Origin of the sequence: Acinetobacter sp. 243_ASPC (assembly GCF_001054715.1) — a bacterium.
Lineage (GTDB): Bacteria > Pseudomonadota > Gammaproteobacteria > Pseudomonadales > Moraxellaceae > Acinetobacter > Acinetobacter soli.
In genome coordinates, this window is the sequence record NZ_JVOR01000054.1 from 1 (window position 1) to 55,159 (window position 55,159).

General features: G+C 42.3%; 53 protein-coding genes and 1 pseudogene. 34 read left to right on the plus strand and 20 right to left on the minus strand.

Translation table 11 applies throughout. The annotated features are described in order from the left end of the window. The first annotated feature begins 262 nt into the window (after nt 1-262). Nucleotides 263-469 carry a KTSC domain-containing protein gene (locus tag ADA42_RS05545; protein WP_004936538.1) on the plus strand — a complete coding sequence of 69 codons (207 nt, stop codon included), beginning with the start codon at nt 263-265 and terminating at the stop codon, nt 467-469. Between the two features lie 7 nt (nt 470-476). Here the strand turns inward: ADA42_RS05545 and ADA42_RS05550 are convergent, their stop codons facing one another. The 3 genes from ADA42_RS05550 to ADA42_RS05560 all read right to left on the minus strand — a co-directional run bounded on the left by ADA42_RS05550 (nt 477) and on the right by ADA42_RS05560 (nt 1,986). Next, nucleotides 477-695, minus strand: coding sequence for a DUF1653 domain-containing protein (locus ADA42_RS05550; protein WP_048764004.1), 219 nt, complete (start codon nt 693-695; stop codon nt 477-479). A 169-nt stretch (nt 696-864) separates the two neighbouring features. Continuing rightward, the gene (locus ADA42_RS05555; protein ID WP_025094238.1) at nt 865-1,308 is read right to left on the minus strand and encodes a universal stress protein; all 444 of its coding nucleotides are present in this window, start codon (nt 1,306-1,308) and stop codon (nt 865-867) included. Nucleotides 1,309-1,716: 408 nt separating this feature from the next. Beyond that, entirely contained in the window at nt 1,717-1,986 is a 270-nt protein-coding gene (locus tag ADA42_RS05560) for a hypothetical protein (RefSeq protein WP_004936547.1), read from the minus strand. Nucleotides 1,987-2,405: 419 nt separating this feature from the next. Here ADA42_RS05560 and ADA42_RS05565 point away from each other — a divergent pair, with 419 nt between their 5' ends. Beyond that, entirely contained in the window at nt 2,406-4,604 is a 2,199-nt protein-coding gene (locus ADA42_RS05565; RefSeq protein ID WP_048764006.1) for a TonB-dependent receptor, read from the plus strand. Nucleotides 4,605-4,656: 52 nt separating this feature from the next. On the opposite strand, the gene ADA42_RS05570 is transcribed toward ADA42_RS05565, so the two are convergent. Further along, nucleotides 4,657-6,111 carry a SulP family inorganic anion transporter gene (locus ADA42_RS05570; protein ID WP_048764007.1) on the minus strand — a complete coding sequence of 485 codons (1,455 nt, stop codon included), beginning with the start codon at nt 6,109-6,111 and terminating at the stop codon, nt 4,657-4,659. 581 nt (nt 6,112-6,692) lie between these two features. Between ADA42_RS05570 and ADA42_RS05575 the strand changes: the two genes are divergently transcribed. From ADA42_RS05575 to ADA42_RS05590, 3 genes are all read left to right on the plus strand, one after another. Beyond that, nucleotides 6,693-6,896 carry a hypothetical protein gene (locus tag ADA42_RS05575; protein ID WP_048764009.1) on the plus strand — a complete coding sequence of 68 codons (204 nt, stop codon included), beginning with the start codon at nt 6,693-6,695 and terminating at the stop codon, nt 6,894-6,896. Between the two features lie 394 nt (nt 6,897-7,290). Beyond that, entirely contained in the window at nt 7,291-8,610 is a 1,320-nt protein-coding gene (locus tag ADA42_RS05585; protein ID WP_048764011.1) for an NCS2 family permease, read from the plus strand. 62 nt (nt 8,611-8,672) lie between these two features. Continuing rightward, nucleotides 8,673-9,671, plus strand: coding sequence for an adenosine deaminase (locus tag ADA42_RS05590; RefSeq protein WP_004936559.1), 999 nt, complete (start codon nt 8,673-8,675; stop codon nt 9,669-9,671). Nucleotides 9,672-9,708: 37 nt separating this feature from the next. Here ADA42_RS05590 and ADA42_RS05595 read toward each other — a convergent pair whose 3' ends face one another. After that, nucleotides 9,709-10,260, minus strand: a complete 552-nt coding sequence (locus tag ADA42_RS05595) for a cytochrome b (protein WP_004946473.1) — start codon at nt 10,258-10,260, stop codon at nt 9,709-9,711. 200 nt (nt 10,261-10,460) lie between these two features. On the opposite strand from ADA42_RS05595, the gene ADA42_RS05600 reads away from it, so the two are divergent. Next, the gene (locus tag ADA42_RS05600) at nt 10,461-10,841 is read left to right on the plus strand and encodes a hypothetical protein (protein WP_004936563.1); all 381 of its coding nucleotides are present in this window, start codon (nt 10,461-10,463) and stop codon (nt 10,839-10,841) included. Between the two features lie 23 nt (nt 10,842-10,864). Beyond that, nucleotides 10,865-11,452, plus strand: coding sequence for a ribonuclease HII (gene rnhB / locus ADA42_RS05605; RefSeq protein WP_048764013.1), 588 nt, complete (start codon nt 10,865-10,867; stop codon nt 11,450-11,452). 72 nt (nt 11,453-11,524) lie between these two features. On the opposite strand, the gene csrA is transcribed toward rnhB, so the two are convergent. The 3 genes from csrA to alaS all read right to left on the minus strand — a co-directional run bounded on the left by csrA (nt 11,525) and on the right by alaS (nt 16,008). Beyond that, nucleotides 11,525-11,779: a carbon storage regulator CsrA gene (gene csrA / locus ADA42_RS05610; protein ID WP_004925987.1), complete on the minus strand. Its 255-nt coding sequence runs from the start codon at nt 11,777-11,779 to the stop codon at nt 11,525-11,527. A gap of 246 nt (nt 11,780-12,025) precedes the next feature. Then, nucleotides 12,026-13,306 carry an aspartate kinase gene (locus ADA42_RS05615; RefSeq protein ID WP_004936569.1) on the minus strand — a complete coding sequence of 427 codons (1,281 nt, stop codon included), beginning with the start codon at nt 13,304-13,306 and terminating at the stop codon, nt 12,026-12,028. Between the two features lie 65 nt (nt 13,307-13,371). Further along, the gene (gene alaS / locus ADA42_RS05620) at nt 13,372-16,008 is read right to left on the minus strand and encodes an alanine--tRNA ligase (protein WP_004936572.1); all 2,637 of its coding nucleotides are present in this window, start codon (nt 16,006-16,008) and stop codon (nt 13,372-13,374) included. 466 nt (nt 16,009-16,474) lie between these two features. On the opposite strand from alaS, the gene ADA42_RS05625 reads away from it, so the two are divergent. From ADA42_RS05625 to ADA42_RS05645, 5 genes are all read left to right on the plus strand, one after another. Beyond that, nucleotides 16,475-17,500, plus strand: coding sequence for a type I glyceraldehyde-3-phosphate dehydrogenase (locus tag ADA42_RS05625; protein WP_025094819.1), 1,026 nt, complete (start codon nt 16,475-16,477; stop codon nt 17,498-17,500). A gap of 164 nt (nt 17,501-17,664) precedes the next feature. Further along, on the plus strand, nt 17,665-18,831 hold the full coding sequence (locus ADA42_RS05630; protein WP_004936579.1) for an ATP phosphoribosyltransferase regulatory subunit: 1,167 nt from the start codon (nt 17,665-17,667) through the stop codon (nt 18,829-18,831). A 69-nt stretch (nt 18,832-18,900) separates the two neighbouring features. Beyond that, nucleotides 18,901-20,220 (plus strand): adenylosuccinate synthase, encoded by a 1,320-nt coding sequence (locus ADA42_RS05635; RefSeq protein WP_004936582.1) that lies wholly within the window; start codon nt 18,901-18,903, stop codon nt 20,218-20,220. Nucleotides 20,221-20,329: 109 nt separating this feature from the next. After that, on the plus strand, nt 20,330-20,641 hold the full coding sequence (locus ADA42_RS05640) for a hypothetical protein (RefSeq protein WP_004946486.1): 312 nt from the start codon (nt 20,330-20,332) through the stop codon (nt 20,639-20,641). Nucleotides 20,642-20,756: 115 nt separating this feature from the next. Beyond that, nucleotides 20,757-21,536 (plus strand): M48 family metallopeptidase, encoded by a 780-nt coding sequence (locus ADA42_RS05645; RefSeq protein ID WP_004936586.1) that lies wholly within the window; start codon nt 20,757-20,759, stop codon nt 21,534-21,536. Nucleotides 21,537-21,589: 53 nt separating this feature from the next. On the opposite strand, the gene ADA42_RS05650 is transcribed toward ADA42_RS05645, so the two are convergent. Together ADA42_RS05650 and crp are read right to left on the minus strand one after the other, a co-directional pair. After that, nucleotides 21,590-22,636: an NADP(H)-dependent aldo-keto reductase gene (locus ADA42_RS05650; RefSeq protein ID WP_048764015.1), complete on the minus strand. Its 1,047-nt coding sequence runs from the start codon at nt 22,634-22,636 to the stop codon at nt 21,590-21,592. A gap of 165 nt (nt 22,637-22,801) precedes the next feature. Next, the gene (gene crp, locus ADA42_RS05655) at nt 22,802-23,506 is read right to left on the minus strand and encodes a cAMP-activated global transcriptional regulator CRP (RefSeq protein ID WP_004936591.1); all 705 of its coding nucleotides are present in this window, start codon (nt 23,504-23,506) and stop codon (nt 22,802-22,804) included. Between the two features lie 144 nt (nt 23,507-23,650). Between crp and ADA42_RS05660 the strand changes: the two genes are divergently transcribed. Next, a complete protein-coding gene (locus ADA42_RS05660) occupies nt 23,651-24,073 on the plus strand; it encodes an OsmC family protein (protein WP_004936595.1) in 423 nt (140 codons plus the stop codon). 91 nt (nt 24,074-24,164) lie between these two features. On the opposite strand, the gene gigD is transcribed toward ADA42_RS05660, so the two are convergent. Further along, nucleotides 24,165-24,617, minus strand: coding sequence for an Lrp/AsnC family transcriptional regulator GigD (gene gigD, locus ADA42_RS05665; RefSeq protein ID WP_048764016.1), 453 nt, complete (start codon nt 24,615-24,617; stop codon nt 24,165-24,167). A gap of 147 nt (nt 24,618-24,764) precedes the next feature. Between gigD and kynU the strand changes: the two genes are divergently transcribed. The 6 genes from kynU (at nt 24,765) to ADA42_RS05695 (ending at nt 33,847) form a co-directional block, all read left to right on the plus strand. Continuing rightward, nucleotides 24,765-26,015, plus strand: coding sequence for a kynureninase (gene kynU, locus ADA42_RS05670; protein ID WP_048764018.1), 1,251 nt, complete (start codon nt 24,765-24,767; stop codon nt 26,013-26,015). A gap of 38 nt (nt 26,016-26,053) precedes the next feature. Continuing rightward, complete coding sequence (locus tag ADA42_RS05675) at nt 26,054-27,466, plus strand: amino acid permease (protein WP_048764020.1); 1,413 nt, start codon at nt 26,054-26,056, stop codon at nt 27,464-27,466. An 8-nt stretch (nt 27,467-27,474) separates the two neighbouring features. Beyond that, the gene (locus tag ADA42_RS05680) at nt 27,475-28,224 is read left to right on the plus strand and encodes an alpha/beta hydrolase (RefSeq protein ID WP_048764022.1); all 750 of its coding nucleotides are present in this window, start codon (nt 27,475-27,477) and stop codon (nt 28,222-28,224) included. Between the two features lie 348 nt (nt 28,225-28,572). After that, nucleotides 28,573-31,152 (plus strand): ATP-dependent chaperone ClpB, encoded by a 2,580-nt coding sequence (gene clpB, locus ADA42_RS05685; RefSeq protein ID WP_048764024.1) that lies wholly within the window; start codon nt 28,573-28,575, stop codon nt 31,150-31,152. A gap of 241 nt (nt 31,153-31,393) precedes the next feature. Continuing rightward, a complete protein-coding gene (gene ilvD, locus ADA42_RS05690) occupies nt 31,394-33,223 on the plus strand; it encodes a dihydroxy-acid dehydratase (RefSeq protein WP_048764026.1) in 1,830 nt (609 codons plus the stop codon). Between the two features lie 195 nt (nt 33,224-33,418). Next, entirely contained in the window at nt 33,419-33,847 is a 429-nt protein-coding gene (locus ADA42_RS05695) for a hypothetical protein (RefSeq protein WP_048764027.1), read from the plus strand. 26 nt (nt 33,848-33,873) lie between these two features. Here the strand turns inward: ADA42_RS05695 and rlmKL are convergent, their stop codons facing one another. Beyond that, complete coding sequence (gene rlmKL, locus ADA42_RS05700) at nt 33,874-36,078, minus strand: bifunctional 23S rRNA (guanine(2069)-N(7))-methyltransferase RlmK/23S rRNA (guanine(2445)-N(2))-methyltransferase RlmL (RefSeq protein WP_048764029.1); 2,205 nt, start codon at nt 36,076-36,078, stop codon at nt 33,874-33,876. 300 nt (nt 36,079-36,378) lie between these two features. Between rlmKL and ADA42_RS05705 the strand changes: the two genes are divergently transcribed. From ADA42_RS05705 to ADA42_RS05715, 3 genes are all read left to right on the plus strand, one after another. Continuing rightward, entirely contained in the window at nt 36,379-37,395 is a 1,017-nt protein-coding gene (locus ADA42_RS05705; RefSeq protein WP_004936609.1) for an aspartate carbamoyltransferase catalytic subunit, read from the plus strand. Between the two features lie 10 nt (nt 37,396-37,405). Beyond that, nucleotides 37,406-38,641, plus strand: coding sequence for a dihydroorotase (locus tag ADA42_RS05710; RefSeq protein WP_048764031.1), 1,236 nt, complete (start codon nt 37,406-37,408; stop codon nt 38,639-38,641). Nucleotides 38,642-38,744: 103 nt separating this feature from the next. After that, nucleotides 38,745-39,527 (plus strand): Rossmann-like and DUF2520 domain-containing protein, encoded by a 783-nt coding sequence (locus ADA42_RS05715; protein WP_048764033.1) that lies wholly within the window; start codon nt 38,745-38,747, stop codon nt 39,525-39,527. A 104-nt stretch (nt 39,528-39,631) separates the two neighbouring features. Here the strand turns inward: ADA42_RS05715 and trmB are convergent, their stop codons facing one another. Next, nucleotides 39,632-40,348: a tRNA (guanosine(46)-N7)-methyltransferase TrmB gene (gene trmB, locus ADA42_RS05720; protein WP_025094828.1), complete on the minus strand. Its 717-nt coding sequence runs from the start codon at nt 40,346-40,348 to the stop codon at nt 39,632-39,634. A 460-nt stretch (nt 40,349-40,808) separates the two neighbouring features. On the opposite strand from trmB, the gene ADA42_RS05725 reads away from it, so the two are divergent. Beyond that, a complete protein-coding gene (locus ADA42_RS05725; RefSeq protein WP_004936615.1) occupies nt 40,809-41,420 on the plus strand; it encodes a glutathione binding-like protein in 612 nt (203 codons plus the stop codon). Between the two features lie 41 nt (nt 41,421-41,461). Here ADA42_RS05725 and ADA42_RS05730 read toward each other — a convergent pair whose 3' ends face one another. The 6 genes from ADA42_RS05730 to ADA42_RS05755 all read right to left on the minus strand — a co-directional run bounded on the left by ADA42_RS05730 (nt 41,462) and on the right by ADA42_RS05755 (nt 44,967). Further along, complete coding sequence (locus tag ADA42_RS05730; protein WP_048764034.1) at nt 41,462-42,151, minus strand: hypothetical protein; 690 nt, start codon at nt 42,149-42,151, stop codon at nt 41,462-41,464. 80 nt (nt 42,152-42,231) lie between these two features. Then, on the minus strand, nt 42,232-43,017 hold the full coding sequence (locus ADA42_RS05735) for a thiazole synthase (protein ID WP_025094830.1): 786 nt from the start codon (nt 43,015-43,017) through the stop codon (nt 42,232-42,234). Nucleotides 43,018-43,031: 14 nt separating this feature from the next. Then, nucleotides 43,032-43,229, minus strand: coding sequence for a sulfur carrier protein ThiS (gene thiS / locus ADA42_RS05740; protein WP_004936622.1), 198 nt, complete (start codon nt 43,227-43,229; stop codon nt 43,032-43,034). A 12-nt stretch (nt 43,230-43,241) separates the two neighbouring features. Next, nucleotides 43,242-43,607, minus strand: coding sequence for a DUF423 domain-containing protein (locus tag ADA42_RS05745; RefSeq protein WP_004946532.1), 366 nt, complete (start codon nt 43,605-43,607; stop codon nt 43,242-43,244). A gap of 116 nt (nt 43,608-43,723) precedes the next feature. Then, the gene (rpoH, locus tag ADA42_RS05750; RefSeq protein ID WP_004936628.1) at nt 43,724-44,593 is read right to left on the minus strand and encodes an RNA polymerase sigma factor RpoH; all 870 of its coding nucleotides are present in this window, start codon (nt 44,591-44,593) and stop codon (nt 43,724-43,726) included. A 131-nt stretch (nt 44,594-44,724) separates the two neighbouring features. Beyond that, nucleotides 44,725-44,967 (minus strand): sulfurtransferase TusA family protein, encoded by a 243-nt coding sequence (locus ADA42_RS05755; RefSeq protein WP_048764036.1) that lies wholly within the window; start codon nt 44,965-44,967, stop codon nt 44,725-44,727. A 372-nt stretch (nt 44,968-45,339) separates the two neighbouring features. Between ADA42_RS05755 and ADA42_RS05760 the strand changes: the two genes are divergently transcribed. Both ADA42_RS05760 and rhlB read left to right on the plus strand, forming a co-directional pair. Further along, nucleotides 45,340-45,552, plus strand: coding sequence for a cold-shock protein (locus ADA42_RS05760; RefSeq protein WP_004653893.1), 213 nt, complete (start codon nt 45,340-45,342; stop codon nt 45,550-45,552). Between the two features lie 101 nt (nt 45,553-45,653). Beyond that, on the plus strand, nt 45,654-46,805 hold the full coding sequence (rhlB, locus tag ADA42_RS05765) for an ATP-dependent RNA helicase RhlB (protein WP_004936633.1): 1,152 nt from the start codon (nt 45,654-45,656) through the stop codon (nt 46,803-46,805). Between the two features lie 62 nt (nt 46,806-46,867). Here the strand turns inward: rhlB and ADA42_RS05770 are convergent, their stop codons facing one another. Beyond that, the gene (locus ADA42_RS05770) at nt 46,868-47,245 is read right to left on the minus strand and encodes a hypothetical protein (protein ID WP_004936637.1); all 378 of its coding nucleotides are present in this window, start codon (nt 47,243-47,245) and stop codon (nt 46,868-46,870) included. Between the two features lie 207 nt (nt 47,246-47,452). Here ADA42_RS05770 and ADA42_RS05775 point away from each other — a divergent pair, with 207 nt between their 5' ends. From ADA42_RS05775 to ADA42_RS05815, 9 genes and pseudogenes are all read left to right on the plus strand, one after another. Then, entirely contained in the window at nt 47,453-48,031 is a 579-nt protein-coding gene (locus ADA42_RS05775; protein WP_048764044.1) for a nitroreductase family protein, read from the plus strand. A gap of 22 nt (nt 48,032-48,053) precedes the next feature. Then, a complete protein-coding gene (locus ADA42_RS05780) occupies nt 48,054-49,127 on the plus strand; it encodes an NAD(P)H-dependent glycerol-3-phosphate dehydrogenase (RefSeq protein WP_004936643.1) in 1,074 nt (357 codons plus the stop codon). A gap of 56 nt (nt 49,128-49,183) precedes the next feature. Further along, nucleotides 49,184-49,639 (plus strand): phosphohistidine phosphatase SixA, encoded by a 456-nt coding sequence (sixA, locus tag ADA42_RS05785; RefSeq protein WP_048764045.1) that lies wholly within the window; start codon nt 49,184-49,186, stop codon nt 49,637-49,639. 27 nt (nt 49,640-49,666) lie between these two features. Continuing rightward, complete coding sequence (gspL, locus tag ADA42_RS05790) at nt 49,667-50,806, plus strand: type II secretion system protein GspL (RefSeq protein ID WP_048764047.1); 1,140 nt, start codon at nt 49,667-49,669, stop codon at nt 50,804-50,806. Continuing rightward, nucleotides 50,806-51,285 carry a type II secretion system protein GspM gene (gene gspM, locus ADA42_RS05795; protein WP_004936651.1) on the plus strand — a complete coding sequence of 160 codons (480 nt, stop codon included), beginning with the start codon at nt 50,806-50,808 and terminating at the stop codon, nt 51,283-51,285. The genes gspL and gspM overlap by 1 nt, the downstream gene beginning before the upstream one ends. Before the next feature lie 92 nt (nt 51,286-51,377). Continuing rightward, nucleotides 51,378-52,382 (plus strand): quinone-dependent dihydroorotate dehydrogenase, encoded by a 1,005-nt coding sequence (locus ADA42_RS05800; protein WP_048764048.1) that lies wholly within the window; start codon nt 51,378-51,380, stop codon nt 52,380-52,382. A gap of 3 nt (nt 52,383-52,385) precedes the next feature. Then, complete coding sequence (locus tag ADA42_RS05805) at nt 52,386-52,976, plus strand: CvpA family protein (RefSeq protein ID WP_048764050.1); 591 nt, start codon at nt 52,386-52,388, stop codon at nt 52,974-52,976. Between the two features lie 24 nt (nt 52,977-53,000). Next, complete coding sequence (purF, locus tag ADA42_RS05810) at nt 53,001-54,539, plus strand: amidophosphoribosyltransferase (RefSeq protein WP_004936661.1); 1,539 nt, start codon at nt 53,001-53,003, stop codon at nt 54,537-54,539. A gap of 81 nt (nt 54,540-54,620) precedes the next feature. Beyond that, nucleotides 54,621-55,159, plus strand: a pseudogene (locus ADA42_RS05815) (peptidase M48); the annotation flags it as partial.

Sequence of the window (55,159 nt, forward strand, 5' to 3'; positions counted from 1 at the left end):
GTCTAACATGCCTAACAGCTCCAAAGGAGTAAATAATTTAACTTATTGAGAAGAATAAGATAAATGCATTGATAGGTGAAACGGTATGTTTTTATCAATACAATCGGTTTTTTGAATAAAGGTGGCTTTTAGTCAGCAAAATTTTATTTAACAGCTCATTCACTTTACAAATATTCTCTTTGTGCGCGATTCAGATTCTTGTAATGTCAAAAGAATAAAAGATGCCTAAAAAGTGATCTTTTTGTATGAAAAAGGAGCTTATATGCAGCAACTGGTGAGTGTTAAGTCATGGCAATACGATGCAATATCACGCCATCTTAAAATTTTTTATGAGAATGGTACAGGGGCCTTATACCATCCTGTACCTGTATTTATCTATGACAATTTATTACGTGCGACCGATAAAGCAGCTTTCATTCACAAGTATATTGAATTTGACTTACACTTTAATCGACTTTCGATTTTATAAGCCAGCGTTAGTCTATACAATGTAAAAACTGAAAGCGTGGTTTGATTTCGTTATCGTGTTCTACGGTTTCAATAAACATGGTGAGCGGGCGTGCCCAAATGGAGTAATCTCCGTATAAACACTGATAAATCACCAATTCTTCTTCAGTCTCGCTGTGTTTTGCAACATGCAAAACTTGGTAAAGCTGACCTTTATAATGCTGGTATATGCCTTTACGAAGTGACATGATCGCTCGCCTTAAATACTAATGCTGTAGAAGCTACTATGTTATCGTATTCTTTGCAAAGCGGGTAATCGCAGCATTCAATCGTTTGATTGAAGTGCATTAAAATTAATTAATTCGAGTTAAAAAATTCGGCTCTGACACATTAATGATGAGCAGAGCCAAATATGGTCTATTTTTTTACAATTAAAACAGGAAGTTCAGTGTTCCCTAGCACATCTTGAGCAAAGCTACCTAAGAAAAACTTTTGAACACCTTTACGACCGTGTGAGCCCATCACAATCAAATCAATCTTCAAATCTTCAGCAGCCTTAATGATACCTTCAGCAGACACTTCACCTTTTACGATCTGTGTTTCGACCTCAATACCATGCACAGTCGCAGTGCTTTTTACATATGCCAAGGTTTCTTGTGCTTTTGCCTGTGCTTCAATGAAATAGTCTTTCATAATCGGGGATACATAGTAAAAATCGACACCGCTAAACGGATCCTCAGCCAATAAGCTAATTGCAGTTAATTTGCTACCAAAAGCTTTGGCGAGCGATGCAGCATGTTCGAATGCTGCTAAAGAAATTTCAGAGCCGTCAACGGGAACTAAGATATGTTGGTAACTCATAATGTTTATTCCTATGTTATGCGTAATTGTTATGTAATGTGCGAAAGAGTGATTAAGCTCAGATGGACAATCCAAGCATCATCTTCCTTTAATTTTATAATAAAATCAAATACAAATAACCACAAGACCAATTACAATAAGATAAACTGAGAAAAATGATTTTAAATATCTTTTTGAATTTTTTTCATCTTCTTTTGTTTAACCTGAATGCTATCAGTTTTTTATTAAAATAATGACCAAATTCAAATTGTTAAGATAAGCAATGATAATATTTATAATCGTGTAGATACGCTGAAAAAATAACTTAAGTATCTAAAGTGTCTGCAATTTAGCATGCTCGTTATTGACGGTATCTTTGAAGATTTTTGAACTCAATGCGCAGTTTAATGCGCATTGGATTTTCTAGATTTAATTAAAGCATTTGTCCCATCTTTCTAGACTAAAGCTCTGACCGACAGAGAAACGCTGGCGAATTAATTCGGGAAGGTGGCCTAAATAGCGTACATAAACTTCGGGTGTACGATCTACTTTATGCACAATAGTTAAAATTTCGTAGATGGCGGAGCTCTTATCGTGATCTAGTTCAATCCATTCGCCTACTTGAGGAGAAATGCCAATCGTTTTTAATCCCAAGTTTTTCGAGGGAGACTGGCTTAGATCGATCAAAATAATATTCATCTAAATAGGTTCCTTAAATCGTTAACCGTGTTTTAACTTTTAAATTAATTATCAAGTCATAAAGTTTTTAAGGCTTATATTTATAATAAAAATAGAAGAAAAGAAAATTGCAAAAAGCTTCTTTTTTTATTTTTTTTAATTTAATGAAAATGAAAGATTTATTTGAAATATATATTTTGATGTATTTCTATACATATATAAATCGAGATCTGTAATGAATGGATAGACTTTAAATATATATTTAAACAAATAAATGATATGTAAATGATTTAAATTCGAATTCTAGGTATAAAACCAAATAAATAATATGAGATTGGTTTGTAAGTAAAATTTAAGAAATTGTATAAAAAAAGTAATGCAAATGGGAATGTTTTTTATTAATATTTGCGATTTGTATCCCCACTTTGGATATTGCGCCGATGATTCAGAAACGTTTTTTTAAACAGCCAGGAACCGCAGCCTTCAGATTGAGCTTGCTTAGTCTTATGATTGTGCAAACACAATACGCTTTTGCCAATCAAAATGAAGATGTTAAAAATTCGACTGCCGTGATGCCAACTCTGACGTTGGAAGCGATGAGCGAGCTTGACCCGATCAAAAGCTATGTGGATTATGCTCAAGCCAATGTGACACGAAATGGTCTAGATAAGAAAGATATACCTCAGACCATTGATACCATTGATGTGCAAAAGTATAAGATTTATGGTGCCAATGATTTAAGTGTGATGTTACAAGGTACACCGGGTGTGACCACCAATTATGATACACGCGGTGATGGGATTGTGCTTAGAGGATTCAACGCCGACACCAGTGATATATATCGAGACGGTATCCGTGACAGCGGGCAAATTCGTCGTAGTACGGCCAATATTGAACGAATTGAAATTTTAAAAGGCCCAGCTTCGGTACTTTACGGTCGTAGTGGTGGAGGTGGTGTGATCAATATGGTCAGCAAATATGCCAACTTCGATTCGAAAAGTACGGTAGGTGGCTACCTCGGCTCTTGGAACAACCGCGGAACAACGATTGATTTAAATCAGGCGATTGATCAAAACTGGGCGGTACGCCTAACCAGTGAATATGGTGAAACAGACAGCTTTAGGCGCGGAATTCAGCAACGGCAGGTGATGGCCTCACCCAGTGTGACTTATCGTAATGATGACCAGACAGTCATTTGGACCACTCAATATACCTACGACAAATTGCATCGGATTCCAGACCGCGGCCCATCTTATTTTGATTTGGCAAAAAGTGGTGTGTATCCTTCAATTAAGCAAGGTTTTGCGCACGATGGTGATTATATCGATGATGAATTACACTTGATTCGCACTGATTTGAAATATCAATATGCGACCAATTGGAACTTTCATTGGGCTTTAAGTTACCGCGAAGCGTCCCAAGATTTTGATAATTATTTTGGTGGAACTTACTGCGCCACAAAAAGCGCGACATGTTTATATCCGGGCTACATTCGTCAAAGCTATGCATGGCAACAGACCACCAATAAAACCATCACCAATACTTTTGACTTAACAGGTGTGTTTAATACTGGGCGTTTCGAACATCGTGTACTTTTAGGGGCCGATGTTACTAAAGAGACACGTGAGCCAAGACTGGGGAATTATTCGAGTGGCAGTACGCAATTATATGGGTATTTCAACCCGTACACGGGTGATACCATTGAAACTTTTGATCGTGCAAATGCTCAGATCACCACTCAGAATTATAGTGAAGCATTAAATTTAGGGTTTTTTGCCCAAGATTTGATTCGCTTAAACGCTTCGTTACAACTGATGCTCGGTGCCCGATACGATATCTATGATTCATCTACACAGGTTAAAATCAGAAACAAGCTGGCCGTAGATGAATACTATTCAAAATCTGAAGGCACGTTTAGTCCAAATATCGGTTTAGTTTGGCAGCCTCTCGATGCACATAGTATTTATACGTCGTATAGTCGTAGTTTTGCACCATTTGGTGGTTCAATAGGTGTGAACGCTGTTTCGAGTAGTGTGGTCAATGCCGAGCCTCAATACAACGATCAATTTGAGGTTGGAATTAAAAGTGACTGGCTTGATCAGCGTTTGAGCACGCAATTTTCGGTTTATGACATTCGTAAACACAATATTCGCTATCAACCCGATGCCATTAACAACCCTGATCTGTGGGCTGTTGCAGGCGAGCATGAGGCACGTGGAGCAGAATTTAGCTTTATTGGCCGATTACGCGATAACGTGTTTATCCGCGGTGGTTATGGCTATACCGATGCAAAGGTAAAAGAAAATATTCAATATCCGCTAACAGAGAATAATCCTCTAGATAAAGTCTCTAAAAATACAGCAAATCTATTTGTTCGTTATTTGCCAACTGAAAATCTGTATTTTGAGACAGGAGTAACTTATCAAGGTTCGTTTTACGCTTACCAAAATGGTAATTTAAACAGCACGCCTGTACATATCAATGGCTTTGCACGACTCGATGCAGCAATTGGCTATAGCTTTGCACCTTGGAACGTGACGCTTGCAGTAAACAATGTAACCGACAAGCAGTACTGGCGCTCGGCTGAACTACCGGGTACGCCACGCAATGTTTTATTGCGCTTTGGTTATCAGTTTTAAATGAATAATCATCCATGCAGATTTAATCCTGCATGGGTGATTTTCGACGTATTTATATCTTCGAGTGGGTACCATATTGTTCAATCATGATCGAGCTGGCTTCGTTTAAACCTCTTACGCTCACCAAAACGCCATTTTTCTTGAATTTATCTACAATGCTGTCTAATGTTGCCACGGTGGTGACATCCCAGATATGTGCATGGGTCAAATCAATCACCACATGCGTAACATCCTCAGAAAAATCAAATGCATGTGCAAAGCGCTCTGATGAACTAAAAAAAAGTTGACCGCGTACATCATAGTGGCGAATGTTGTCTGTACGGGAGGTTTCAATATGTACATCATTTTCAAGTTTTTGTGCCAAAAATAATGCCGACAGTAAAACACCCACCAATACGCCAATCGCCAAGTTATGGGTAGCCACTACCACTACCACGGTTGCCAGCATCACCACAGTACTTGTTGTTGGGTTGCGGCGAATATTTTTGACTGATCCCCAATCGAAGGTACTGATCGAAACCATGATCATGACAGCAACCAAAGCTGCCATAGGGATGATCTTGAGCCAGTCACTAATAAACACCACTAAAATCAGCAAAAACACACCCGCAACTAGGGTAGAGAGTCGAGTGCGTGCACCAGATTTTACATTAATCATCGACTGTCCAATCATGGCGCAACCGGCCATACCACCCATCATCCCCGTAACGATATTGGCAATACCTTGACCTTTACATTCTTGATGCTTGTTGCTGGCACTGTCGGTCAGTTCATCTACAATTGTGGCGGTCATCATCGACTCGAGTAAGCCGACTGCAGCCATTGCACAGGAATAGGGCAGAATGATCCATAATGTATCAAGATTCCAAGGAATATTAGGGATAAAAAAGTGCGGTAATTGATTGGGAAGATTCCCCATATCGCCAACGGTGCGTACATCTACACCCATTAAATAGGCGATGAGAGTAATTAAAACAATACATACCAATGGGGAGGGAACAAGCTTTCCAATCACGGGCAAGTATGGAAACAAGTAAATAATGGCTAATCCAAGCGCAACGAACACATATACCCAAGATGAGACATGTATCAGTTCGGGGAGTTGAGCCATAAAAATTAAAATGGCCAGTGCGTTTACAAAACCGATTACAACCGACTTAGACACAAAGCGCATCAGCTTGGCCAGTTTCAGCTGCCCCGCAATAATTTGAATAATCCCGGTTAAAATTGTGGCTGCAAACAGATAGTCCAGTCCATGTTCTTTGACCAACGTCACCATGAGCAAAGCCATCGCGCCAGTGGCGGCTGAGATCATGGCTGGTCGACCACCTACAAATGCGATGATCACTGCCATCGAAAAAGAAGCGTAAAGGCCAACCTGTGGATCGACACCTGCAATAATAGAAAAAGCGATTGCTTCAGGAATCAGTGCAAGACCAACAACTAAACCAGCGAGAACATCTCCACGAATATTGGAGAGCCATTGCTGTTGAATTTGAGCAAACATAAAAAGCCTATAAAATTTTTTATTTCGTACAGGCTAGCGATGTGATATTTACACACGACTACACCACATCACCAGACAGTGATGATTTCAATTGATGAGAACTAAAAGAAGATCAATTAAGGTGGCGTAAGGATCATGTAAATAAATCGAGGAGGTGGGTTTTGAAGCGCGTAGGTTAACACATGCAGGTATGAAAATACAGGTTGGGCGTGCATGCTGCCAAGATGAGCTTGAGAGGAAAAGTAAAATAAAGGGCCATATTAAAGCCTGAGCTTGAAGGAAAAATGTATATATCTTAAAAATCTACAGTGCGCTCTTTGTGATTTAATGTAATCAGAGTATGATCAACTAAGCATCGTATGATAGAGATAAAATGATGCCTTTAATGTCATGATATAAATGACAAAAATAAGACATTTGCACAGTAATAATGCGAATAAGTGTGAATTAAGTCACAAAAATGTAGTCAAAAAGTGTTGTTTTATAGTTTAATAGCGTGTCTATAAAATGGTAGGCACAAAGTGGCGTTTGCATCAGTCGAGCGTCTGAAAAATTCATTTTACTGATAAGATTTTTAAGATATGAAAAAAATAGCTGCTGTGTCCGTTGTTGGGCTTGTATTGGTCTTGGGTTATGGGATCTATATAGATTCTCGTGCCAAAAAACGCCAAGAAATATTGCATATCATTAAAGATGCCGAAAAAGGTATAAAAATGATTGAAGCCAATCCGAATCATATCAATCACAAATTTCTAACTGAGCGTACAACTCAAGAGCAGTTTTAACTTTAAAGTTGACCGTCGGGAAAAATAAGTAATTGATTTGTTGCACGATTAATTTAGAAAAACACGTATTTATAAAAAAATAAACAAAATAAAATCAATCTGTTATAATCCACCGTCAAGTATTAAGTGATTAAAAGACAGCAATTGGGGCTGAATTACTTAATCGTTAGGTTGAAAAAGCCGCATGCTCATGCGGCTTTTTTCTGTTGGGGGAGCCTTTGTCATTATCCAAAGCCAGCATACTGATTATTTTAAATAAATAATAATCAAGCTGATGGCATAGTATTTGCTCAGGCCTAAACAGATTTTTCATGTGCAGTACAGTGCTTTTAACATGGCCTGTAAACATGATCGCAGAATTACGAAATGCTCAATTTTCTCATAGGGCGATGATATGACCACTCCTAATCCTTCAGTAGGTTTGCTTGAGCGCTTGTTTAAGCTAAGCGAAAACAAGACAAACTTCAGAACTGAAGTACTTGCAGGTGTAACCACATTTTTGACCATGTGTTACATCATTATTGTAAACCCGATCATTCTTTCAGAAACGGGAATGAACTACGGTGCTGTCTTTGTTGCAACCTGTTTGGCTGCAGCAATTGGTTGTTTGGTCATGGGCTTGATTGCCAACTATCCAATCGCATTGGCACCGGGCATGGGCTTAAATGCATATTTCACCTATTCTGTATGTTTGGGTATGGGTGTGCCTTGGCAGACAGCTTTGGCTGCCGTTTTCATTTCTGGTCTTGTTTTCTTGGCGATTAGTTTCTTAAAAATCCGAGAAGCGATTGTCAATGCGATTCCAATGTCACTTAAGTTCGCTATTGGTGGCGGTATTGGTTTATTTTTGGCGCTGGTAGCACTCAAAAATGCCGGTATTATTGTAGATAATCCTGCCACACTGGTGGGGTTAGGTAATCTCAAATCTCCAACTGTCTTGTTGGCCTTTCTTGGTTTTATCATTATCGTAGTTTTGCACCAGTTAAAAGTACGTGGTGCAATTATTATCAGTATTCTGGCGATTACTGGTCTTTCCACGCTACTCGGCTTAAATGAGCTAAAAGGTGTAGTCGGTGCCATCCCATCAATTGCACCAACATTTATGCAAATGGACTTCGAAGGCCTGTTTACAGCAACCATGATCGGTGTGATTTTTGTGTTTTTCTTGGTCGATTTGTTTGATAGTACCGGAACACTTGTTGGTGTTTCGCACCGTGCCGGATTGCTCAAAGATGGTAAGCTACCACGTTTGAAAAAGGCCTTGTTTGCCGACTCAACTGCAATTGTTGCGGGTGCAGCTTTGGGAACATCTTCAACAACACCATATATCGAATCGGCATCGGGCGTAGCAGCAGGTGGGCGTACGGGTTTGACCGCAGTGGTGGTGGCTGTGCTATTTCTAACATGCTTGTTTTTATCACCGCTTGCTCAATCTGTTCCTGGTTTTGCGACTGCACCAGCGCTACTCTTTGTCGGTGTGCTCATGATTCACGGTATTACCAATATTGATTGGGACGACATTACAGAAGCGGTACCGGCTTTCCTCACGATTGTATTTATGCCATTTACTTATTCAATTGCCGATGGTATTGCAATGGGTTTTATCAGCTATGCGATCATTAAATTGCTGACTGGTAAGGCTAAAACCGTACCATATATGGTCTGGATTGTTGCTGTACTTTGGGTTTTCAAATTTGCAGCATTTGGTGGTTAATTTTTGTTTTAAACTAAAGGGTGTAGTGACTTACACCCTTTTTTATTTTGTAAGGAGTTTGGATGAATCAAGCAGAACTAATTCGTGCCCTGCCGAAAGCAGAATTGCATGTGCATATTGAAGGAACTTTTGAACCTGAGCTAATGTTTGAAATTGCTCAGCGTAACCATATCGATATTCCGTACCAGTCGGTTGAGGAAATCAAACAGGCGTATAACTTTCACAATCTGCAATCTTTCTTAGATATCTACTACGCGGGTGCTAACGTTCTGGTTAATGAGCGTGATTTTTATGATCTTGCTTGGGCATATTTTAAAAAATGTGCGGAAGACCGCGTGGTTCATACAGAAATATTTTTCGATCCGCAAACACATACTGAGCGTGGCGTTGCTTTTGAGATTGTATTAAACGGCTTAAAACGCGCTTGTGCAGATGCGAAAGAGCAACTGGGAATTAGCTCTGAGTTGATTATGTGCTTCTTGCGCCATTTAAGCGAAGAAGACGCATTTAAAACGCTCGAACAAGCTTTACCGTATAAATCAGATATTATTGCTGTGGGCTTAGATTCAAGTGAAGTCGGACATCCTCCTTCTAAGTTCGAGCGTGTTTTTGAAAAAGCGCGTGAAGAAGGCTTCTTGGTTGTCGCCCATGCTGGTGAAGAAGGGCCACCTGAATATGTATGGGAAGCTTTAGATTTACTCAAAGTGAATCGTATTGATCATGGTGTTCGTTCTGAAGAAGATCCGGCACTCATGCAACGTCTGATTCAGGAAAAAATGCCACTCACGGTGTGTCCACTCAGTAACCTCAAGCTTTGCGTTGTCGATGACATGAAGCAGCACAACATTCGCCGTTTGCTTCAGCAAGGCGTGCAGGTTACGGTGAACTCTGATGATCCGTCTTATTTTGGCGGATATATGAATGATAACTTTGTTGCCATTCAAGAGGCTTTAGATTTAAGTCAAGATGAGCTAAAGCAACTTGCGATTAACTCGTTTGAAGCGTCATTTATTGCTGATGAGCAAAAGCAAAAATGGATTGAAGAAATCAAAGCCATTTAAAAGAAAAAAGCATCCTCTCGGGATGCTTTTTTTGTGTCTAGCGTTGTCGTGTCATACTTCTGAGCACGTTATCTTTATCAATAAAATGATGTTTTAAAGCTGCCAGTAAATGCCCCACCACCAAGAATCCTGCAATCCATGAAATATAGATATGTAGAGGTTTTACAATGGCGGTGACTTCAGGATTTTCTCCAATCAATTGTGGGATATTAAATAAATAGAGTACAGGTGCAGGGTGGCCCGCACTCCAGCTGTACAAGCAGCCTGTAATCGGCATTGCAAGCAAAATAAGATACAGCGCTAAATGCCCGATATGAGCAAACGTTTTCATCGCAGGTGACATAGTCTCTGGTAACTGCGGAACAGGATGTGTATAGCGCCAAAAAAGACGTATTACCACCAGAAAAATAATCGTGGTTGCAATGTTTTTATGCAGCGTAATCACATCTCCTTTAAAGCTGCCATCGTTTTCGTAACTTAAAAAGTTGCCACTATAAAAGCCAATCATCCAAGCGGCAATAAAGATAATCGCCATAAGCCAGTGAAGTATTTGAGCAGTGCGCGTGTAATACTGAGGGGAAGAAGCCATTTTTTTAAATCCCAACAAGGTCATCATTTTTATATCACCATCATAAAAAGTCTTGATGCGATTAAAAACCAAGAACTTGTAACGATGTGTCTTTTAAACAGAACGATTTGATCTAGTTGTCGGATTAAAGCGCATCACGCTATTTCATAAATAGATGGAGTTGGGCACAATACGCTATTTAAATTTTGAAGGTGAAGCACTTGAAAAAGTTAGCGCTGATGGTATTGCCTGTATGTTTGATTTTTACTGCATGCACCACAATGGATACCACAGGAACAGCACAGACCTCTTCTGGTTCATCGCAACTTGGTATGGCAGCTTTAAAAGTTGCGGTCAATGTTCAGTGCCTGAATAAAATTGAAACCTTACCTGCTTGGAAAAGTGCGACCAAAGTGATGTCGAACGAGCAAAAGCAAAGCATTCAAACCGAAGTTTGCGGTTGTGTCAGTGAAAAAGCACCATATAGTGTGACCACGATGGACATTGCAACAGCCAGTCTTGACCCAGCTGCACGAGCAACTATCGTCAATCAGATTGTCACTAAAACCGTGAGTGAATGTGTGGTACAAACCTTAAATTAAACTAATCAATCTGGGGTTTTACTTTGGAACAAACCAACCTATTTGTTGCAGGAGTCGATGAGGCAGGGCGTGGCCCTTTAGTCGGTTCTGTGGTAGCGGCAGCCGTGATTTTAGATCCTGATCATCCCATTGCTGGATTGAATGATTCTAAAAAATTAACGGAAAAAAAACGTGAAAAGTTGTTTATTGAAATTCAGGAAAAAGCATTGGCTTGGTCGATTGCTGAAGCTACACATACTGAAATTGATGAGCTCAACATCCTGCAAGCTACTTTTTTAGCCATGCGACGCGCGGTTGATGGCTTGCAGCAGCAGCCCATGAAAGTAATTGTAGATGGCAATCAGATTCCAAAGGGAATGACAATTGCCTGTGAAGCGATTGTCGTTGGAGATGCAACGCATGCCGAAATTAGTGCTGCGAGTATTTTAGCCAAAGTGACTCGTGATCGCCAAATGGTTGAACTGGATCAAAAATATCCATTGTTTGGTTTTGCTAAACATAAAGGATATCCAACCAAGGTACATTTTGAGGCAATAGCTCAGTATGGTGTCATTGATGAGCACAGACGCAGTTATGCACCCGTTAAACGTGCCTTAAACCAAGACCAATAGAAAAGTGAAATTGCTAAAATGTTTAAAGCGGCTAAATTAGCCGCTTTAATTTGGGAGGGTATAAATAAAACTTTAGCGATTAAAGTTATTTTGAGAGTAGTTATCGTCTTCAAAAGAAGGCTGATAATCTTGATCTAGGTGCTGAAGATGTTCATGCATTGCGCGTTCATGTTGAATACGTTGATAAATTTCTTCACGGTGAACCGATACTTCTTTCGGTGCATTCACACCAATACGTACCTGATTCCCCTTAACACCAAGCACAGTTACACTGACTTGATCCCCAATCATTAATGTTTCCCCGACACGACGGGTAAGAATCAGCATGTTTATCTCCTTGCAAAATGCTAAACCTGCGATAGTTTTTTCAAAAAGTGAAAACACAACCTCGGAATTGAGAGAATTTTAACAGAATTATTAGAAAATGAGAATTTCTTATAAATTCTGTTGAAATTTTCTTAAAAACCTCTAGCGCTAATATAACAGAGCCACTATAAAAAACACTATAGTGGCCCTGATTTTTTGTCACGATTCTTTGAAAAGTGAACTAACTTCGGCTTAACTGGTTAATCATTAAGCACGTGCGCTGCTTTCACCATGCTCGCGGTCTAAACCAAAAGCAGTATGAAGTGTGCGCACTGCAAGCTCTAAATAATTCTCTTCAATCAAGACTGAAACTTTGATTTCAGACGTCGAAATCATCAAAATATTGATGCTTTCTTCAGCTAAAGCCATGAACATTTTACTTGCAACACCTGCATGTGAACGCATGCCTACACCCACAATCGATACTTTTACAATATCATCACGGGTTGAGACTTCACGTGCACCAATGGTTGAAGCAGTTTCTTCAAGAATTTTCTTGGCTTTAGCCAAATCACCACGGTTTACTGTAAAGGTAAAGTCGGTAGTTCCATCTTCTTCAACATTTTGAACGATCATGTCGACTTCAATGTTGGCAGCACTGATAGGAACTAAAATTTTAGCGGCGATACCCGGTTCATCTGGAACACCCAAAATAGTTAATTTTGCTTCGTCACGATTAAATGCGATACCAGAGATAATCGGTTGTTCCATTGTATCTTCCGCCTCAGTTGTGATTAGTGTACCTACGTTTTGTTTAAATTCTTCATCAAATGCACCGTCGTTGTCGTTGTCAAAGCTTGACAATACACGGAGGGGCACTTGATATTTTCCTGCAAACTCTACAGAGCGAATCTGTAGAACTTTTGAACCCAATGATGCCATTTCCAGCATTTCTTCAAAAGAAATACGATCCACTTTTTTGGCTTTTGGTGCAACACGTGGGTCTGTGGTGTAAACACCGTCCACATCGGTATAAATCTGACATTCGTCTGCTTTGAGTGCGGCAGCCAATGCAACACCTGTAGTATCTGAACCGCCACGACCTAATGTGGTCGTGTTGCCTTTTTCATCTACCCCTTGGAAACCCGCAACGACAAGAACACGTCCTTCGTCAAGATCTGCGGTCATCACGTCGGTATCAATCGATTCAATACGTGCTTTATTGTAAGCGCTGTCTGTTTTGATACCAACTTGACGACCTGTATATGATTTAGCTTCGACCCCAATCGAGTTGAGTGCCATTGCTAACATCGAAATCGTCACCTGTTCACCGGTTGAAACCATCTGGTCTAACTCGCGTGGGTCAGGGGTGTCGGTAATGGCTTTCGCGAGAGCAAGTAGGCGATTGGTTTCGCCACTCATAGCCGATACAACCACAACAACCTTGTGGCCGTGATCATGCCAACGCTTCACACGACGAGCAACATTTAAAATGCGCTCGGGAGTACCCATAGAAGTACCGCCATATTTTTGAACGATTAATGCCATAGTTGTTCCATATAAGCCATGACCCTGAGAGGCTTATTCAGGGTCAGTTACACAAAAGTGAAGTTTTAGTGCTGTTCAAGCCATGCAGGTAATGCTGCAATCACTTGCTCAAACTTCTCGTTTAGTGGCGCGCCACCTTGTGCTAAGTCAGGTTTACCACCGCCTTTGCCGCCTAGTTCGGTTGCAAGATGCTTAATGATATCGCCTGCTTTTAGATTGGCAGTGAACTGTTTGGCAACAGAGGCAATTAGGCTCACTTTGTCGCCTTCAACTCCAGCCAGTACAATTACTGCATCCTCTAATTTTGATTTCACACTGTCATGTAAGTTGCGAAGTGATTTCGCATCCATATTCTGCACAGTGGTGATCAGTGTCGAACGACCTGCTACGGTCTGAACTTGGCTTAAAAGTTCAGCCGCCTGGAAGTTTGCTAACTTTTGGTTAAGCTGTTCAATTTGCTTTTGCAATGCTGATGTTTGTTCGACAGCAGCGTGAACACGTTCAACAGTTTGATCTTTTTGAGCTTTTAGTAAGCTATTAATTTGCTGAATATCAGTGTCTGCTTTTTGAATAACTTCAAGTGCCTTGGTGCCTGTAACCGCCTCAATACGACGTACACCTGCAGCCACACCGCCTTCAGATGTAATCTTAAACAAGCCGATATCGCCTGTACGCTGTACATGGATACCACCACAGAGTTCAATCGAGAAGTTGCGCTCGTCAATCACCGAACCCATTGAAAGTACGCGCACTTCATCGCCATACTTTTCACCAAAAAGCATCATCGCGCCTTTGGCTTTGGCAGACTCGATATCGAGTACTTCAACACCAACAGCAGTATTGGCAATAATTTCACGATTAACCAGTTGTTCAACTTGCTGTAATTGTTCAAAACTCACAGGTTGATCATTGGCAAAGTCAAAACGCAGGATATCGCTTGCAACCAAAGAGCCTTTTTGCTGTACATGCGTACCTAAAATTTGACGAAGGGCAGCGTGTAACAAGTGCGTAGCAGAGTGATTGCGGGCAGTTGCAGCACGCAAATCTGCTTTAACAATCGCATCAACTTGTTGAGTGGCTTTAAGGCTACCCATGGTAACAATACCTTGATGAACAAAAGCACCACCAGATTTTTTAGTGTCTTGTACTTCAAAGATACCGGTATCGTTTTTGAAAATACCTGTATCACCAATTTGGCCGCCACTTTCAGCATAAAATGGTGTCTGATTCAGCACGATTAAGGCTTCATCACCTTCTGCAATTTCGTCAACTTGTTCACCATCTTTATAGATGGCAATAATCTGGCCATGACCCGAAGTTGCATCATAACCATCAAATTGAGTTTCGCCATCAACTTTCACAATGCTGTTGTAGTCGACTGCAAACTTGCCCGCATCACGTGCGCGGCGACGCTGTGCTTCCATTTCGCGCTCGAAACCAATTTGATCGATTTCAAGATCACGTTCGCGTGCGATATCTGCGGTTAAATCTGTTGGGAAACCATAGGTGTCGTATAGTTTAAAAACGGTTTCGCCTGGAATCACTTTGCCAGAAAGCTGAGCAAGTTCACCTTCAAGTAATTTAAGACCTTGCTCAAGTGTTTTGGCAAACTGTTCTTCTTCTTTAAGGAGTGTGGCTTCGATGCGTGCTTGATCGGTTTTAAGCTGTGGATAAGCGTCGCCCATCACATCGATTAGTGGCTGTAGCATTTTGTGGAAGAACGAGCCTGTTGCACCCAATTTATTACCATGGCGAACTGCACGACGAATGATACGACGCAATACATAACCACGGCCTTCATTTGATGGATTTACACCATCTGCAATCAGGAAGCAGCAAGAGCGGGCGTGATCGGCAACCACACGTAATGACGGTTGGCCGTTATCTTCAACACCAATAATCTCGCAGGCAGATTTGATCAAATGCTGAAACAGGTCGATGTCGTAGTTGGAGTTGACATGTTGTAATACTGCACTGATTCGCTCAAGGCCCATGCCAGTATCAACCGCAGGTGCTGGGAGCGGATGTAAAACACCATCGGCGGTACGGTTAAACTGCATGAAGACGTTATTCCAGATTTCGATGAAACGATCGCCATCTTCTTCTGGAGAACCCGGTAAACCACCCCAAATATGATCGCCATGATCATAGAAAATTTCTGAGCAAGGACCGCAAGGGCCTGTATCACCCATGGCCCAGAAGTTGTCTGAGGCGTACTTTTCACCTTTGTTGTCGCCGATACGAATAATACGCTCAGCTGCAATACCGATGTCTTTATTCCAGATGTCGTAGGCTTCATCATCGGTGTGATAAACCGTCACATACAGTTTGTCTTTTGGTAGGCCTAACCATTGCTCGCTGGTCAGAAAATCCCATGCAAAATGCAGTGCATCACGCTTGAAATAATCACCAAAAGAAAAGTTGCCGAGCATTTCAAAAAAGGTGTGATGGCGTGCGGTATAACCTACGTTATCGAGGTCATTGTGCTTGCCGCCTGCACGGACACACTTTTGTGACGACGTAGCACGAACATAATCACGTTTTTCAAGGCCCAAAAAGCAGTCTTTAAACTGGTTCATTCCGGCATTGGTAAAAAGAAGTGTTGGATCATTGGCTGGGACAAGTGAGCTCGATTCAACGCGTGTGTGGCCTTGCGATTCAAAATAACGCAAAAACGCTTCACGGATTTCAGCTGATGTCATAAAACGAGTACTCACAACCAAGTCACTCCATAAATTCTTAATAGGCTATATGCACGCAATTTGTATTGATCATTGATTTTAAACAAGCACTAAATTGCGGCGTGGCATAAATGTTAAAAGCGCTAAATTATAACGGAAAATACCTATTCGACCAATGATTTTAAAGAGAAATGATGACAAAACTGTGCAATTTAACCCCTGAACTGTGCATCTTAAATTCTCTAACTCAAGATAAGAGTTATTTTTCAATCAATTGATACAAAATTGCCTCGCTTTGTATAGCAATCTATTTGTTTGAAAAATGTGCATCTAATTTTGATATTCGCTTTTAACTCTAAAATCAGACATCAACATGGCCGGTTAAAAAATAATAAAGCAGCGTTTAAGCACAGTGGAAGGCTATCTTCAATCGGGTCAATCCATTACCATAGATGCAGTTTAAGTTTTTGTGTGTCAAGGATTTACCATGCAACGTATTGCCATTAATGGTTTTGGTCGAATTGGTCGAAATGTTCTGCGTGCTTGGTTCGAAAATCCGAAGTCGTTTAACTTTGAAATTGTGGCATTAAATGATGTTGCCGATGTGAAAACACTCGCGCATCTATTTAAGTACGATACCACGCATGGACCTTTTCATGGTCAGGTTGCCATCGAAATTGAAAGTGAGCAGGTTTATTTATCGATTCAGGCGCATGGGCGAACACTCAAAGTACAGGTGTATCGTGAAGAAGCACCTGAAAATCTGCCTTGGAAAGCGCTTGATGTGGATGTTGTACTAGAATGTACCGGATTGTTTAGATCACATGCCGATGCTATTCGGCATTTGGGCGCTGGGGCAAAACGTGTGATTATCGGTGCAGCGCCATTCGATAAAGTCGATGCAGCGATTGTGTACGGTGTCAACCACGCCGATGTAAAACCAACAGATCGAATCATTTCCAGTGTGTCCTGTACCACGCAGGCGTTGGTTCCCTTGGTCAAGATTATCGATGATGCATTTGGCATCGAAACAGCACTGATGACTGAAATACATGCTGTCACTGCCGATCAGGCTGTTTTGGATCATGCACACCGAGACTTACGCCGGGCACGTGCATCGGGTCAAAATATTATTCCGACCACATCGAGTGCCTTAGGTGCATTAAAGCGTGTTTTGCCTAAAATGGAAGACCGTATAGAAGGGTATTCGATTCGTGTTCCAACCATCAATGTTGCCGCGATTGATCTGAGTTTTGTGGCACAATCTGCGGTTACGGTGCATCATTTAAATGAGGTGCTCAGTAATGCTGCGCGCCTCGACTATACCGAAATCATGGCCGTTACTGACGAGCCGCTCGTATCGAGTGATTTTAATCATTCACCTTATTCATTGATTGTGGATTTAACCCAGACACTCGTAGTAGGGCGTCAGGCCAAGGTTTTTGCGTGGTACGATAACGAGTGGGGCTATGCAAATCGATTACTCGATTTGTGCGAATCCTTCCATGGTTGAGGCTTAAGCACCTGAAACAGAATTAAATTTGTGGATATGTCATAAATCCTAAAATTCTCAGGTGCATGCGTGAAAGTATCGTGCTAGACTAGGAGAAATCGGGTGTGTTCCCGATTTTTTTATGCGGGTTATATGCCGCCTTAAACAGATTTTAGGTTTGAAACATGCCGATTTCAGAGACATGGTTGCTCCCTGACGGGGTTGCAGATGTATTACCCGAACAAGCGCAAGTAATCGAAACACTTCGCCGACAAGCTCTCGATTTCCTCGCATCCCGAGGTTATCAACTGGTATATACACCATTTATCGAATATATCGAATCTTTGTCTTTATTATCAGAGTCTAACAATGACCTTGATTTGGTCACTTTTAAGGTGATCGATCAGCTTTCTGGGCGGTTGCTGGGTGTTCGTGCAGACATGACCCCACAAGTGGCACGTATTGATGCCCATGTTCGCTCAATCGACGGTGTAGCGCGCTATTGCTATGCCGGCACGGTCTTACATACAAAACCACAGAATTTCAATTCCACGCGTGCACCATTACAACTCGGTGCAGAGCTCTATGGTCATGAAAGCCTAGAAGCAGACATCGAAATGGTCGATGTGATGCTTGGACTGATTCAGCACGCTATAAAGCTAGATGGTTTACATCTAGATCTTGGACATGTTGGACTGTTTCGTAGTCTGGTTAAACGTGCTGGCCTAAACAAGCAAACCGAACAGGATTTATCTGACTTGTATCAACGCAAGGCATTGCCGGAGCTTGAGCAAGTGACGAAAACACTGCCGTTTGGTTCGGATTTTTATGCACTCGGACGTTATGCAAGTGACTTAAATGCGCTTGAGCAGCATTTAAGCCAAGATGTGTTAAGTGACACCGCATTTAGCCGTGCACTGCATGATTTAAAAACCACACTGACACAAATTCAAACGCGCTGGCCAAATTTACATATTGGCATTGATGTGGTTGAACTACGCAGTTACCACTATCACACAGGCCTCATGTATGCTGTTTACGCACCGAATCGTGCGGCACCGCTTGCACAAGGCGGGCGCTATGATGGCATTGGTGAGCACTTTGGTCGCGCACGTCCTGCGACAGGTTTTAGTTGTGACTTATACGCACTGTGTGGCGGGCAGTTCAAAGAGATCGACATTGTGGTGGCACCTGCTGGACAAGAACCAGCGTTACAAGCTGCAATTGCACAGGCACGTCAAAATGGATTACGCGTGATTCAACTGCTTGGCAACGACGATTTAAGTTCAGTACCTTACGCAACGCATCAGATGGTGTTTGCGCAAGCACAATGGACAATTCACAAGATTTAAGTGTTTGTTTGCCAAGCATGCAAGGCAAATAAATGTTCAATTTTAACAGCATGATGTAATGAGGCTATTATGGGCAAAAATGTTGTGGTACTCGGTACCCAATGGGGCGACGAAGGTAAAGGTAAGATCGTCGACCTGCTCACAGATCAGGCGGCTGCAGTCGTACGTTATCAAGGCGGGCACAATGCAGGGCATACTCTTGTCGTAGGTGGAAAGAAAACTGTATTGCACCTCATTCCATCAGGCATTTTACGTGAAAACGTGTTGTGCTTAATTGGAAATGGCGTGGTACTTTCACCTGCTGCATTAATTAAAGAAATGGCAATTTTGGAAGAAGAAGGCGTACCTGTGAAGGAACGTTTACGTATTTCTCCAAACTGTCCACTTATTTTGCCAAACCACATTGCTCTTGACCAAGCGCGTGAGAAAAAGCGCGGCAATGCCAAAATCGGGACAACAGGTCGTGGTATTGGTCCAGCGTACGAAGATAAGGTCGCGCGCCGTGCAGTACGTGTTGCCGATTTGGTTCGCGGTGGTGCAGCACTTGAAGAAAAACTTCAAGAAATGCTTGAGCTACACAACTTCCAGCTCACTCAATTCTACGGTGTAGAAGAAGTGAAGTTTGAAGATGTACTTGCACTATGCAACGAATGGCGCGAAGTTTTGGCACCACTTGTCATTGATGTCACCAAAGTTCTACATGATTACCGCAAAGAAGGTAAAGCGATCATGTTTGAAGGTGCGCAAGGTTCATTGCTTGATATCGACCATGGTACATATCCGTTTGTTACCAGCTCAAACACTACAGCAGGTGGTGTGAGTTCTGGTTCGGGTATGGGGCCATTGCACCTTGACTATGTGCTTGGTATTACCAAAGCATATACCACGCGTGTGGGTTCTGGTCCGTTTCCAACGGAATTGGTTTACAATGCAGCGACCGATGAAGGTGATGCAGTTGGTAAGCACTTGGGTACTGTGGGTCACGAATTTGGTGCATCAACTGGTCGTCAGCGTCGTTGTGGCTGGTTCGATGCAGAAATTTTGCGTCGTTCGGTTGATGTAAACTCACTTTCTGGTATTTGCTTGACTAAACTCGACGTTTTAGACGGTTTGGAAGAAGTGAAGATCTGTGTGGGTTATGAAAATACAGATTCAGGCTGCGCAGGTTCTTCAGATGCGATTTCATTTGAGAGCTTGAAACCTATCTATGAAAGCATGCCGGGCTGGACGGAATCTACAGTAGGTCTAACCAGCGTAGATCAGTTACCTGCCAATGCAATTGCCTACGTAAAACGTATTGAGCAACTGATTGGTTGTCCAATCGACATTATCTCGACGGGTCCAGACCGTGCAGAGACGATTGTATTGCGTCATCCGTTTTCTGCATAAGAAAATGCCGTGACCTACGACTAAAGAAAAGCTCCTTAAGGGAGCTTTTCTTTTGGATATTGTTAAAATAAAAACAACCATTAAAGATGAACAGAAGCAGAATCCATCAATGAAAATTTTGCCCAATATTGCACAAACTATTTTTTATTCATTATTGTTTGCAATTGGCGGTGCACCCACCATCGGCATGTGGATTGCACGCATTCAAACCCAGAATCCCGATTTAATTTTGACTGCATTTATTGGTCTGACCGTAATTATCGCCTGTGTGCTGGTTCCTGTTGTGCTCATTCAAAATAGCTATTTGCTGGTCAAGCGCAACAATGTGCTACTCGATGATAAAATCAAACCATTATCGAAGTTTTACTTTGTGGTGGACTTATGTTGTTTGGCCTCTTGGGTGTACTTTGTAGTGGTTTAATCACACTGGTTACATAAATCCTATGATGTTTTCTCAATTCTTCGATATGTTTTAAATATAATGCACCCGAAAACAGAGACATACACTCGTTCATGTCGCGTTCTGGAGTAAAACGATGAATAATAAATTTTTAATGGGTTTTTGCGCGGCCACAGCCATCTCACTTTCTGGATGTGCGTCTTTAGGTGAATTTTCAGGCACAGATTCTGCGACCTTAAATGCCAGTGCAGCGCAAAGTTTCTCGCAAATGCGACAAGAAGCACAGCAAAAAGGCATACTCGATACCAGTTCATCGACCTATCGACGTATTAATACTGTAATGCAGCGTATGATTCCATATGCCAACCAGATGAATCAGACAGGTCAGCCGTTCCAATGGCAACTGGCGGTGATCAAGTCGGATACCATTAATGCATATGTAGCGCCAGGCGGCAAAGTTGTGTTTTATACCGGAATTGTCAATAAGCTTAATTTGTCTGACAACGAAATTGCTGCCGTAATGGGACATGAAATGACCCACGCCTTAGAAGAGCATGCAAAAAGTAAGCTTGGTGCTCAAAATCTTACTGGCTTAGCGCTGAATTTAGGCAAAGCCTATGCGGGTGACAGTATAGGTCAGTTTGGCTCTGCTGCACTCGATTTAGGCAGTCAGGTCGGTGTAGGTCTACCGTACTCTCGTAATTTGGAAACACGTGCCGATTACGGTGGTCTCATGCTCATGGCTAAATCAGGTTATAACCCGCAGGCTGCAATTACATTGTGGGAAAAAATGAATAAACTCGAAGGTGCAGGTGGTCCGTCATTCCTATCGACTCACCCTTCAAATTCACAGCGTATTGGTGAAATGCGCAAGAATTTACCTGCTGCAATGGCTGTTTATAACAACCGCCGTTAATAAAATGATGAAAAAAGGGATGCCATCGCATCCCTTTTTTTTGTCTATTCAGCTTAAGGCGCAGGGTTAGGTTGTTGAATATGGATCTTTTCAATTTCTTGTAACAGCGCTGGATCGAGTGTGAGATCAAACGCAGCAATATTTTCTTTTAACTGATCAAGACTGGTGGCACCAATGATGGTGCTGGTTACAAAGAATTGCTGTTTGATAAAGGCCAGTGCCAGTTGAGTTAGAGTTAGGCCATGTTGTTCTGCCAATTGTGCATAGCGCTCGGTGGCCCATTCGCTTTGAGGGTTACTATAGCGGGTAAAGCGCGGAAAAAGTGTGACGCGTGCATTGGCTGGGCGTGCGCCATGTCTGAACTTACCGGTTAAATAACCAAAAGCCAATGGCGAGTAGGCCAATAGCCCAATACCTTCATATTTGGCAATTTCCGACATGCCTACTTCATAGGTTCGGTTTAGCAGGTTATAAGGGTTTTGAATACTCACAAAACGATCTACACCCAGCTCTTTTGCCAGTGATAAAAACTTCATGGTGCCCCAAGGGGTTTCATTCGATAAACCAATATAACGAATTCGACCATTTTGGATTTCTTTTTGCAGCGCAATTAAGGTGTCATGCATTGCCTGTACATCGTACTCGGCCTCTGCTTGTGCGTTTGCATAACCTAATGTGCCAAAAAAGTTGGTATTACGTTCTGGCCAGTGCAACTGATACAAATCGATATAATCTGTGTGGAGGCGTTTTAAGGATAGGTCGAGTGCTTCGGAAATATGTTGACCAAAACGCGTTTCTCCTTCACGGATATGACTTCCCCCAAAGGCTGGCCCCGCAATTTTCGATGCCAAAAATACCTGATCGCGCTGACCATGCTGTGCAAACCATTGTCCTAAAATTTTTTCTGTGGCGCCGTAGGTTTCAGGCTTAGGAGGAACCGAATACATTTCTGCGGTATCCCAAAAATTGATCCCTTGTTCGAGCGCGTAATGGAGCTGTTCAAAGGCCTCTTGCTGGGAGTTTTGTTCGCCAAAGGTCATGGTGCCTAAACAAATTTCAGGTACTTTTATATCACTGTGACCGAGTCGATTAAATTGCATACTAAGTATTCCCTTAATGTGAGTCATGTCATGCATGAATTGATAAGATTTGAATTAACTTAAAGCATAATTAGAGCTATAAATGTCAGTTTTTCGTATTGTTGTGCATTTAGGGCTGTAAAAAAAAGCAAACCCTGAGGTTTGCTTTTTGGTATTTAGAAAAACTTATTCGTCATCAGTTTCGTCATCGTGATAATTTTGTGCTTCTAAAGAAGCGTCAAAAATTAGGATTGCTTTACCATCGGTTTCAATCATGCCTTGCTCTTCAAGCGTTTTTAAAACACGACCTACCATTTCACGAGAACAACCAACAATCCGGCCAATTTCCTGGCGTGTGATTCGAATCTGACGACCATTCGGTAAAATCATGGCTTCTGGCTGGCTCGCAAGATCGATGAGGCAACGTGCAATACGGCCCGAAACATCGATAAACGCAAGATCGGTCACCTTACGCGTGGTATTTTTCAGGCGACGCACCAACTGAGCAAAAACCGCATAACTTAAGTCTGGAAATTGCTTGCTGAGTTCATGAAAATTATCGTAAGAGATTTCAGCAATTTCACATACATCACGCGTTCTTACTTCTGCTGTACGTTGTGGGTTCGATTCGAACAGTCCCATCTCGCCAAAGAAGTCGCCTGGATTGAGATAAGCCACAACGATTTCACGCTCGTCATCTTCACGTAAAATAATGGAAACTGAACCTTTTAAAATCAAATATAAAGACTTAGATTCTGAACCTGCATCAACGATCGTGGTACGTTTTGGATAACGATTGATGTTTGCTCTTTTTAATAGTGCTTTGACTGATTCAGGTAACTGACCAGGTGATAGAGCATCTGTACTAAGTTGTGAGAAATTTGATGTCATTACTAAAGTTTCCAAAGAGGATAATAAGATCGCACAAGACTCAAATGAGTGTATTCATACACGGGAGATGAAATTCCTTCTCAACCCATTTTATGCTAGTGTACAGCTATACTGTAAATTTATAGCTTTTTTTAAGGAGTTGCAATGCAAACAAGTGTACATTGGTTAGAGAATGTCGCCTTCGAAGCAAAATCCGAAAGTGGCCATTCTGTGACCATGGACGGCTCTGCCGCTTATGGGGGTGAAAACCGTGGTCCACGTCCTATGGAATTGATTTTAATGGGACTTGGTGGGTGTGCTTCGTTTGATATTGTGACTATTTTAAAGAAAGCGCGTCAAGATGTGACAGATGTCGTGTGTGAGCTAAAAGCTGAGCGAGCAGACACCATTCCTGCTGTGTTCACCAAAATCCATTTACATTTTGTGGTCACCGGCAAAGCGGTCAAAGAAAAGCAAGTGGCCAAAGCCATCGAACTTTCTGCAGAGAAATATTGTTCTGCAAGTAAAATGCTGACCGATGGGGGAGTTGAAATTACCCATGACTTTGAGATCATTGAAGCGACATAAGCATACATCGTTCAAAGTATAAAAACAGTGATAAGAAATGCTGACCTTAAGTCAGCTTTTTTATGCTTTTTGATGTTGTAGCTCGACCACTCTAGATCGGATTTTTCTGAATGACTTTGTCGAGAATGATCTTTGAGTTGATGCTCATGATTCCCTTGATCTTATTGAGCTTATTGATGATAAATTGAGAAAAGTCTGTCAGATCCTTAGTGGCCACATGTAGTACATAATTGGCGTCGCCAGTAATAATGTAGGCATGAATGACTTCATCACATTGATCGATTTGCTTTAAAAATGCTTTATGCTCCTGCTCGGTCAATTGAGCCAGTTTGATTTCCACAATCGCTTCAATTTTAATGCCCAATTTCTGATAATTGAGTTTTGCCTGATACTTTTCAATAATTCCACTAGATTCTAAAATTTTTACCCGCCGATGACATGCCGATGCCGAAAGATGAACCAGATCAGCCAGTTCTTGATGGCTTAATCGTGCATTATCTCGTAATAATCCCAGTATTTTTAAATCGATTGTGTCTAAATTCATGTTCGAATCACGTCCTTATAAATTCGTTATTTCTCGGATAATATCCTAAAATTTGAAATTTATGCTGATAATTATCGAATAAAATGAAAAAAACGCCGTGCTAGAATCGAATAATAAACGAACAGCTACATACGGATGAACCACTCAATGATTACCTTGGAACAATGTTTATATTGGGATCAAGAAGATGAACTGAAACATCTTCGTAATGAATTTGCGCTGCCAGAAGGTGTGATTTATCTCGACGGTAATTCGCTAGGTGCACGGCCAAAAAAAGCCTTGAGCTATGCCGATCATGTTATTCGCCAGCAGTGGGGTGAAGATTTAATCAATAGCTGGAACAAGGCCGACTGGTGGGGCCTTCCAACACGACTTGGCAATAAACTGGGGCAGCTCATCGGCGCGAATCAAGATGAAACGGTGGTGTCGGACTCCACAACGCTGAATCTATTTAAGGTGTTATCTGCGGCAGTCAAAATACAGGCAGAGCAGCATCCTGAACGTAAATTAATTGTGGCAGAAAAAGAATCCTTCCCAACGGATATTTATATCATTGAAGGATTTATCGATCTGATCAACCAAGGATATCGCATTGAATTAATTGATGGTGTGACGGGTTTAGATCAAATACTCAGCACTGATGTGGCCGTAGTGGTGCTGTCTCATGTCAATTATCGAACTGGTTATTTGTATGATATGGCCGAGATCAATCAGAAAATACATACAAATAACGCATTGGTGATCTGGGATTTGTGTCATTCGGTGGGTGCGGTTCCAATGGCGTTAAATGAGACCAACAGTGATTTTGCGATTGGTTGCACCTATAAATATTTAAATGGAGGCCCGGGTTCGCCCGCTTTTTTATGGGTTAATCCAAAGCATTTGCAAAAATTCTGGCAACCACTGTCGGGTTGGTGGGGGCATCAAAAACCTTTTGATATGGCACAGCATTATGAGCCAGCCAACAATATCCGTCGTTATTTATGTGGTACACAGCCGATTATCTCCATGAGCCTGATTGAATGTGGACTGGATATTTTCTTAAAAACCAATCTAGAAAAAATTCGTGAGAAATCCTTAAAGCTCACCGATTTATTTATGCGCATCATGCAGCAAGAATGTGCTGCTTATGGATTTGAGCTGGTGACACCAACCGAGCATGCCGAACGTGGCAGCCATGTCAGTTATCGACATGCACATGGTTATGAAATTATTCAGGCGCTGATTGCGCGAGGGGTGATCGGCGATTACCGCGAACCTGAAGTACTGCGCTTTGGAGTTACGCCGTTGTATGTGGGCTTTGAAGATATCTGGCAAGCGGTGCAGCAGCTCAAACAGATCATGCAAAACAACGAATGGAAAAATGAACAATATTTGGTGCGGGCAGCAGTGACCTGATGGTCACCTCTATATGACGCGCAGGCCAGGAGGGCCTTATGGATAGTTTTGAAAAAATTCAATCTCGTGAAGCGGGACTACACAAGAAATTGACCGCAAAACAAATGGCCATGATTGCAATTGGAGGTGCGATTGGTACAGGGCTATTTATGGGCAGTAAGTTTGCCATTAGCTTTGCAGGCCCGGGAGTAATTTTAAGTTATGCAATTGGTGGATTAATTGCATTTGCCTTAATGGCTTGTCTTGCCGAAATGACGGTACAACACCCGACATCGGGTTCATTTGGTGCCTATGCCGAGCATTATATGGGGCCATTGGCCGGATTTCTGGTCCGATATAGTTATTGGGCGTGTATTGTGCTGGCGGTAGGAACTGAAATTACTGCGGTTGCGGACTATATGAAAATGTGGTTTCCGCATGTTGCTTCATGGATATGGATTGTCTTCTTTTCGGGCACCTTACTTGCGGTGAATGCGTATAGCGTGAAAGCATTTGGGTTGGTGGAGTATTGGTTTTCGACCATTAAGATTTTTGCGATTGTGGTGTTTATTCTTCTCGCAATTTCCATTTTAACTCAAAGCCACAACGCAGGACATCAACTGGCGACCAATCTGATTAGTCAAGGTGGATTTATGCCCAATGGTGTTAAGGGTGTCTGGATTGGTGTCATCATTTCTATTTTTAGCTATTTAAGTATCGAAATGATCGCGGTTGCGGCAGGAGAAGCCTCAGATCCTGAAAAAGCAGTAAAATATGCCTTTAAAAGTACGGCTATTCGTTTGGTTCTGTTTTATCTGTTATCGCTGTTTTTAATTGTAGCGTTGGTGCCATGGACAGCACTGATCGCAAAAGATGCTACCAGCCCTTTTGTGATGGTCATGAAAATTGTGGGCATTCCGTTTGCCGACAGTATTCTCAACTTTATTGTGATTGTTGCGGCGCTTTCGGCTATGAATAGTATGCTGTATATCTCCACTAGAATGCTGTTTAGCTTATCGCGTGCTGGAGATGCCCCAAAACTATTTGGAAAGATTAGTTCTCAAGGGGTGCCATTCAATGCCTTGATGCTCTCTGCAATGGGAATTGGGGTAGCCAGCGTCGTGTATACACTCAATCCTGCGTCTGCATTTCCGATCATGATTGCATTATCGATGTTTGGTGCACTCTTTACTTGGGGCAGTATTTTCGTTACGCATCTTTTTTTCAGGGCACGTTTGAGTAAAAGCAATACTGCATTGAAATATCGTATTCCGATGAGCCGTATGATTGCTTGGTTTGGTTTGCTTAGTATATGCAGTATTACGCTCACAACTTGGTTTACCCAAGAGTTTAAATCCACTTTACAGTTCGGATTACCCTTTATATTGGTACTGGTGTGTTTTTATTATTTCAAACCAAATCCTGCGCGGATGAACCTTCCGCATAAAGAAAATTCGATTGAAAAACTCTGAATGATGCCATGAACAGACCTTACGACAATGCCACAACAGTGCCGAGTGAAGCCGCCATTTTGGCGGATTTTCAAAACCGAAGTAAGCGGGTGTATCGGCACTATGTGCATATGGCCGATATTCGCTATGCCAATTCGCCTCGGGCGATAATGGATGTATTTCCTGTAAAACAGGCGCAAAAAACCGTTATTTTTGTTCATGGTGGCTACTGGCAGTGGTGTGAAAAGTCTGATTTTGCTTTTATTGTGCCAGCGCTACATGAGCAAAATATACAGTGTGTATTGTTGGAATATGCATTGGCACCACTTGTGCTGGTCGATTTGATGATTGAACAAGTTCATCAAGCGCTAGACTTTATACAACATCAAGACTGGATTACTGAACACGTTGTAGTGGTGGGACACTCTGCTGGCGCTCACCTGACAGCTATGAACCTGACGCATCCACTCGTACAAAAAGCTGTTCTACTCAGTGGTTTGTATGATCTGCGGCCTCTATGCGATACGCATCTGAATCAGGCGCTTCAGTTAAGTCTGGATGACGCCGAGCGCTTGAGTCCAGTAGTACATACGCTCTCGCATGATACTCCTTGCGAATTGTATTGTGGTGCAGATGAGCTTCAGGAGATTAAATGGCAAAGCGAGCAGTTTTATCATGCTCTAAAAGGGTTGAATCAAATCCGTGTCGAACTGCATCTGCTCAAGGATGTTAATCATTACAGCATCTTAGATGCCTATTTTAGGCATATCGCTACTTAGCTCTTTAATTTAAAACATAGATGTTAAAACATATGCCAAGCCACAGATCATCTGCCAATATCAAAAGCATAACATGATGATACAAGGCGCCTGAATCGGATGAAGTATGATTACCTTTAAGATTCGGGTATTTTTTAAAGTCTGATCATTGTATTTTGAAAGCGAAGTTAACAAAAACAGCATCGGTATTCACTTGAAATTTTTTAGAAAAGCACCCATATTAAAACCAACTTATATGAATTAAGTTTTGAATATAAGATAATGAAAAATATGAGAATTTATTTGAAATTTTAAAAAACGTTCCCATGTATTAGTCAAGTAGCAAATTGATGATGAGGAATAACAAGAATGCGTTTTGAGAAATTTACCAATCGCCTCCAGCAGGCACTTTCGGATGCGCAATCATTGGCAACCGGTCGAGATCATACCTCGATTGATTCACTGCACATTCTTTCGGTATTGATGGATGAGCCATCAAACCTGAGCCTGTTACAGCAGTCGGGTGCCAGATTACCTGAAATTAAACAAAAACTTGAACAGGCGCTCAAGGATGCGCCGACCATTAGTAATCCCACTGGTGATGTCAATCTGAATCCAGATGCGGTTAAGGTACTTAATTTGGCCGATCGACACGCACAAAAAGCGGGTGATGAATTTTTATCGACGGATTGGGTATTGCTTGCTTTAACTGAAACTGGCAGCACTAAAAGCTTATTGCAAAGTACGGGTGTGACCACAGAGGCACTTCGTAAAGTAATTGAATCTATTCGAGGTAATGACAAAGTCATGAGCAATAATCATGAAGATCAGCGTGACTCATTAAATAAATATACCATTGATCTGACCGAACGTGCTTTGGCGGGGAAACTTGATCCTGTGATTGGGCGAGACGATGAAATTCGTCGTACCATTCAGGTATTGTCGCGTCGTACCAAAAACAACCCCGTACTGATCGGTGAGCCGGGCGTAGGTAAAACTGCCATCGTTGAAGGTTTGGCGCAACGAATCGTTAATGGTGAAGTACCCGAGAGCTTGAAAAATAAGCGCGTATTGTCGCTCGATCTTGGATCATTGCTTGCAGGTGCCAAATACCGCGGTGAGTTTGAAGAGCGCTTAAAAGCGGTCTTGAATGATTTGGCCAAACAAGATGGCCAAGTGATTTTGTTTATTGATGAACTCCACACGCTGGTGGGCGCGGGTAAAACCGATGGTGCCATGGATGCAGGCAACATGCTCAAACCTGCCTTGGCACGCGGCGAGTTACGCTGTGTGGGTGCCACAACGCTAGATGAGTATCGTCAATACATTGAAAAAGATGCTGCGCTTGAGCGTCGTTTCCAAAAAGTACTGGTCGATGAACCGAGTGTGGAAGACACCATTGCCATTTTACGTGGGTTAAAAGAACGCTACGAAGTTCACCACGGGGTCAAAATTCTCGACTCGGCGATTATTGCAGCGGCAAAAATGTCACATCGCTATATCACCGACCGTCAACTGCCAGATAAAGCGATTGATCTGATTGATGAGGCTGCTTCACGAATCAAGATGGAGCTGGATTCAAAACCAGAAGCACTTGATCGTTTGGAGCGCCGTATCATTCAGTTGAAAATGCAACTTGAAGCCGTGAAAAAGGACGAAGATCAGGGCAGTAAAACTGAAGTTCGTTACCTAGAAGAGCAGATTGCCAGTGTCGAGAAAGAATATAACGACATGGAAGAGATCTGGCGTGCAGAAAAAGCCCTAGTAGAAGGGACAAAAGATGCACAGGTGAAACTCGATCAGGCGCGGATTGCATTTGAAAAAGCACAACGTGAAGGTGATTTGGCAGAAGCTGCGCGTTTACAGTATGGTGTCATTCCTGAACTGCAAAAGCAGCTCGAGCAAGATGAAGTGGTTGAAGAAAGTGAAGAGCCGAAACTACTGCGTAATAAAGTTACCGACAACGAAATTGCAGAAGTGGTGAGCGCCGCCACAGGCATTCCAGTGTCAAAAATGTTACAAGGTGAACGCGAGAAATTGCTGCAAATGGAAACATTTTTGCACAATCGCGTGGTGGGGCAAGATGAAGCTGTCATTGCAGTGTCGAATGCTGTACGTCGTTCACGTGCTGGCTTGTCAGATCCTAACCGTCCGAGTGGCTCGTTCTTGTTCCTTGGGCCAACGGGTGTAGGTAAAACCGAGCTCACCAAAGCATTGGCAAACTTTTTGTTTGATAGTGACGACGCCATGATCCGTATCGACATGAGCGAATTCATGGAAAAACACTCGGTGAGCCGTTTGGTTGGTGCACCTCCGGGCTATGTCGGCTATGAAGAAGGCGGCGTATTAACCGAAGCTGTCCGCCGTAAACCATATAGTGTGGTGCTGTTGGACGAGGTCGAAAAAGCACATCCAGATGTGTTTAATATCTTGCTGCAAGTGCTCGATGACGGTCGTTTGACCGACTCTCAAGGGCGTGTGGTCGATTTTAAAAACACGGTGATCGTGATGACATCAAACCTCGGTTCACAAGATGTACGTGAGCTCGGCGATGGTGCAACCGATGAAGAGGTTCGTGCAGTGGTGATGTCGGCGGTGAGTCAGCACTTCCGTCCAGAGTTTATTAACCGGATTGACGAGCTGGTGGTGTTTCATGCGCTACAAAAATCGCAAATTCGCGGTATTGCAGATATCCAGCTTGATCGTTTACGTGCCCGTTTGGCTGAGCGTGATATTGGACTGACTGTCGATGACGATGCCTTTGATATCCTGATCGATGCAGGCTTTGATCCAGTCTATGGAGCGCGTCCGCTTAAACGTGCTATTCAGCAACAGGTTGAAAACTCACTGGCTCAGAAAATACTGGCCGGCGAATTCCAGGCGGGAGATAACATTGTGATTAAAGGCGATCAGGGTGATCTACATTTTGATAAGCTCAAACTTAGCTAATCACTTTTAAAGCTTAAAAAAAGAGAACATGTTCGCATGTTCTCTTTTTTATTATTCATCTTTTCTTGTTTACTTCATGAGCAAAAGTCATATAAAAAAGATCGCCTTAAGGCTCTTCAGTTAAAAACAAGTTGTAGTATGATGTCACATTATTTCGGCTGGTTATCTTTTACGTAACAGTCTCATTCAGCCAGAGAGAATGCAGTATTCTTCTCAAGCTCAACTTGTTGGAAACACCTAAATGCCTGATTATCGTTCTAAAACATCGACACATGGAAGAAATATGGCTGGTGCACGTGGATTATGGCGTGCAACAGGAATGAAGGATGAGGATTTTGGAAAACCGATTATTGCTGTCGTCAACTCATTCACTCAGTTTGTACCCGGTCATGTTCATTTAAAAGATTTGGGTCAGATGGTGGCAGAGCAGATTCAGGCGGCTGGTGGTGTAGCAAAAGAGTTTAATACCATTGCCGTAGATGATGGTATTGCCATGGGACATGACGGCATGCTGTATTCGTTGCCATCACGTGATCTGATCGCAGACTCAGTTGAGTATATGGTCAATGCACACTGCGCTGATGCAATGGTCTGTATTTCGAACTGTGACAAAATCACACCGGGAATGCTCATGGCAGCAATGCGCCTGAACATTCCAGTCGTCTTTGTGTCTGGTGGACCGATGGAAGCGGGTAAAGTGAAATTCCGCGGCAATGAAAAAGCCATTGATCTGGTTGATGCCATGGTAGTCGCAGCCGATGAAAGCTATACAGATGAAGAAGTCGAAGCGTTTGAACGTTCTGCTTGCCCAACATGTGGTTCGTGCTCGGGAATGTTCACAGCAAATTCAATGAACTGCTTAACAGAAGCACTTGGTTTGTCTTTGCCTGGTAACGGGTCGATTGTGGCAACGCATGCCAACCGTAAAAAGTTATTCTTAAAAGCTGGCGAGCTTATTGTGAGCCTGGCAAAACGCTATTACGAACAAAATGATAGTCGTATTTTACCGCGTTCAATTGCAACTAAAGCGGCTTATGAAAATGCCATGACGCTCGATATCGCAATGGGTGGTTCGACCAATACAGTTTTGCATTTGTTGGCGGCAGCAAGTGAAGCAGAAGTGGATTTTACCATGAACGATATCGATCGTTTGTCACGTAAAGTGCCAGTACTCTGTAAGGTTGCACCAGCAAAACAAGATGTACATATGGAAGATGTTCACCGTGCGGGTGGGATTATGTCGATTTTGGGCGAGCTTGATCGTGCCAAATTACTCGATACCACTGTCAGTACCGTACACGAAGAAACTTTACAGGATGCGTTGAATAAGTGGGACATCATCCGTACTGAAGATGCTGAAGTATATGAATTTTTCCGTTCTTCACCGGGCGGTGTTCCTACTCAAGTGGCCTTCTCACAAAACCGTTACTATTCTACACTCGATGGTGACCGTGAAAACGGTGTGATCCGTAATGCTGAACACGCTTTTTCTAAAGATGGCGGTTTGGCAGTATTGTATGGCAACATTGCATTAGATGGTTGTATTGTAAAAACTGCAGGTGTCGACGAATCGATCTTAAAATTTAACGGTACGGCACGTGTGTTTGAAAGTCAGGATGCGGCTGTCGAAGCGATCTTGGGTAATGAAATCAAAGCAGGCGATGTGGTAGTCATTCGTTACGAAGGTCCACGCGGTGGTCCGGGTATGCAGGAAATGCTGTATCCAACCAGTTACCTTAAATCGAAAGGATTAGGTAAAGACTGTGCACTGATTACAGATGGTCGTTTCTCTGGTGGTTCGTCAGGCTTGTCGATTGGGCACATTTCACCAGAAGCGGCAGAAGGCGGTGCGATTGGTTTGGTAGAAGATGGCGATTTGATCGAAATCGATATTCCAAACCGTAGCATGCATCTTAAAGTAGACGACGAAACGCTTGCGGCACGTCGTAAAGTGCAAGATGAAAAAGGCTGGAAGCCAGTGGAAGAGCGTAAGCGTAAAGTATCGAAAGCATTAAAAGTTTATGCAATGCATACCACCAGTGCTGCCAAAGGTGCGGTACGTATCTTGTAATTTTTCTTCATCGTAGCAATTTTTAAACGTGCGATGACATAAGAAATTTAAAACCCAAAGTATCGTGTGCTTTGGGTTTTTTTAATGCCGATGATCAGCTTAAAGGCGTTGAATCTTGCGGATTAGACCAAAAGTTGTTAGCTTAAACAAAGAATAAAAATTATACCGAGACATCATAACAAGGAATGCAATCAAATGAACATGTTAATGAAACAGCTCGTGCTTTGCTCACTAGGCATGCTCTCGGGTATGGTTTATGCAGCAGCACCGCTTAACGATGCAGTACTTGCAGAACAGGCTAGTCAATCTTCTTCAGTCACACCAGAGCTGGTCGATGCCGTGAAGCAAGATGTGCAACAGCCCGTAACAGTTCAACAGCAACAAAATCGAAAACGCGCAGAAGAATATAGTCGTGAGCGAAAAAAACAAAATATTCAATCTGTAGCATTGTCGCCACATGAAGAACAAAAGAAAACGGTCGATGCGACACAGTCCGGAAAGCTGGTCTATAACCCGATTCCTGTCGTAAGAAATACATCTGCCGATTCATCCCTCAATCCACTTTTATTTCGTGGCGCAGATGTGGCAGGTGCAAGAGGAGATGTGAGCGTCACGGTGCGTTAAGTCACCTGACGCTCACGCAGTTTAGATTAACCCATGTGCGGATGTTGAATTTTCCATGCACGATGAATTTTTTGATTGCGTTTGAAATCTAGACCGATGGTATCGTTGGTGATTTCCTGTGCATAAAAGACAGCTTCGATCTCTTCATCCAATTCAAAGCCACGATAGTTATTTGAAAAGTACAACGTACCTTCTGGGCTTAAACGGTTCATGGCACGTTTTAATAATGACACATGGTCACGTTGCACATCGAACGTCCCATAAAACTTCTTAGAGTTTGAGAAGGTCGGCGGGTCGATAAAAATCAGGTCATATTGCTCATGACCCTCTTTGAGCCATTCAAAACAGTCACTGGCAAAGAACATATGCTGTTCGTCTGCATGGTCAACAGTGAGTCCGTTGAGTACAAAGTTTTCTTTTGACCAGTTGATGTAGGTATTCGATAGATCGACACTGGTAGTACTGGCTGCGCCACCCAAGGCAGCATGCAAGCTGGCTGTCGAGGTATAGCTAAACAAGTTGAGGAAGTGCTTACCACGGGCTTCATTCGCAATGCGTAAACGCATCTGACGATGGTCGAGGAAAAGTCCGGTGTCGAGGTAATCTGTCAAGTTCACCAAAATTTTGGCTTTGCCTTCTTGTACGACAAAACGTTTAGACGCGGTACTTTGTTTGGTGTACTGGTTTTTTCCTTCCTGACGTGCGCGTGTTTTGATAAATACGGCATCACGAGGTAAACCAGTAACTGCACGAATCGCAGCCAAAGCTAAATTAAAGCGTTTCTTGGCTTTTTCTGGGTCGATGGTTTTGGGTGGTGCATATTCCTGAACATGCAGGCGATCACCATACAAATCGACTGCGACGTTAAAGTCTGGAAGATCGGCATCATATAAACGCAAGCAATACACTTGTTCCTTCACTGCCCATTTTTTCAAAGCCGCCATGTTTTTTTGCAAGCGATTCGCAAAATCTTGTGCACCCTCAACTTCAACAGGGTCTGCATGCCAATTGGTTAAAAACGGTTGGCTATTGCTTAATGGCTTGATCTGACCAAAACGAATGTAAATTGGCAATTTACCATTCATCAGACGTAGTGTTTCAGGCTCACTAAGCGCCAGTACATCGGCTTGCTCAACTTGAGCAGCAATCACTGCGGTGTGCTGGTTTGGAAAATATTGTTGTAGCAGGGCAGACAAACCGAGATATAAAGCACGATTCGATGCTTTATCACCTAGACGCTCGCCATATGGCGGGTTTGTCACAATAAACGCAGTTTTGTTTTCAGCATCGAATGCAGGCCAGTCGGCTAAGGTACGTTCTTCAATCTGAATCTGATCTAGAAGCTGTTCAAATCCGGCAGCGACAATATTTTGACGAGTGGCTTTTACGGCCTCCCAGTCGGCATCGTAGGCAAAGAATTTCGGTAATGGTTGCGCCAAACCTGCTTCATGTCGCTCAGTGGCTTCGGCTTTAAGCGATAACCATAAATCGCGGTCATGGCCATGCCAGCCATTAAATCCAAAGCGGCGCACCAAGCCTGGGGCACGGTCGGTTAAAATCATCAGTGATTCGATGATAAACGTACCCGAACCACACATTGGGTCTAAAATCAGATCAGGATTCAGCGTTTTTAACTGCGCTTTTTGCAAAATTGCAGCAGCGAGGTTTTCTTTGATTGGCGCGTCGGTCATATAACGACGATAGCCGCGTTTATGCAGGGAGTCGCCTGAAAGATCGAGGCAGTAGGTATGTTCGGTTTTACCTGCCAAAACAAACAAGGTAATTTCTGGTTGTTTGGTATCGATGCTCGGACGTCGCCCAACTGCTTCCATAAAGGAATCAACCACGCCGTCTTTTACACGTAAAGTGGCAAACTGTGAATTTACTTTAATTTCGCGTTCGACATGCAAACGGATTGCAAAGGTGCTTTGCGGTGCAAAGATAAGTGACCAGTCAAAACTTATCGCACCTTCATATAGCTCCTCTGCAACATCACGTGCATCGTGAGTATGTTCAAGTTCAAAGGTATGAATGGGTTTAAGAACGCGTGAGGCCAAACGCGACCACATACAGATACGATAGGCTTGCTCTAAAGTGCCTTGGAGAATTAAACGGCCTGCAAAACGCTCAGTTTTCTCAATACCTAAACCTTGTAATTCTTGTTGAAGTAAGGTTTCCAGTCCATCCGCACAGGTTACCCAATATGTAGAAAGACGTTGTGATGAGTTCATTCAATTTCCCAAAAGCAGCAAAAGCAATCGGTTATTTTAGCGTATTTTGTGCCTTAAAACTTGGTCTTTAAATTCGAAATCCTCTTTTTTATTCAAATGTTGATCATCTTGATTTTACATTTTTAAAATACATAATTCTAAAAAATAGAAAACAAATTTTATTATGATTTATTAGGTACTTATTTTTATTGTATTTCTTTTCATAATTGATCTAGAAAACAACAATTGCCAAAAACAGCATCTGCCTGTGGTGAAAAAATATCTGTATAATGCCTTAACTTAACGTATAAGGAATCTCTCATGCATCTGGCAGCTTTGCATTCTCCGAGTCAGATTCAGCTCAACCAGCAGGGCAATTTGAAGCACTTCCTGACCATCGAAGGTCTGTCTAAAGAAACTCTTACAAAAATCCTCGACACCGCGCAATCCTTTTTCAATGATCAAAATCAACTGATTACCACACCTTTACTTGAAGGGCGCACGGTAATGAACCTGTTTTTTGAAAACTCAACTCGGACACGCACCACATTTGAAGCCGCAGCAAAGCGTTTGTCTGCCAATGTACTGAATATCGATATTGCACGTTCAAGCACCTCAAAAGGTGAGACGCTACGCGATACGCTTTGGAACCTTGAAGCCATGGCAGCGGATATTTTTGTGGTACGTCACTCGTCTTCGGGTGCTGCACATTTTATTGCCAAAGATGTATGTCCGAATATTGCGATTATCAATGCAGGTGATGGGCGTCATGCACATCCAACGCAGGCAATGCTCGATATGCTGACCATTCGCCGTGAAACCAAAAAACCGTTTGAAGATTTAAAAGTCGCAATTATTGGCGATATTAAACACTCGCGTGTTGCACGATCAGATATTGCGGCTTTACAAACTCTGGGATGTCGTGACATTCGCGTGATTGCGCCAAATACACTACTGCCTGTTGGATTCGATGAATATGGCGATCATGTGCGTTTATTCAATAAAATGGATGATGGCGTAAAAGATTGTGATGTGATTATTGCATTACGTATTCAAAATGAGCGAATCGATTCGCCAGCGCTGTCATCTCAGGCAGAATTTTATCGTATGTATGGTCTGAATCAAGAGCGCTTGGCTCTTGCTCAACCAGATTGTATCGTGATGCATCCAGGGCCAATGAACCGCGGTGTAGAAATTGATTCTGCGATTGCAGATGGACCACAATCCGTGATTCTGAATCAGGTGACTAACGGAATTGCTGTGCGTATGGCCGTACTGGCGTTGGCCATGCAAGGTCAGGCACAAGCACAAGGTTTAATTGAAGCAATCGCAAACTAAGGGTCTATTCATGAGTAATGTAAAACTTGAAAATGTTCGTTTGTTAGATCCTGTCGCGCAAATTGATGTTATAACAACGGTATATCTTCAAAACGGACAGCGTGTCGATTCGCTTGATCAGATCGATGAGCAGATTGATGCTCAGGGCAAATGGTTAATGCCGACCATGGTGGATTTATGTGCGCGCGTTCGAGAGCCAGGTCAGCAGCAACACGGCACGCTAAAATCCGAAGGTAAAGCGGCACGTGAAAACGGTATTCTCCATGTGATCACGCCGCCAGACTCTCAGCCGATCGTACAAGATAACGGTGCGTTAATTCATGGTCTAATTGAAAAAGCATGGACTGATGGCAAGTTTCATTTGCATATTATTGGCGCACAAACCCAAGGGTTATTGGGACGTCAGCCAGCCAATATGGCAGCACTTAAAAAAGGTGGATGTACAGCAGTTTCAAATGCCAATGCTGCATTTGAAAACGATGACGTGGTGATTCGGACCTTAGAATATGCAGCCGGTTTAGGTTTGACGGTGGTGTTCTATCCTGAAGAACCACAGATTGCCAAAGATGGTTGTGTGCATGAAGGATTTATTGCATCTCGCCAAGGCCTGCCGATGATTCCTGTCATTGCAGAAACCATTGCAATTGCCAAATACTTAATCATGATTGAAGCGACCGGAGTGCGTGCGCATTTTGGATTATTATCTTCAGCACAGTCGATTGAGCTGATCCGTGCGGCTAAAGCAAAAGGTCTGCCTGTCACGGCAGATGTGGCGATGCATCAATTACATTTAACCGAAGCGTTAATTGATGGGTTTAATACTTTAGCGCACGTAAGACCGCCACTTCGCTCGGAAGCAGATAAAGTAGCCTTACGTGACGCACTTAAATCAGGCGTGATTGACGCGATTTGTACACATCACGAGCCACTGAGTAGCTCAGCAAAAATGATGCCATTCGCTGAAACCTTACCCGGTATTAGTGCATTTGATACCTATATCGCTTTGGGTGTGCAACTCATTCAAGAGGGGCTGTTTGAACCTCTGGAATGGGTAGAGAAAGTGACTGTAGCACCGGCACGCGTAGCCAATATGCAAGAGCGCTGGTTAAATGAAAAAGGCTGGGTATTGGTTGATCCAGCGCTTGAGTGGAAAGTTGATAAAACCACCATTTTATCGCAGGGTAAAAATACGCCGTTGCTCAATCAAAATCTAACTGGAAAAGTAGTTCAGACCTTTCTACCTTAGATATAGGTTTGATTCATATACAAGATCATAAAAAAGGGCGATTGATTCGTCCTTTTTTTATTGGCATGCTTAGCGCTATTTTGGCGAAATAGATGATTGAAAGATGCGTATTAGTTTTATTGGTTCGGGCAAAGTCGCCACCCATTTAGCTAGCGCGTGTGCATCGCAGCACCAGATCGTGCAAATTATGAGTCGTGATGTTGAACACGCAAAAACTTTAGCGTGCCGTGTTGGTGCAGAACCGATTCATCAATTTGAGCAGCTTGATGCATCTATCGATTTACTCATTATTTCGGTTAGCGATCACGCCATTTCAAGCGTAATTCAGGCTGTGCATCCATATTTGCCCAATACCTTCATTGTGCATACCTCTGGCAGTACTTCAATACAACAGCTCACACAGCAGCATGCCAATGCGGGGGTATTTTATCCGTTGCAAACCTTTAGCTTTGAGCGCGAGGTAGACTGGTCTGAGACACCATTCTTTATTGAAGCTTCAACTGATGAGGGATTAAAACATCTTGAAGCAATCGCAAATAGCCTAAGTAATAAAGTCTATCACTATAATTCTGAGCAACGTTTAAGTCTGCATCTAGCCGCTGTTTTTGCCTGTAACTTTACGAACTATTGTTATGATGCGGCGAAGCAAATTGTCGATCAACAACACGTCGATTTTTCATTGCTTTATCCATTGATACTTGAAACTGCGCGTAAAGCCACGTTGCACGATCCAGCATTGGTACAAACTGGACCTGCGGTGCGAAATGACCAAAATATTCTAAATATGCATCAAGATTTACTGAGTCAAGCCAAACGTCCAGATTTGGCAGAAACTTATCAATTGCTGAGTCAAGCGATTATAAATCGTCGCATTGATAAGATTTAACAGTTTTCGGTACGATGTTTGAAAAAGTTTGACATAAAAAAGGCATCTCATTTTTCAAATCAGATGCCTTTTCATGATTGATGCTGATTTAGCTCAAAATAGACTTAACCAATTTTCTTAAAAATAAAGTCATTAATCTTGTGACCAGCTTCTAAACCGCGACGTTCAAACTTGGTTTGTGGGCGCCATTCTGGGCGTGGATAACTATTACCCTTACCTGCAAGGTTTTCTAAAGCAGGGCGGTTGTCAAGAACATCCAGCATCCACTCAGCGTAGGGTTCCCAGTCTGTTGCAGCATGGAAAGTACCGCCAAGCTCCAGTTTTTGTTCGACCAGTTCCATACGCTCATGAGCAACAAAACGACGCTTAAAGTGGCGTTTTTTCTGCCACGGATCTGGGAAGTAAAGCTGGATACAGTTAATGCTGTTATCCGGCATTTCACGCAAAACCTGAATGGCATCTGCATCAAGTACGCGTAAATTTTTAAGTTCGGCCATTCCTGCTTCATAAACGCACTGGGCGATCCCCGGTACATGTACTTCAATACCAACAAAGTTACGCTCAGGATTTGCTTTTGCCATTAAGACTAAAGAACGACCCATTCCAAAACCAATTTCGACTGTCAATGGGCGTTCAGGATGTTCAAAATGCTGGCGTAAATCACCTACCGGATATTCCAAAATCAGTGCTTGATATTGCTCTAAAGCTGTACGCTGTGAAGTATTCAATGGCGCAGCGCGGCGCATAAACGTCACAATTTCTCGGTGTTCAGGCAAATTATCCAGTTCAGTAATCTGCGTTTCTAACTGATCGGTCGACATGATTTTGATGATACTAAAAATTCAGATGCCGTATTTTAAATGCTTAGGGGGGTAAGTCAAACGCTAATCACAGCTTCAACAAGACTAAGCAAGCATTAATAGGAAATGACTCGTCTCATTGGATGCCTTCATGTATTTGTCACGTGTATCTTGTAGATTATTTTATAGACAAACTATTGGCGGTTGATCATCAAGGCATCATCAATCATTTAAAGTTGCTGGATAAGCTGCTCATGCCGATCTCTATGTCTTACATTCTGTTGCCCGGCCAGAAGTATTGTGTTCACTCATATTTTGAGCAGATCACACACAATATCGCTTGCGCGACGAATTTTTTTTGATTAATAGTAGAGTATAAAGATTTTTCTTAGATCGACTTTTGTAAGGAAGTTTATATAGCCCTTGCATGTGACTTCGAAGCGTTTTAGAACATAAAATAGTTAGATAACAAGGATCCCATATGAAGTTGTATTATTCACCAGGCGCATGTTCACTCGCAGCACATATTATTTTAAATGAAATTAATGTCGACTTTGATTTAGAAAAAGTTAACCTTAAAACGCATCAAACAGAAAAAGGTGCAAATTATTACGACATCAATCCAAAAGGATATGTACCAGCACTGGAAATTAATCCTGGATTGATCTTGACTGAAAATGTTGCAATTTTACCCTTTTTAGCCCAGCACGATCCGAAGCAAGATTTAATTCCACCATCGGGAATGGGGCGTGCCAAAGTACTTGAATGGCTTGGTTATCTGAATTCTGAATTGCACGATGCCTATGCGGTATTTTTTGGTGGGCCACTTGAAGGTGAAGCAAAAAGCAAAGCTTATAAAGAAGTCGATCGTCTGCTCACGCACATTGATAAAACCATCAGTGAATCTGAAAATGATTACTTGGTCGATGATAACTTTGGCCCGGCAGATGCCTATTTATTCGTCATTACCAACTGGTCAAAAAGTATTGGACATGATTTGAGTCCTTATCAACATATCAATGCGATCCGTGATAAGGTTGCAGAACGACAGTCTGTACAAATTGCGATGCGCGATGAAGGCTTGATTGCTTAACTATACGCAGAAAAAATACCTCAAGTAATTGAGGTGTTTTTTTATTCAAATTCTGGTGGTTCTTTAAAATTAATAGATTCCAATTTTAAATCATATTGTTTTTTTAGATTTTTCCATTCGAATTTTGCGGGCTGAATACTCTCCTCAAACTCATTTTTATCTGTGGTTTTTTTCATTTTTCCAGTAGAAAAATTAATGCTCAATGAACTTTCCTCACCAGAAGCCCGATGAAAACTCATTTGATCAAAACCAATTAATTTGAAACCTTGATTCTGGTAGCGGAAGCTAAATGTATTGTTGGTCACATACCACGAGCCGCAACTGAGCCAATAATGTAAATTGATTTTTAAAATACCTTTTGCAATCGTTACAGCACCATCATCGAGTGGATCTGCAAGACAAGGCGAGTCTGCATCATTTTCACTAGGAAGTTTTTTATTTTTACTGATTAACTGATAACCCTGAGCTGTTTTGAATAACACCAACAAAGCTCTTGGATTGGTGTTGAGATTAGAGCTTCCAAATCCATCATTATGAATTATATTTTTGCGATTATTTTCCTCAATTACCAATACGATATCTTCCATGCCATCATGATTTAAATCACCACGAGCTATTTCGATGATCTTCCAGTCTTTAGGTACAAACTGTTGATAGTTTTTCTGATCGGAACTCGCAAAAGTAACTGTTGTAAAACTTACACTTAAAAGACCCATTATTATTTTTCGCATTTGTGCTTGCTCTCATTCTTCTTACGAAAAAGGATTCCGAAGAATCCTTTGAAAATTTTCAATATAATTAATAGTACGTACTATTTAAAGAAATAACCAGTTTCTGGGGAACTGGCATTAGCCATACGTTTACGTGGCATACGGCCTGCCAAATAAGCTTCACGGCCTGCTTCAATTGCTTTTTTCATGGCAGATGCCATGAGAATAGGTTGCTGTGCAGCGGCAATTGCCGTATTCATCAAAACACCATCACAGCCGAGTTCCATGGCAATGGCAGCATCACTTGCTGTACCAACACCCGCATCGACCAGCACAGGAACTTTGGCATTTTCTTTGATAATCGAAATAGTATGTGGATTTAAAATCCCCAGTCCTGATCCGATTAGGCTGCCCAAAGGCATAATGGCAACACAGCCCATGCTTTCAAGTTCTTGCGCGACGATTGGATCATCAGAGGTATATACCATGATCTCAAAGCCATCATCAATCAGCGTACGTGCAGCTTTGATGGTTTGTGTGACATTCGGATAAAGTGTTTGCTGATCGCCAAGGACCTCAAGCTTCACCAAATTGTGGCCATCGAGCAGTTCGCGTGCCAACATGCAGGTGCGAATTGCACTATCTGCATCAAAGCATCCGGCTGTATTGGGTAAAATCGTGTACTTTTCGGGTGGAATGACCGAGAGCAGGTTAGGTTGGTCTGCGTGTTGTCCAATATTAACGCGACGAATTGCAACGGTGACAATTTCGGCACCACTGGCCTGGATGGCCAAATCGGTTTCATGTAGGTCTTTGTATTTACCTGTACCGACTAAAAGACGAGATTGAAACTGGCGTGAACCAATAATCAAAGGGGTGTCTTGCATGAAAAGCTCCGTTTTTAACCGCCACCAACAGCGTGAATAATTTCAATTCGATCTTGATCTGATAACTGGTATTGCGCCAATTTGCTTTTAGGAACGATTTGTTCGTTCAGTTCTACCGCAAACCGTTTACCTTCAAGCGCAAGCTCTTGTATGAGCTCATATAGGTTTTGGCACGCGGTATCTTTTGGCGCGCCGTTGAGATAAATCTGCATTAATATTCCTGATTACTTTGCATATTTCGTCGCATTCCAAGCCAGTACAAACCAGCCTGCAATCATGAGTGCGCCACCAATTGGCGTAATCGCGCCCAAAATACGGGGCATGCCAAGCGCCATGATATACAAGGAGCCACAGAAAAATAGAATTCCGGTCTGAATCAAAAGAAACGGAAGCTTAATAGGGAGCTGTGAATAGGTTTTGGAAAGTACGCCCAGTAGCAAAAGCCCCAGCGCATGATAAAAGAAATAGTCGGTTGCGGTCTGCCACCAACCAAGCTGATCTACAGATGCATGTGCTTTTAAACCGTGCGCACCAAAGGCGCCTAATATCACGGCTAGAGCCAGATTAACCGCTGAAACTGCGATCCACATAAGCGCACTATTCTTAAGAAAAAGACGCTAGAACCTTAGCATAAAAAGGGAAAGCTCAAAATAGTCAAACAAAACAAAAGGGCACTTGGCCCTTAAGTTTTTCATCATCGGTCAAACTAGGTTGCAGACATTGCCACCTTGATTTTTTCCATGGCATTTTTTTCTAGCTGACGAATACGCTCTGCAGATACGTTGTACTCGGCCGCAAGTTCATGCAAGGTCGATTTATCGTCGTCTAACCAGCGTCGTTGTAAGATATTCCTCGAACGATCATCGAGCTGGTTCATTGCTTCGTGTAACGCGCTTGAACTTTGCTCTTCGTAGTCTTCGTCTTCAACCAGTCGTGCAGGGTCGTAACGACTATCTTCTAAATACAGTGCAGGTGCAACGTGGGTGGATGAATCATCGTCATCGTCGCCTTGCGCTTCAAAAGCCGCATCGTAGGCAGTTAAACGACCTTCCATTTCCAATACTTGCTCTGGTGTCACATTCAAATCATTGGCGATTGATTGTGCTTCTTCGAGAGTCAGTTTTTTGCTGGATTTTTTTAAGCTACGCAGATTGAAAAACAGTTTTCGCTGAGCTTTCGTGGTGGCGATCTTAACGATACGCCAGTTGCGAATCACGTATTCATGAATTTCTGCTTTAATCCAATGCACAGCAAAGGAAACAAGACGCACGCCCATATTCGGATCAAAGCGTTTTACCGCTTTCATCAAACCTAGATTTCCTTCCTGGATAAGGTCGCCTTGAGGTAGACCATAGCCTGCATAACTACGCGCGATGTGCACCACGAAACGAAGATGAGACATCACCAGCAATTTAGCTGCATCAAGATCTTGATCGTAGTAGTAACGTTCAGCCAGCTCTTTTTCCTGCTCGGCAGTCAGAATTGGGATTTGGTTTACGGTGCTGATATAGGCACCTAAATTTACACCGGGCGCAGATAATGACAGGGGCATCAACTGATTGCTGCTGTCACTCATGAGTACTCCTTATAGGATGGTATAACCAATAAAAACATCTTAATGTGAAGCATCTTCATAATTAAGAAAGATTGGGTAGAGAAATGTAAAGTTTTATAGGCACTAAGCGCAATATGTTAAATAATAAATGATTAAGATTCAATCAAGTAATGAAATTCGTGGTCTGAAATTTTAGTCAATTTACAAGCCAGTTGATTGATTTGGCAATATCGTGTTACATCAATTTCACTGTGCGGGTCAGATGACAAAAGTTTAAAGACTTGAGGGCCGGTTGTCTTTTTAAGTTGACGTTTGAGCATCAATAGCGGCATAGGGCAGGGTTGACCCATGGCATTAATCTCAATAATAGAAAGTGAAGAAACTGAATCTTGCATCAATAAAAACGATGGGTTGCACACTTGAAAAGCTACTCTAGCAGAAAATCAAGCACAGGTAAAAACCACAATCAAACTGCTAAAAAAATTCCCGATCAAGTCGATAAAAAATTTAATTAAAAAATGAAGATAAATAGCAAAAATAAATCTATTAATTGTGATCAACCCATGTTAATCTCGAGTGGTTTTAGGATTTATGCGTTATCAAAAATAATTGTTATTAACCCTTTAACAAATGGATGTAACCGGGAAATTGTTGATAGTTTTACAGAATGATTACAAGCTTTGAAATAACAAAGAATTTTGAATCTTGTTTGCTATGCTGTTTGCAACACCGGAAGGTCCTTTAATTTAACTTCTGAGGATTGACTTATGACAGCTCGTGAACAAGGTGTAGTAAAGTGGTTTAACGATACCAAGGGCTTTGGCTTTATTCAACGCAATGGCGGTGATGACGTATTCGTTCATTTCCGTGCAATTATGGGTGATGGCCATCGTTCACTTCGTGATGGTCAACGCGTAGAATTCAGCGTTGTACAAGGTCAAAAAGGTTTTCAGGCTGAAAACGTTCAGCCTTTAGACTAATCAATCTAATTGATTGACTGACGCTCCAATTTTTTAAATTGGAGCGTTTTTGTTTTATACTACTGACTACATCAGAGTGATTAACGTTAGAGCACGAGTTTATGGTATCTGGTTTTGAAACCTTGAATTTACATCCGCAACTGAAAAAAGCGATTGATGCATTAGGGTTTACACAAATGACCCCAATTCAGCAAAAGGTTTTAAAATATACATTGGCAGGGCATGACGCAATTGGTCGAGCGCAAACGGGAACGGGTAAAACCGCTGCCTTTCTGATCAGTGTAATCAATGATTTGTTGAATAACCCCATTAAAGAACAGCGCTACCGTGGTGAGCCACGTGCACTGATTCTTGCACCAACGCGTGAACTGGCTTTGCAAATCGAAAGTGATGCAAAAGAGTTGACTCGCTTCACAGGGTTAAATTTACTCACTTTGGTGGGTGGTGTCGATTTCGACAAACAAAAGAAACCCCTCAACGAAAAAGTTCTGGATATTCTGGTGGCGACCCCCGGTCGTTTGATTGATTTTGTCGAGCAAAAAGAAGTTTGGTTGGATCAAATCGAATTTCTGGTGATTGATGAAGCCGATCGCTTACTGGACATGGGATTCATTCCATCTGTAAAACGTATTGTGCGTTTTTCGCCACGTAAAGAACAACGTCAAACCCTCATGTTCTCGGCAACATTCAGTTATGATGTTCTAAATTTGGCGCGTCAGTGGTTGCATGAGCCGGTTACAGTAGAAATTGAACCTGAGCAAAAAACCAATAACGATGTCGAGCAGCGTGTTTACGTGGTTGCAAAACAGGACAAATATCGTCTTTTGCAAGATATTTTGCGCGAAGAGCCGATTGATAAAGTCATGATTTTTGCCAATCGTCGTGATCAGGTACGCCGCTTGTATGATCATCTTAAAAAGGATGGCTACAAAGTGGGAATGTTGTCGGGTGAAATTGCTCAAGATAAGCGTCTTAAAATGCTCGAACAGTTTAAGCAGGGTAAGAACAACATCATGATTGCAACCGATGTTGCTGGTCGTGGTATTCATGTGGATGGTGTATCACATGTGGTCAACTTTACTTTGCCAGAGCAGTCTGATGACTATGTGCACCGGATTGGTCGTACAGGTCGTGCAGGAACGCAAGGTGTAAGTATTAGTTTTCTTTCAGAAGACGATGCGTTTTATTTGCCAGAAATCGAAAAAGCGATTGGAAAGAAATTACCGCTGACTCGAATTGAAGGTTATTGCTAAGCTTAAGAGGCTGAGCCCAAAAAAAGATCCCTAAAGTGGGATCTTTTTTGTTTTTGGAGTGCTTAATTGGACTTACAGTAAAATTTAAGCGTGGTCTGATAGTCATCATCTTTAGCGAGAGATGCATTTTTGCCTGCTAGTGTACCAATCACGCCAGCAGCGGCTTCCACTATTTTACCGGTTTGCTCATCGACGACACCTTTTAAGACGCCATTGTATTCGGTTTTTTCATCTACAATCACTGGTGTGCTACGCACACAGGTTTTATTTGCAGCAGCCACCGCATTATTTTTTGCAATTAAATTAGATTTGCCAATTCCGGTGACTTCGTATTGATTATTTGCCAGCATGATGGCATTTGTTGCAGATGGGGTGGTGGCACAACCAGACAGCACCAAAATACCACCTGCCAGCAAAGTACTTAATATTTTGTAGTTCATTTTCTCATTACTCGATTTTTAAGACACTTCTGTATTTGAACATTTTTTTTGCAGCTTACGTTTTAGGTGTTGTATAGGTTTTGATGCGGTTATGCATCTTGGATGAAATGACAATAGAAATCTTGTGAAAAGCTCAAGTTGAACATAGAGCAATACATTGCGAATGTGCTACTCTAACTTGAGTTTTATGATTTAGATTTAATATAAATGACAGAGTTAGACGCCAGCCAAATTCATCATGTAATTCATCAACGTCAATCGATTGGACAGCTAACTGAGCCTGCACCTTCAGCACAACAGTTAAATCAAGCTTTTCAAGCTGCATTGACCGCACCTGATCATCATCGATTAAAACCGACACGTTTTTTTGTGATTGATACAGAGCAGCGTGCTGCATTTGGCGAAGCGTTAGTACAGGCATTAGAAGATCTTGGTGAAACCGATCCAAATCAGTTAGATCGTGTGAAGCAGCATCCATTTCGTGCGCCATTACTGGTGATTGCAGCAACGCACTATCAAGATCATCCTAAAGTCCCTTTATTTGAACAAACTTTAAGTACGGGTGCTGCCATTCAAAATTTTTTGTTGTCACTACAGGCACAAGGTTTCTCGACAATGTGGCGCACTGGTGCAGTGATTGAATCAACCTGGTTAAAACAGTATTTAGGTCTTGAAGCGCGTGACTTAATCTCTGGTATTATTTACGTCGGAACAGCTGCCAAATCTATTTCACCGCGCGCTGAGGTGAAAATTGAAGATTACGTGACCCAGTGGCCGACTCGCTAAAAAATAAAAAACAGGATTAAGCATGACCGATTTGAAATTTACTGATCTTGTAGAGCCCGTTGCAGTGGATCAGAAAACCGCGCTGCGTGTAACCGTTTTGGGTGGGGGAAGTTTTGGTACGGCAATGGCCAATCTGGCCACCCGTAATGGCTGTGACACCATGATCTGGATTCGTGATCAGAGCATGGCAGATGAAATCAATCATACACACATTAACCAGCGATACTTACCGGACTTTAACTTAGAGGCAGGATTAAAAGCAGTTTCTGATCTTGAGCTTGCGGTGCGTGATCGCGATATTATTTTGGTGGCTATTCCAAGCCATTCTTTTCGCGAAGTCATCAAGCAGATTTCACCCTTTATTAGCGCGCAGGCTGTAATTTCACTCACTAAAGGCATTGAAGCCAATTCATTTAGCTTTATGAGCGAAATTATTCGAAACGAGTTACCCGAAGTCCCTTATGGTGTGTTATCTGGTCCAAATCTTGCCAAAGAAATTGTCGCCGGCATGCCATCTGGTACTGTTATTGCAAGCGACTCTGAACTGGTTCGTTATGCGGTTCAGCATGCATTGCATAGTGCTCTGTTTCGTGTGTTCGGAAGTGACGATGTACACGGCGTAGAGCTTGGTGGGGCGCTCAAAAATATTTATGCAATCGCTATGGGTATGGCGGTCGCGCATAATATTGGTGAAAATACCAAAAGTATGATTATTACCCGTGCACTGGCTGAAATGAGTCGCTTTGCCGTGAAGCTGGGTGCTAATCCATTGACCTTTTTAGGGCTTTCTGGTGTGGGCGATCTGTTTGCAACCTGTAATAGCCCGCTGAGCCGTAATTATCAGATTGGTTATGCTTTAGGTTCAGGTAAAACCTTAGATGAAGCCGTTAAGGCTCTAGGACAAACCGCGGAGGGCATCAATACCATCGTGCAAGTGCGTACTCGTGCACAGGAGTTAGATGTTTATATGCCGATTACCAATGCATTATATGAAGTGATTTTTGAAGGTGCGCCACCTTTAAATATTGCTTTGGCCCTCATGAAAAACGGACACCGCAGTGATGTTGAGTTTGTATTACCGCATCATCAGGTTTGAAGAATAAATGTAACAAACAGCCGATATAATAACGCGATAATTTTTAAGGAATTGTTATGCAACTTACTTTAGTTCGTCATGGAGAAGCATCTCCAGCGCTTGACGGAAATGATATGACACGACCACTTACGGCACTGGGGCACGCACAGGCCAAACAAACTGCCCAGTTTCTTAAAGAGCAGATTAATCCTGAGATTTTTGTGGTGAGTCCTCTACTTCGTGCGCAAGAAACACTACAACATATACAGCAGATTTTTCCAAATGTGCCAGTTTTGATATGTGATAAAATCAAGCCTGAAGATGATGCCAAAGATGCAATTGAATGGCTGGCACAATTACCTTTTGAGTCGATTGTGGTGGTGTGTCATATGAATGTTGTGGGACATATTGCAGAGCAATTGACCCACGAGCATTTTAATCCTTTTGCGCTTGCAGAAGCACGTCTTTATCATCAAACTGTGATTGCCAATGGATTGTCATCGCAAGAAAAAAGCTTTGTACCTACGATATAAAGAAAATTAAACGGTAGTAAAAAATTTATGCTGTATATATGGATGCCAGAAGCGGACGGGGCATGGCTGTGGTCAACAGGTAATGATTGGCAATCGGCAAGCAATCTTGAACAGCTTATACATGAGCTTCAGCCTTTTCAGAGGCAAGAAGCAGTCGTGTATTTTTCGAGCCGAAACATTCAGCTTATACAGCAGAAAATCTCAAAACAGCATGTAAAGCAATTGGGTCCAGATGGCATACGCTATTTGCTCGAAGAGTATGTGACTTTACCTATCGATCAAATGCAGATTGTGCATCATTTCAAGGCACCAGATTCGCTCACTGTCATGGGGGTTGCTTTATCATCATTGCAACTTTGGCAGCAATCTTTAAGTTTGTTGCCTATAAAGCTGATTGCACTTTTACCAGACTTTTTATTGTTACCTGTACCTCAGCCCGATCAAATCATACTTGCAAACGTACATCAGCATACATTAGCCAGAACGCATGAATTTGCTGGCGCAAGTATTGAAGATGTGGGGTTATTTGTAAGCTTGACACCTTTGGTTGCACACTATAAGTATGCCAATCTGAGCGAAGCACAGTTTGATGCACTTCTTACCTCGACTCCTGAAGCTGAGCATGAAGTATTTGAATATCAGTTTCAGCCAGTTTTAAAAGCCAAACAGCATCCGCTGAATGTGTTGCCTAAACCTAAAAGTACCGTCACAGTCTCGTCATACTGGAAAGTATGTGCAGTAATATTGGCGGCGGTAATATTGGTGCAGTTTAGTTATGATTTGCTTCGTTGGGTACAACTTAAAAAAGTGGCGAACCAAACCGCAGAGCAGTCAATTGCCCAGTACAAAGAATGGTTTGGCGATAATGGCCGAATCACTGAGCAAAATATAAAAAGTTTATTTGAAAGTCAGCTTCGCCTGAATCAGGCTGGCGATACCAATGCATTAAACTTGTTAAGTCGGGTTGGCCCGATTCTGATGCAACGCCAGATTTCTGCTCAACAAGTGAATTATGAGGCCAATGTGTTGACGATGCAGCTTAAGGCAAATTCGTCAGATGATTTACAAAATCTGACCAAGCAGCTTAATCAGCAAGGTTTCAAGGCAGAGTTAGGGCAAGTACAGGCCAATGGTGCAGGCTCATTGGGAATGGTAAAAATACAATAATGAAAATCATGAATCAGTTGCAAAGTGCTTTTGAGCAAAAAATGGAAACCGTACAGCAGGCACTCGAACGAATGTCGGTGCGAGAACGCTATCTGGTGATCTTCACCAGCCTTTTTGTTGCAATTGTTGCGATTGGCTGGTCACTCTGGATGATGCATCACCTTGCAGATGGACAACAGCAACGTTTGAATGTGCTCAAAGACCAAATGGTCTGGATGCAGACCAATGCAGCATCACTTAAACCCTCGACCGATACGCAATTGAGTCTTACGGAAAAAGTGCAACGCGTTTCTCAGCAGCAGGGGGTGAGTGTTTCGGCACAGCAAGTAGGGGAAACGTTACAAATCGTTGCGCAACATCAAAGTTATGCAGTCTTGGCGAATTTTTTAATGCAGTTAACTCAAACGGGCTTAAGTATTGAAAAGATGGAATTAGTTTCTGTAAATAATCAGATTAAATTAACGGCGACAGTGCATTAACCCGCTAAAATAAAGCCCCTGCAAGCATGGCGTTTTGTGGCGCCTGTGCCTATAATAGACGCACCTCAAAAAGCTATAGACTTTGACTGCTTATGTTATATTCGCTTGCTCGCCCTTTGTTGTTTTCTATGGCACCCGAGCGTGCACATGACTTAACGCTATCGCTTTTAAAATCTGCCCATAAAATGGGATTCATTCGTCAGAAAATTGACGCAAAACCAGTCACCTGCATGGGGATAGAGTTCCCAAATCCAGTAGGCTTAGCTGCTGGGCTCGATAAAAATGGCGCATATATTGATGCGCTTGCGGCACTTGGGTTTGGATTTATTGAAATCGGGACGATCACGCCTCGCCCGCAAACAGGTAATCCGCAGCCACGCTTGTTTCGTATTCCTGAAGCCAAAGCCATTATAAACCGTATGGGTTTCAATAATGACGGTGTCGATCAGCTCGTCGAAAATGTGAAGGCTTCAAAATTCAAAGGCATTTTAGGGATTAATATCGGAAAAAATGCCGATACACCTGTTGAAAATGCAGTCGATGACTATTTGATTTGTTTAGAAAAAGTTTATAATTACGCGTCCTACATTACAGTCAATATTTCTTCTCCAAACACCAAAAATTTACGTAGTCTGCAAAGTGGCGATGCACTGACCGAACTGTTAGATACATTAAAACAACGTCAGCTTGAGCTTGCAGAGCAGTATCATCATTATGTGCCATTGGTACTTAAGGTTGCGCCAGATTTAAGCCGTGAAGATATCGACTTTATAGCCGCACAATTAATCACCTTTAAAATTGACGGTCTGATTGTCACGAATACCACATTATCACGTGATGGCGTTGAAAATCTTGCATTTGGAAATGAAGCGGGTGGTCTATCGGGTGCACCTGTTTTTGAAAAGAGTACTGCTTGTCTGCGTCAATTTGCAGAGGTGCTCAATGGACAGATTCCTTTGATTGGTGTGGGTGGAATTACGCAAGGTGAACATGCTGTAGCAAAAATAGAAGCAGGTGCCACCCTTGTACAAATCTATAGTGGCCTCATCTATACAGGACCTGAATTAGTTAAACAATGTGTGAGTGCCATAACTTAAACGATGAATACGCTTGATATCATCATTCTGATATTTCTGCTCATTGGAGGGCTTAACGGTTTGCGACAAGGATTTATTAAAGCCTTTGCGAACTTGATTGGCTGGATATTTGCGCTGATTGTCGCGGCAAAATATGCCAATCTCCTTGCACCGAGCATGATGATGTTAAGCCATGATCCCGTGGTTCAGAAAATCGCGGCGTTCGCTTTCATTGTGCTGGTTATTATTGTTTTGACCTGGCTAGTCACTACACTACTGGATACATTACTCAAGAGCATGAAATTGGGGCCAATCAATCGGATGGCAGGCGGTGCTTTTGGTACGTTAAAAGGCCTCATGATCGTTTTGATTACCATGCAAGGTGTAGGTCCGTGGGTCGAAACCTCTCCACATTGGAAACAATCTAAAGTCATTCAAACCTTATTGCCGTATGCGCCTTTGGCAACAGAGCTGTCGAAAGATGTAGCCAATGAAGCGATACGTGAAGTGACATCAGAAGGTCGTTTATTTCATCGACCTTCAAATGAAGTGGCAGAACTAGATCGAGTCGACAAAGACCATTCTGACCATTCAACGAAAAATCCTTTTTATTAATCCTAGCTTGTCTGCGAGGTTGCTATGTGTGGAGTAGTTGGTATAGCCGGTAAATCGCCAGTTAACCAAATGTTGTTTGATGCATTAACGATGTTGCAACATCGGGGACAAGATGCAGCTGGGATAGTGACTTGTCATGATGGTCGTTTATTTTTGCGTAAAGACAACGGTATGGTGCGTGACGTTTTTCATACCCGTCACATGCGTGCACTGATCGGGAACTATGGCATCGGGCATGTACGTTACCCAACAGCTGGTTCTTCAAGTAGTGCAGAAGCACAGCCATTTTATGTGAACTCACCTTACGGAATCACGCTGGCGCACAATGGTAACCTGACCAATGCTGCGGATATTCATGACGATTTGTTTAAAACAGACTTGCGTCATATGAACACCGATTCTGATTCTGAAGTATTGCTGAATGTTTTTGCACACGAATTGCAAAAAAGCGGCAAGTTATCGCCAACAGCAGAAGATGTCTTTCATGCGGTTTCCCGTGTTCATGAGCGCTGTAAAGGTGCCTATGGCGTTGTCGCGATGATCACAGGACACGGTCTGGTCGGCTTTCGTGATCCAAACGGTATCCGTCCGCTGATTTATGGCTCGCGTGAAACAGAAAAAGGGCTTGAGTACATCATTGCGTCTGAATCTGTTGCGATTACAGCACTTGGCTTTAAAATTGAACGTGATATTCAGCCAGGTGAGGCGATTTTCATTAACGATCAAGGCGAAATGTTCACCAAGCAGTGCGCGGCAGATCCACAGCATCGTCCATGTATTTTTGAATACGTTTATTTTGCGCGTCCAGATGCGATTATCGATGGGATTTCGGTTTATAAAGCGCGTTTAAAAATGGGTGAGAAGCTTGCCAGCAAGATTCTAAAAGAATGGGGTGAGGATCATGGAATTGATGTGGTCATTCCAATTCCAGATACAAGCCGTACTTCTGCGCTCGAACTGGCCAATATGCTGGGTGTGAAGTTCCGCGAAGGTTTCATGAAAAACCGTTATATCGGTCGTACCTTTATTATGCCGGGGCAACAGCAGCGTAAAAAATCAGTACGTCAGAAACTCAACCCGGTCGAGCTTGAGTTTAAAGGCAAAAACGTCTTGTTGGTTGATGACTCGATTGTACGTGGTACCACGTGTAATGAAATCATCCAGATGGCGCGTGATTCAGGTGCAAAAAAAGTGTATTTCGCTTCAGCTGCGCCTATGGTCAAATATCCAAATGTCTATGGTATTGACATGCCGGCAAAAACTGAGCTGATTGCCTCTCAGCGTAGTGTTGAAGAAATTCAAGAAATCATTGGTGCCGATCGTTTGATTTTCCAAGACTTAGATGATCTTAAGAGTGCAGTACGTACCACAAAAGTACCAGATTTGCGTGAGTTTGATTGTTCAGTATTTGATGGGGTGTATGTCACAGGTGGTATTGACCATACTTACCTAGAAAACCTTGAACAAAAGCGTAATGACACTGCGAAAAAGAAATCCGATGGTTATATTGATGTGAATATTGATGCGGCATCAGTGGATTTAACTGGAATTCATGAGCACTGAGTTTCCTTGATAAAAAAGCGGGTTTTTCCCGCTTTTTTATTTTATGATGGGGCAAAACAAGCGCAGTAAGGTTGTTTCAAGTTGAGAGAAGTTCGTCACTATCTGATAGAAAATAAAAATATCATGTGGTCGATCAGTATGTGTTTTCTTGCCATGCTGCTTACCATCTTTATTCTCAATGTTACGCTTGGGCTTGCGGTTCATTTTTTTGATTATACCCAGTCGATTGTCTGGCATGTTTTAAGTCCTTATTTACTCATTTTACTGTTTTTCATTATTGGTGGCTCAGCCGCTTATGAGTTTTATGTGTTTCGTGAAGGCGGACATTCACTGGCCAAACAGCTCAATGGGCGCCGCTTGGTATTGCTTAAAAGTACGCCTGAAGAGAGTTCCGCTTTAAAAATTTCCGATCAGCTGGCTAAAAAGTTTGCTCTTGAACCTCCTGTGCTATATGTACTGCCCGATGAGGTAGGGGTAAATGCCCTGACTGCGGGTTTTCATTCAAAAGATATTGTCATTATATTAACTTGGGGCGCCTTGCAAAATCTGGACGAGCTTGAATTATATGGTTTGTTGGCGCATGAGTTTAATCAAATTCTTTCCGGTGAGGCTGTTGAAAA

Excerpts from the sequence above, each read along its gene's own strand:
- ADA42_RS05680 (WP_048764022.1), top strand. The coding sequence starts at position 27,475 with ATGAACAGACCTTACGACAATGCCACAACAGTGCCGAGTGAAGCCGCC.
- ADA42_RS05730 (WP_048764034.1), bottom strand. The coding sequence starts at position 42,151 with ATGCGAAAAATAATAATGGGTCTTTTAAGTGTAAGTTTTACAACAGTT.
- clpB (WP_048764024.1), top strand. The coding sequence starts at position 28,573 with ATGCGTTTTGAGAAATTTACCAATCGCCTCCAGCAGGCACTTTCGGAT.
- ADA42_RS05640 (WP_004946486.1), top strand. The coding sequence starts at position 20,330 with ATGAAAATTTTGCCCAATATTGCACAAACTATTTTTTATTCATTATTG.
- ADA42_RS05550 (WP_048764004.1), bottom strand. The coding sequence starts at position 695 with ATGTCACTTCGTAAAGGCATATACCAGCATTATAAAGGTCAGCTTTAC.
- sixA (WP_048764045.1), top strand. The coding sequence starts at position 49,184 with ATGCAACTTACTTTAGTTCGTCATGGAGAAGCATCTCCAGCGCTTGAC.
- ADA42_RS05635 (WP_004936582.1), top strand. The coding sequence starts at position 18,901 with ATGGGCAAAAATGTTGTGGTACTCGGTACCCAATGGGGCGACGAAGGT.
- thiS (WP_004936622.1), bottom strand. The coding sequence starts at position 43,229 with ATGCAGATTTATCTCAACGGCGCGCCAAAAGATACCGCGTGCCAAAAC.
- ADA42_RS05575 (WP_048764009.1), top strand. The coding sequence starts at position 6,693 with ATGAAAAAAATAGCTGCTGTGTCCGTTGTTGGGCTTGTATTGGTCTTG.
- ADA42_RS05800 (WP_048764048.1), top strand. The coding sequence starts at position 51,378 with ATGTTATATTCGCTTGCTCGCCCTTTGTTGTTTTCTATGGCACCCGAG.
- ADA42_RS05770 (WP_004936637.1), bottom strand. The coding sequence starts at position 47,245 with ATGAACTACAAAATATTAAGTACTTTGCTGGCAGGTGGTATTTTGGTG.
- ADA42_RS05660 (WP_004936595.1), top strand. The coding sequence starts at position 23,651 with ATGCAAACAAGTGTACATTGGTTAGAGAATGTCGCCTTCGAAGCAAAA.
- ADA42_RS05545 (WP_004936538.1), top strand. The coding sequence starts at position 263 with ATGCAGCAACTGGTGAGTGTTAAGTCATGGCAATACGATGCAATATCA.
- trmB (WP_025094828.1), bottom strand. The coding sequence starts at position 40,348 with ATGTCGACCGATCAGTTAGAAACGCAGATTACTGAACTGGATAATTTG.
- ADA42_RS05595 (WP_004946473.1), bottom strand. The coding sequence starts at position 10,260 with ATGGCTTCTTCCCCTCAGTATTACACGCGCACTGCTCAAATACTTCAC.
- ADA42_RS05755 (WP_048764036.1), bottom strand. The coding sequence starts at position 44,967 with ATGCAAGATTCAGTTTCTTCACTTTCTATTATTGAGATTAATGCCATG.
- ADA42_RS05625 (WP_025094819.1), top strand. The coding sequence starts at position 16,475 with ATGCAACGTATTGCCATTAATGGTTTTGGTCGAATTGGTCGAAATGTT.
- gspM (WP_004936651.1), top strand. The coding sequence starts at position 50,806 with ATGAAAATCATGAATCAGTTGCAAAGTGCTTTTGAGCAAAAAATGGAA.
- ADA42_RS05775 (WP_048764044.1), top strand. The coding sequence starts at position 47,453 with ATGACAGAGTTAGACGCCAGCCAAATTCATCATGTAATTCATCAACGT.
- rlmKL (WP_048764029.1), bottom strand. The coding sequence starts at position 36,078 with ATGAACTCATCACAACGTCTTTCTACATATTGGGTAACCTGTGCGGAT.
- ADA42_RS05745 (WP_004946532.1), bottom strand. The coding sequence starts at position 43,607 with ATGTGGATCGCAGTTTCAGCGGTTAATCTGGCTCTAGCCGTGATATTA.
- crp (WP_004936591.1), bottom strand. The coding sequence starts at position 23,506 with ATGACATCAAATTTCTCACAACTTAGTACAGATGCTCTATCACCTGGT.
- ADA42_RS05645 (WP_004936586.1), top strand. The coding sequence starts at position 20,757 with ATGAATAATAAATTTTTAATGGGTTTTTGCGCGGCCACAGCCATCTCA.
- ADA42_RS05560 (WP_004936547.1), bottom strand. The coding sequence starts at position 1,986 with ATGAATATTATTTTGATCGATCTAAGCCAGTCTCCCTCGAAAAACTTG.
- alaS (WP_004936572.1), bottom strand. The coding sequence starts at position 16,008 with ATGACATCAGCTGAAATCCGTGAAGCGTTTTTGCGTTATTTTGAATCG.
- ADA42_RS05805 (WP_048764050.1), top strand. The coding sequence starts at position 52,386 with ATGAATACGCTTGATATCATCATTCTGATATTTCTGCTCATTGGAGGG.
- ADA42_RS05615 (WP_004936569.1), bottom strand. The coding sequence starts at position 13,306 with ATGGCATTAATCGTTCAAAAATATGGCGGTACTTCTATGGGTACTCCC.
- ADA42_RS05675 (WP_048764020.1), top strand. The coding sequence starts at position 26,054 with ATGGATAGTTTTGAAAAAATTCAATCTCGTGAAGCGGGACTACACAAG.
- rhlB (WP_004936633.1), top strand. The coding sequence starts at position 45,654 with ATGGTATCTGGTTTTGAAACCTTGAATTTACATCCGCAACTGAAAAAA.
- ADA42_RS05710 (WP_048764031.1), top strand. The coding sequence starts at position 37,406 with ATGAGTAATGTAAAACTTGAAAATGTTCGTTTGTTAGATCCTGTCGCG.
- ADA42_RS05735 (WP_025094830.1), bottom strand. The coding sequence starts at position 43,017 with ATGCAAGACACCCCTTTGATTATTGGTTCACGCCAGTTTCAATCTCGT.
- ilvD (WP_048764026.1), top strand. The coding sequence starts at position 31,394 with ATGCCTGATTATCGTTCTAAAACATCGACACATGGAAGAAATATGGCT.
- kynU (WP_048764018.1), top strand. The coding sequence starts at position 24,765 with ATGATTACCTTGGAACAATGTTTATATTGGGATCAAGAAGATGAACTG.
- ADA42_RS05555 (WP_025094238.1), bottom strand. The coding sequence starts at position 1,308 with ATGAGTTACCAACATATCTTAGTTCCCGTTGACGGCTCTGAAATTTCT.
- gspL (WP_048764047.1), top strand. The coding sequence starts at position 49,667 with ATGCTGTATATATGGATGCCAGAAGCGGACGGGGCATGGCTGTGGTCA.
- ADA42_RS05585 (WP_048764011.1), top strand. The coding sequence starts at position 7,291 with ATGACCACTCCTAATCCTTCAGTAGGTTTGCTTGAGCGCTTGTTTAAG.
- ADA42_RS05780 (WP_004936643.1), top strand. The coding sequence starts at position 48,054 with ATGACCGATTTGAAATTTACTGATCTTGTAGAGCCCGTTGCAGTGGAT.
- ADA42_RS05590 (WP_004936559.1), top strand. The coding sequence starts at position 8,673 with ATGAATCAAGCAGAACTAATTCGTGCCCTGCCGAAAGCAGAATTGCAT.
- gigD (WP_048764016.1), bottom strand. The coding sequence starts at position 24,617 with ATGAATTTAGACACAATCGATTTAAAAATACTGGGATTATTACGAGAT.
- ADA42_RS05570 (WP_048764007.1), bottom strand. The coding sequence starts at position 6,111 with ATGTTTGCTCAAATTCAACAGCAATGGCTCTCCAATATTCGTGGAGAT.
- rpoH (WP_004936628.1), bottom strand. The coding sequence starts at position 44,593 with ATGAGTGACAGCAGCAATCAGTTGATGCCCCTGTCATTATCTGCGCCC.
- ADA42_RS05760 (WP_004653893.1), top strand. The coding sequence starts at position 45,340 with ATGACAGCTCGTGAACAAGGTGTAGTAAAGTGGTTTAACGATACCAAG.
- ADA42_RS05650 (WP_048764015.1), bottom strand. The coding sequence starts at position 22,636 with ATGCAATTTAATCGACTCGGTCACAGTGATATAAAAGTACCTGAAATT.
- ADA42_RS05705 (WP_004936609.1), top strand. The coding sequence starts at position 36,379 with ATGCATCTGGCAGCTTTGCATTCTCCGAGTCAGATTCAGCTCAACCAG.
- purF (WP_004936661.1), top strand. The coding sequence starts at position 53,001 with ATGTGTGGAGTAGTTGGTATAGCCGGTAAATCGCCAGTTAACCAAATG.
- ADA42_RS05565 (WP_048764006.1), top strand. The coding sequence starts at position 2,406 with ATGATTCAGAAACGTTTTTTTAAACAGCCAGGAACCGCAGCCTTCAGA.
- ADA42_RS05725 (WP_004936615.1), top strand. The coding sequence starts at position 40,809 with ATGAAGTTGTATTATTCACCAGGCGCATGTTCACTCGCAGCACATATT.
- ADA42_RS05715 (WP_048764033.1), top strand. The coding sequence starts at position 38,745 with ATGCGTATTAGTTTTATTGGTTCGGGCAAAGTCGCCACCCATTTAGCT.
- ADA42_RS05695 (WP_048764027.1), top strand. The coding sequence starts at position 33,419 with ATGAACATGTTAATGAAACAGCTCGTGCTTTGCTCACTAGGCATGCTC.
- csrA (WP_004925987.1), bottom strand. The coding sequence starts at position 11,779 with ATGCTGATTCTTACCCGTCGTGTCGGGGAAACATTAATGATTGGGGAT.
- ADA42_RS05630 (WP_004936579.1), top strand. The coding sequence starts at position 17,665 with ATGCCGATTTCAGAGACATGGTTGCTCCCTGACGGGGTTGCAGATGTA.